This window comes from Hamadaea sp. NPDC050747, from assembly GCF_040654195.1.
In the GTDB taxonomy this organism is placed as follows: domain Bacteria; phylum Actinomycetota; class Actinomycetes; order Mycobacteriales; family Micromonosporaceae; genus Hamadaea.
Window position 1 is genome coordinate 218,205 of sequence record NZ_JBFAHM010000010.1, and the last position, 56,896, is coordinate 275,100.

General features: G+C 70.0%; 50 protein-coding genes and 1 pseudogene (1 of these 51 running past the window's edge). 28 read left to right on the plus strand and 23 right to left on the minus strand.

Annotation, left to right across the window (positions count from 1 at the left end):
• Nucleotides 1-76: 76 nt before the first annotated feature.
• Both AB0H43_RS24745 and AB0H43_RS24750 read right to left on the minus strand, forming a co-directional pair.
• Nucleotides 77-1,402: pseudogene (locus AB0H43_RS24745) on the minus strand (M14 family metallopeptidase); the annotation flags it as partial.
• A 157-nt stretch (nt 1,403-1,559) separates the two neighbouring features.
• Nucleotides 1,560-4,313 carry a cellulose binding domain-containing protein gene (locus AB0H43_RS24750; protein WP_360002779.1) on the minus strand — a complete coding sequence of 918 codons (2,754 nt, stop codon included), beginning with the start codon at nt 4,311-4,313 and terminating at the stop codon, nt 1,560-1,562.
• Nucleotides 4,314-4,858: 545 nt separating this feature from the next.
• Here AB0H43_RS24750 and AB0H43_RS24755 point away from each other — a divergent pair.
• A complete protein-coding gene (locus tag AB0H43_RS24755) occupies nt 4,859-5,542 on the plus strand; it encodes a hypothetical protein (protein ID WP_360002781.1) in 684 nt (227 codons plus the stop codon).
• On the opposite strand, the gene AB0H43_RS24760 is transcribed toward AB0H43_RS24755, so the two are convergent.
• Nucleotides 5,539-6,291, minus strand: coding sequence for a tyrosine-protein phosphatase (locus AB0H43_RS24760; protein ID WP_360002783.1), 753 nt, complete (start codon nt 6,289-6,291; stop codon nt 5,539-5,541). The two genes, AB0H43_RS24755 and AB0H43_RS24760, sit on opposite strands and share 4 nt — an antisense overlap.
• A gap of 37 nt (nt 6,292-6,328) precedes the next feature.
• On the opposite strand from AB0H43_RS24760, the gene AB0H43_RS24765 reads away from it, so the two are divergent.
• Nucleotides 6,329-7,054, plus strand: coding sequence for a GNAT family N-acetyltransferase (locus AB0H43_RS24765; RefSeq protein WP_360002785.1), 726 nt, complete (start codon nt 6,329-6,331; stop codon nt 7,052-7,054).
• A gap of 4 nt (nt 7,055-7,058) precedes the next feature.
• On the opposite strand, the gene ribA is transcribed toward AB0H43_RS24765, so the two are convergent.
• Nucleotides 7,059-7,682, minus strand: a complete 624-nt coding sequence (gene ribA / locus AB0H43_RS24770; protein WP_360002787.1) for a GTP cyclohydrolase II — start codon at nt 7,680-7,682, stop codon at nt 7,059-7,061.
• Nucleotides 7,683-7,740: 58 nt separating this feature from the next.
• Here ribA and AB0H43_RS24775 point away from each other — a divergent pair, with 58 nt between their 5' ends.
• Nucleotides 7,741-8,226 (plus strand): MarR family winged helix-turn-helix transcriptional regulator, encoded by a 486-nt coding sequence (locus AB0H43_RS24775; RefSeq protein ID WP_360002789.1) that lies wholly within the window; start codon nt 7,741-7,743, stop codon nt 8,224-8,226.
• A 265-nt stretch (nt 8,227-8,491) separates the two neighbouring features.
• Complete coding sequence (locus AB0H43_RS24780; RefSeq protein WP_360002791.1) at nt 8,492-9,922, plus strand: SDR family NAD(P)-dependent oxidoreductase; 1,431 nt, start codon at nt 8,492-8,494, stop codon at nt 9,920-9,922.
• Nucleotides 9,923-10,002: 80 nt separating this feature from the next.
• Here AB0H43_RS24780 and AB0H43_RS24785 read toward each other — a convergent pair whose 3' ends face one another.
• Together AB0H43_RS24785 and AB0H43_RS24790 are read right to left on the minus strand one after the other, a co-directional pair.
• Entirely contained in the window at nt 10,003-10,833 is an 831-nt protein-coding gene (locus tag AB0H43_RS24785; protein ID WP_360002793.1) for a bifunctional 5,10-methylenetetrahydrofolate dehydrogenase/5,10-methenyltetrahydrofolate cyclohydrolase, read from the minus strand.
• Nucleotides 10,830-11,459, minus strand: coding sequence for a cyclodeaminase/cyclohydrolase family protein (locus AB0H43_RS24790; protein WP_360002795.1), 630 nt, complete (start codon nt 11,457-11,459; stop codon nt 10,830-10,832). Before AB0H43_RS24790 ends, AB0H43_RS24785 begins: the two co-directional genes overlap by 4 nt.
• A 70-nt stretch (nt 11,460-11,529) precedes the next feature.
• Here AB0H43_RS24790 and AB0H43_RS24795 point away from each other — a divergent pair, with 70 nt between their 5' ends.
• Both AB0H43_RS24795 and AB0H43_RS24800 read left to right on the plus strand, forming a co-directional pair.
• A complete protein-coding gene (locus tag AB0H43_RS24795) occupies nt 11,530-14,523 on the plus strand; it encodes a BTAD domain-containing putative transcriptional regulator (RefSeq protein ID WP_360002797.1) in 2,994 nt (997 codons plus the stop codon).
• A gap of 96 nt (nt 14,524-14,619) precedes the next feature.
• Nucleotides 14,620-15,381: an aldolase/citrate lyase family protein gene (locus AB0H43_RS24800; RefSeq protein ID WP_360002799.1), complete on the plus strand. Its 762-nt coding sequence runs from the start codon at nt 14,620-14,622 to the stop codon at nt 15,379-15,381.
• On the opposite strand, the gene AB0H43_RS24805 is transcribed toward AB0H43_RS24800, so the two are convergent.
• Nucleotides 15,262-16,947: an FAD-dependent monooxygenase gene (locus AB0H43_RS24805; protein ID WP_360002801.1), complete on the minus strand. Its 1,686-nt coding sequence runs from the start codon at nt 16,945-16,947 to the stop codon at nt 15,262-15,264. The genes AB0H43_RS24800 and AB0H43_RS24805 overlap by 120 nt on opposite strands.
• A gap of 173 nt (nt 16,948-17,120) precedes the next feature.
• On the opposite strand from AB0H43_RS24805, the gene AB0H43_RS24810 reads away from it, so the two are divergent.
• Nucleotides 17,121-18,143 carry a hypothetical protein gene (locus AB0H43_RS24810; RefSeq protein WP_360002803.1) on the plus strand — a complete coding sequence of 341 codons (1,023 nt, stop codon included), beginning with the start codon at nt 17,121-17,123 and terminating at the stop codon, nt 18,141-18,143.
• 175 nt (nt 18,144-18,318) lie between these two features.
• Nucleotides 18,319-19,287, plus strand: a complete 969-nt coding sequence (locus AB0H43_RS24815) for a pirin family protein (protein WP_360002805.1) — start codon at nt 18,319-18,321, stop codon at nt 19,285-19,287.
• 118 nt (nt 19,288-19,405) lie between these two features.
• Here the strand turns inward: AB0H43_RS24815 and AB0H43_RS24820 are convergent, their stop codons facing one another.
• The gene (locus tag AB0H43_RS24820) at nt 19,406-20,383 is read right to left on the minus strand and encodes a LuxR family transcriptional regulator (protein ID WP_360002807.1); all 978 of its coding nucleotides are present in this window, start codon (nt 20,381-20,383) and stop codon (nt 19,406-19,408) included.
• 112 nt (nt 20,384-20,495) lie between these two features.
• Here AB0H43_RS24820 and AB0H43_RS24825 point away from each other — a divergent pair, with 112 nt between their 5' ends.
• Entirely contained in the window at nt 20,496-21,296 is an 801-nt protein-coding gene (locus AB0H43_RS24825; RefSeq protein WP_360002809.1) for a protein phosphatase 2C domain-containing protein, read from the plus strand.
• Nucleotides 21,297-21,313: 17 nt separating this feature from the next.
• On the opposite strand, the gene AB0H43_RS24830 is transcribed toward AB0H43_RS24825, so the two are convergent.
• The gene (locus AB0H43_RS24830; RefSeq protein ID WP_360002811.1) at nt 21,314-21,946 is read right to left on the minus strand and encodes a maleylpyruvate isomerase N-terminal domain-containing protein; all 633 of its coding nucleotides are present in this window, start codon (nt 21,944-21,946) and stop codon (nt 21,314-21,316) included.
• A 144-nt stretch (nt 21,947-22,090) separates the two neighbouring features.
• Here AB0H43_RS24830 and AB0H43_RS24835 point away from each other — a divergent pair, with 144 nt between their 5' ends.
• The gene (locus tag AB0H43_RS24835; protein ID WP_360002814.1) at nt 22,091-22,291 is read left to right on the plus strand and encodes a CsbD family protein; all 201 of its coding nucleotides are present in this window, start codon (nt 22,091-22,093) and stop codon (nt 22,289-22,291) included.
• 46 nt (nt 22,292-22,337) lie between these two features.
• Here AB0H43_RS24835 and AB0H43_RS24840 read toward each other — a convergent pair whose 3' ends face one another.
• Genes AB0H43_RS24840 through AB0H43_RS24850 form a run of 3 tightly spaced genes read right to left on the minus strand, consistent with a single transcriptional unit; the run spans nt 22,338 to nt 24,399 of the window.
• Complete coding sequence (locus tag AB0H43_RS24840) at nt 22,338-23,366, minus strand: S-adenosylmethionine:tRNA ribosyltransferase-isomerase (RefSeq protein WP_360002816.1); 1,029 nt, start codon at nt 23,364-23,366, stop codon at nt 22,338-22,340.
• On the minus strand, nt 23,363-23,707 hold the full coding sequence (locus tag AB0H43_RS24845) for a VOC family protein (protein ID WP_360002819.1): 345 nt from the start codon (nt 23,705-23,707) through the stop codon (nt 23,363-23,365). Before AB0H43_RS24845 ends, AB0H43_RS24840 begins: the two co-directional genes overlap by 4 nt.
• Entirely contained in the window at nt 23,704-24,399 is a 696-nt protein-coding gene (locus AB0H43_RS24850; RefSeq protein WP_360002821.1) for an SDR family NAD(P)-dependent oxidoreductase, read from the minus strand. Before AB0H43_RS24850 ends, AB0H43_RS24845 begins: the two co-directional genes overlap by 4 nt.
• Nucleotides 24,400-24,582: 183 nt before the next feature.
• Here AB0H43_RS24850 and AB0H43_RS24855 point away from each other — a divergent pair, with 183 nt between their 5' ends.
• Together AB0H43_RS24855 and AB0H43_RS24860 are read left to right on the plus strand one after the other, a co-directional pair.
• Nucleotides 24,583-25,704: a GAF domain-containing sensor histidine kinase gene (locus AB0H43_RS24855; protein WP_360002823.1), complete on the plus strand. Its 1,122-nt coding sequence runs from the start codon at nt 24,583-24,585 to the stop codon at nt 25,702-25,704.
• Nucleotides 25,697-26,320, plus strand: a complete 624-nt coding sequence (locus AB0H43_RS24860; RefSeq protein WP_360002825.1) for a response regulator transcription factor — start codon at nt 25,697-25,699, stop codon at nt 26,318-26,320. Before AB0H43_RS24855 ends, AB0H43_RS24860 begins: the two co-directional genes overlap by 8 nt.
• Before the next feature lie 163 nt (nt 26,321-26,483).
• On the opposite strand, the gene AB0H43_RS24865 is transcribed toward AB0H43_RS24860, so the two are convergent.
• Nucleotides 26,484-27,479, minus strand: a complete 996-nt coding sequence (locus tag AB0H43_RS24865; protein WP_360002827.1) for a hypothetical protein — start codon at nt 27,477-27,479, stop codon at nt 26,484-26,486.
• Nucleotides 27,480-27,618: 139 nt separating this feature from the next.
• On the opposite strand from AB0H43_RS24865, the gene AB0H43_RS24870 reads away from it, so the two are divergent.
• Nucleotides 27,619-28,278: a DUF402 domain-containing protein gene (locus AB0H43_RS24870; protein WP_360002829.1), complete on the plus strand. Its 660-nt coding sequence runs from the start codon at nt 27,619-27,621 to the stop codon at nt 28,276-28,278.
• Nucleotides 28,279-28,379: 101 nt separating this feature from the next.
• Here the strand turns inward: AB0H43_RS24870 and AB0H43_RS24875 are convergent, their stop codons facing one another.
• Complete coding sequence (locus tag AB0H43_RS24875; RefSeq protein ID WP_360002830.1) at nt 28,380-28,832, minus strand: MarR family transcriptional regulator; 453 nt, start codon at nt 28,830-28,832, stop codon at nt 28,380-28,382.
• A 59-nt stretch (nt 28,833-28,891) separates the two neighbouring features.
• Between AB0H43_RS24875 and AB0H43_RS24880 the strand changes: the two genes are divergently transcribed.
• The 3 genes from AB0H43_RS24880 to AB0H43_RS24890 are packed head-to-tail and all read left to right on the plus strand — an operon-like array spanning nt 28,892 to nt 31,997.
• Nucleotides 28,892-30,127: an MFS transporter gene (locus AB0H43_RS24880; protein WP_360002832.1), complete on the plus strand. Its 1,236-nt coding sequence runs from the start codon at nt 28,892-28,894 to the stop codon at nt 30,125-30,127.
• Between the two features lie 44 nt (nt 30,128-30,171).
• Nucleotides 30,172-31,044 (plus strand): MerR family transcriptional regulator, encoded by an 873-nt coding sequence (locus AB0H43_RS24885; RefSeq protein ID WP_360002834.1) that lies wholly within the window; start codon nt 30,172-30,174, stop codon nt 31,042-31,044.
• Nucleotides 31,038-31,997, plus strand: a complete 960-nt coding sequence (locus AB0H43_RS24890) for a transglutaminase domain-containing protein (RefSeq protein WP_360002836.1) — start codon at nt 31,038-31,040, stop codon at nt 31,995-31,997. The genes AB0H43_RS24885 and AB0H43_RS24890 overlap by 7 nt, the downstream gene beginning before the upstream one ends.
• Nucleotides 31,998-32,176: 179 nt before the next feature.
• Here AB0H43_RS24890 and AB0H43_RS24895 read toward each other — a convergent pair whose 3' ends face one another.
• Nucleotides 32,177-34,156, minus strand: coding sequence for a beta-galactosidase (locus AB0H43_RS24895; RefSeq protein WP_360002838.1), 1,980 nt, complete (start codon nt 34,154-34,156; stop codon nt 32,177-32,179).
• Between the two features lie 141 nt (nt 34,157-34,297).
• On the opposite strand from AB0H43_RS24895, the gene AB0H43_RS24900 reads away from it, so the two are divergent.
• Complete coding sequence (locus AB0H43_RS24900; protein ID WP_360002840.1) at nt 34,298-34,972, plus strand: FadR/GntR family transcriptional regulator; 675 nt, start codon at nt 34,298-34,300, stop codon at nt 34,970-34,972.
• Between the two features lie 91 nt (nt 34,973-35,063).
• On the opposite strand, the gene AB0H43_RS24905 is transcribed toward AB0H43_RS24900, so the two are convergent.
• Nucleotides 35,064-36,914, minus strand: a complete 1,851-nt coding sequence (locus AB0H43_RS24905; protein WP_360002842.1) for a sialidase family protein — start codon at nt 36,912-36,914, stop codon at nt 35,064-35,066.
• Nucleotides 36,915-37,063: 149 nt separating this feature from the next.
• Between AB0H43_RS24905 and AB0H43_RS24910 the strand changes: the two genes are divergently transcribed.
• Nucleotides 37,064-38,251 (plus strand): sialidase family protein, encoded by a 1,188-nt coding sequence (locus AB0H43_RS24910; RefSeq protein ID WP_360002844.1) that lies wholly within the window; start codon nt 37,064-37,066, stop codon nt 38,249-38,251.
• Nucleotides 38,252-38,361: 110 nt separating this feature from the next.
• Here the strand turns inward: AB0H43_RS24910 and AB0H43_RS24915 are convergent, their stop codons facing one another.
• On the minus strand, nt 38,362-39,201 hold the full coding sequence (locus tag AB0H43_RS24915; protein ID WP_360003151.1) for an FCD domain-containing protein: 840 nt from the start codon (nt 39,199-39,201) through the stop codon (nt 38,362-38,364).
• Nucleotides 39,202-39,267: 66 nt separating this feature from the next.
• On the opposite strand from AB0H43_RS24915, the gene AB0H43_RS24920 reads away from it, so the two are divergent.
• The 7 genes from AB0H43_RS24920 (at nt 39,268) to AB0H43_RS24950 (ending at nt 46,885) form a co-directional block, all read left to right on the plus strand.
• A complete protein-coding gene (locus AB0H43_RS24920) occupies nt 39,268-40,896 on the plus strand; it encodes an ABC transporter substrate-binding protein (protein ID WP_360002846.1) in 1,629 nt (542 codons plus the stop codon).
• A gap of 80 nt (nt 40,897-40,976) precedes the next feature.
• Nucleotides 40,977-41,936, plus strand: coding sequence for an ABC transporter permease (locus AB0H43_RS24925; RefSeq protein WP_360002848.1), 960 nt, complete (start codon nt 40,977-40,979; stop codon nt 41,934-41,936).
• Complete coding sequence (locus tag AB0H43_RS24930; RefSeq protein ID WP_360002850.1) at nt 41,936-43,933, plus strand: dipeptide/oligopeptide/nickel ABC transporter permease/ATP-binding protein; 1,998 nt, start codon at nt 41,936-41,938, stop codon at nt 43,931-43,933. Before AB0H43_RS24925 ends, AB0H43_RS24930 begins: the two co-directional genes overlap by 1 nt.
• A complete protein-coding gene (locus tag AB0H43_RS24935) occupies nt 43,930-44,940 on the plus strand; it encodes an ABC transporter ATP-binding protein (protein WP_360002852.1) in 1,011 nt (336 codons plus the stop codon). Before AB0H43_RS24930 ends, AB0H43_RS24935 begins: the two co-directional genes overlap by 4 nt.
• Nucleotides 44,937-45,869: a dihydrodipicolinate synthase family protein gene (locus AB0H43_RS24940; RefSeq protein WP_360002853.1), complete on the plus strand. Its 933-nt coding sequence runs from the start codon at nt 44,937-44,939 to the stop codon at nt 45,867-45,869. Before AB0H43_RS24935 ends, AB0H43_RS24940 begins: the two co-directional genes overlap by 4 nt.
• Nucleotides 45,870-46,022: 153 nt before the next feature.
• A complete protein-coding gene (locus AB0H43_RS24945; RefSeq protein WP_360002855.1) occupies nt 46,023-46,730 on the plus strand; it encodes a hypothetical protein in 708 nt (235 codons plus the stop codon).
• On the plus strand, nt 46,727-46,885 hold the full coding sequence (locus AB0H43_RS24950) for a hypothetical protein (RefSeq protein WP_360002857.1): 159 nt from the start codon (nt 46,727-46,729) through the stop codon (nt 46,883-46,885). The genes AB0H43_RS24945 and AB0H43_RS24950 overlap by 4 nt, the downstream gene beginning before the upstream one ends.
• Before the next feature lie 6 nt (nt 46,886-46,891).
• Here AB0H43_RS24950 and AB0H43_RS24955 read toward each other — a convergent pair whose 3' ends face one another.
• Complete coding sequence (locus tag AB0H43_RS24955) at nt 46,892-47,161, minus strand: DUF6582 domain-containing protein (RefSeq protein WP_360002859.1); 270 nt, start codon at nt 47,159-47,161, stop codon at nt 46,892-46,894.
• 62 nt (nt 47,162-47,223) lie between these two features.
• Nucleotides 47,224-48,543: a hypothetical protein gene (locus tag AB0H43_RS24960; protein ID WP_360002861.1), complete on the minus strand. Its 1,320-nt coding sequence runs from the start codon at nt 48,541-48,543 to the stop codon at nt 47,224-47,226.
• A 108-nt stretch (nt 48,544-48,651) separates the two neighbouring features.
• Here AB0H43_RS24960 and AB0H43_RS24965 point away from each other — a divergent pair, with 108 nt between their 5' ends.
• Entirely contained in the window at nt 48,652-49,932 is a 1,281-nt protein-coding gene (locus AB0H43_RS24965; protein WP_360002863.1) for an FAD-binding protein, read from the plus strand.
• 14 nt (nt 49,933-49,946) lie between these two features.
• Here AB0H43_RS24965 and AB0H43_RS24970 read toward each other — a convergent pair whose 3' ends face one another.
• The 3 genes from AB0H43_RS24970 to AB0H43_RS24980 are packed head-to-tail and all read right to left on the minus strand — an operon-like array spanning nt 49,947 to nt 52,544.
• Nucleotides 49,947-50,900, minus strand: coding sequence for a YihY/virulence factor BrkB family protein (locus tag AB0H43_RS24970; RefSeq protein WP_360002865.1), 954 nt, complete (start codon nt 50,898-50,900; stop codon nt 49,947-49,949).
• A gap of 40 nt (nt 50,901-50,940) precedes the next feature.
• Nucleotides 50,941-52,179 (minus strand): sigma-70 family RNA polymerase sigma factor, encoded by a 1,239-nt coding sequence (locus tag AB0H43_RS24975; protein WP_360003153.1) that lies wholly within the window; start codon nt 52,177-52,179, stop codon nt 50,941-50,943.
• A gap of 2 nt (nt 52,180-52,181) precedes the next feature.
• On the minus strand, nt 52,182-52,544 hold the full coding sequence (locus AB0H43_RS24980; protein WP_360002867.1) for a YciI family protein: 363 nt from the start codon (nt 52,542-52,544) through the stop codon (nt 52,182-52,184).
• A gap of 250 nt (nt 52,545-52,794) precedes the next feature.
• On the opposite strand from AB0H43_RS24980, the gene AB0H43_RS24985 reads away from it, so the two are divergent.
• Complete coding sequence (locus tag AB0H43_RS24985; protein WP_360002869.1) at nt 52,795-53,796, plus strand: N-acetylmuramoyl-L-alanine amidase; 1,002 nt, start codon at nt 52,795-52,797, stop codon at nt 53,794-53,796.
• A gap of 187 nt (nt 53,797-53,983) precedes the next feature.
• The gene (locus AB0H43_RS24990) at nt 53,984-56,044 is read left to right on the plus strand and encodes an EAL domain-containing protein (RefSeq protein WP_360002871.1); all 2,061 of its coding nucleotides are present in this window, start codon (nt 53,984-53,986) and stop codon (nt 56,042-56,044) included.
• Here AB0H43_RS24990 and AB0H43_RS24995 read toward each other — a convergent pair.
• Nucleotides 56,034-56,896, minus strand: the 3' portion of a protein-coding gene (locus tag AB0H43_RS24995) for an FAD-dependent monooxygenase (RefSeq protein ID WP_360002873.1). It continues 247 nt past the right edge of the window; 863 of the gene's 1,110 nt are visible here — the last part of the coding sequence; its start codon lies beyond the right edge, outside the window; it ends in the stop codon at nt 56,034-56,036. The two genes, AB0H43_RS24990 and AB0H43_RS24995, sit on opposite strands and share 11 nt — an antisense overlap.

Here is a 56,896-nt window from a genome sequence, read left to right on the forward strand (position 1 = left end):
AGGGTTCCGGGTCGAATCTTGACGCAAGATTCGACCGGGAACCCTGATCCAGCGCCGCCCACCGCGTACCTCGTCAGCAGTAGGTCGCCTGCTTGCCGATCACCCGGTATGGGCAGTCCGCGTACGAGACGAGCAGCAGCACGGCCGTCCGGTTGCGGGTCGTCTGGGTGACGATCTGCTCGTCGGGCGGGTAGAAGCCGCCGCCGCTGCCGGACGGGCCGGGATACATCTCGAAGGTGTACGAGAAGATGTGGTGCACGTTCCACATCCAGTCGATGATGATGCCGTCGGCGATGTAGAGGTCGCTGGCCTGCTCCGGGGTGTACCCGTTGAGGGCGGCCATCTGCTGGCCGAGGGTGGCGAAGGTGTTGCGCACGTCGGTCGTGATCGTGTTGGTCACGTCGGTCGTGGTGTAGCCGTACGGCCACAGGACCAGCTGCGAGTAGGTGTGGAAGTCGATGTTCACCTTGATCTGCTGTACGCCCCCCACGACCCGGCTGTTCACGAAGTTCCGCAGGTTCGCCGTCTCCGGGGCGGAGAACGCCGACGGCCCACGGTAGGTCGCCGAGGAGGTGCTGCCGGACGAGCCGCCGCAGCAGCCCCACTGGTACGCCCAGTTCCGGTTGAGGTCAGTGCCCACGTAGGACGAACCGCTGTTGGGCTGCCGGTTCTTGCGCCACGACCGGTAGGAGCCGGTGGCGATGTCGTACTCGCCGCCGTCGGGGTTCATGTCCGGCACGATCCAGATCTCGCGCGTGTTCACCCAGTTCGTGATGTCGGCGTCGGTGCCGTAGTTGTCGATGAACAGGTGCAGCAGGTAGAGCGCCATCTCGACGGTCAAGTGCTCACGAGCGTGCTGGTGGGCGTTGAACAGCACCTCGGGCTCGGCCTCGTCGACGCCGACGTTGTCACTGATCTTGATCAGCGGCATGTCACGGCCCTGGTACGACGTCCCGATCGTGCTCTTGCGCGCGATCGCGGGCTTCGACGCGACCAGCGTGTTGATCTCGGCGACCATTTCGGCGTAGTTGTGATAGCCGGAGTCCGCCGACGGGAAGTCCTGAGTGGTGACACCGCCGCCGGCCGAGGTCGGCTCGTCGCGTACGTCGGGGCTGACGAGGTAGCCGAGCGCCCGGATCTTCGCGACCTCGGCGGCGGTCGCGGTCACGTAGACCTTGCCGTCTTCGACGCCGTCGACCGCGGCTCCGGTGGCGGCGATCGCGTTGACGTCGGCGAAGCTCTTGGGGCCGACGACACGGAAGTACGCCGTCTCGGCGGCGCTCGGCCGGGGGCTGGGTGGTGCGGGAGTGGCCGTCGCCGGCACGGCGAGCACCGCCAGTGCCGCGGCGGTGACCACTGCTAGCAGGCGCCGTGTCCGGGTGGATCTCACTCGGGTCGTCATCGTCTTCCTCCGGGGGTCAGGTGGGGAAAACCGGTAGGTTGGCGCCTACATAGCCACGTATCGAAGATCGTGTCAATAGATGAGGATCACTCTAACCGAAAGCGGCCTCCCGACGCCGAAGCGCCGGGAGGCCACCCTCTTTCGTCCCCCAGCAGGTCTAGGTCGCCGTGCAGGTCAGCGTCGGGACGGCGTTCGTGCCGGACCAGGCTCCGTTGAAGCCGAAGCTGGCCGTGCCGCCCGTGCCGAGGGCGCCGTTGTAACTCAGGCTCGTCACGGTCACATTGGCGCCGGACTGGGTGTAGGTGCCGTTCCAGAGCGAGCTGATGGTCTGCCCGTTGGCGAACGTCCACTTCACCGTCCAGCTGGTGGTGGCGGACGTGCCGGTGTTGGTCACCGTGACGTTCGCCCCGAAGCCGCCGGGCCACTGGCTCGAGATGGCGTAGCTCGCCGAACAGGCCTTGGCCGCCGTCGAACTCGGGCTCGCCGACGTGCTTCTGCTCGGCGAGGTGCTGGTGCTCGGCGACGTGCTCGAACTCGGGGAGGTCGACGCGCTGGCCGACGTCGAGACCGAGGCCGACGAGGTGGGCGACACCGACGGAGAGGTTGTGCTGACCCGGTCGGCGACGATGATGCCCCGGCCGTTGGTGCCGATGTAGACCCGGCCGAAGACCCGCGGGTCACCGGTCAGCGCCTCACCGATGTTGCCGTACTGGTGCTGGTCGTCGTTGATCCGGAGCCAGGTCGCCCCGCCGTCGTACGAGGTGAAGATGCCCCGCACGTTGTCGATCTTCGCGACGGTGAACAGCGTCGGGTAGCCGTTGGCCGTGGCCGACTTGCCGAACCCGATGTTGTTCGCCTCCTGGACGTTGGACAGCTTCGTGAAGCTCGCCCCGGAGTTGGTGGAGTGCCACAACCCGTACGCCCCGGTCGTGTCGCCGCCGGCGAGCCAGATGTCGCCCTCCCGGCCCGCGACCGCCTTGAAGCGTACGGTGCCGACGGTCGGCAGGCCGCTGGTGACGGTCGCGGTGAACGACTGCCCGCCGTTGGTGCTCACGTAGAAGGTGCCGTTGGCGAAGGCGTAGAACTTGCTGGAGTTGACCCGGTCCGAGGCGACCCGGGCGCCCGACGGCACACCGCTCGACGACGACCACGAGCTGCCGCCGCCGTAGCTGACCGCCGCGCCGGCCGGAGCCCACACGATCGAGTTGCCGTTGGCCGCTACCGCGACCGTGCCGCCGCCGGTGACGCCGGACGGCTCCTGGCCCTGATACCAGGTCGCGCCGTTGTCGCTCGAGATGCCGATGCGGTTGGTGTTCGGGGTGGCCGTCTTGTCGACGTTGCCCACGCGTACCACGTAGTTGGGGTTCAGCTCGGCGAAGTCCAGGCTCGTCGTGGATGAGAACACCGGCGAGGTGAACATCATCGACGGCACGGCGTCGAGGTTCGTATGCCGGAAGCCGTTGATGTCACCGAGCCCGCTGAGCAGGTTGGCCCCGCTCGGCGGGCTGATCAGGTCGAGGACGGCCGTCTCCTCCAGGCCCTTGGCCATCACCTTGATGTTGATCTGGCCGCCGGAGTCCCAGGTGGTCAGGTTCTCCGTGCCGTAGATCGTCGCGCCGGTGCCGTACATCAACCGGTTGGAGTTGAACGGGTCGATCTCCACCGACTCGTTCATCCAGCCCAGCTTCGGCGAGACCTCGGGCAGCTGCGGGCTGTTGCCGAAGGTCAGCCAGGGTGCGGCCGAGATGTCCTGGGTGTACCGGAAGCTGCGGCTCGGGTAGCTGGTCCAGTCCCAGATCTTCGTCCAGGTCGCCCCGGAGTCGGTGCTCCGCCACATGATCATGTCCGGCCACCAGGAGATCTGCGACGCGACCATGATCGTCCCCGGGTGCTGCCGGTCGATGGTCAGGCCCGAGTACCCGAAGTAGTCGTCCGAGCTGCTGGACGGCACCGGGCTGATCTGCGTCCACGCGCCGGTGGTGATGTTGTACTTCCACACGTCACCCTTGGCCCCGTCGTACGGGCCGCCGGTGTCGCTGGTCGCGATGTAGAGCAGGTGGTTGACCGGGTCCAGGACGCCCTTGTGCGCGATGTAGCCGGTGGGCTGCCCGGCGATCCGCGACCAGGTCACGCCGCCGTCGGTGCTGCGGTAGACCGTGTTGTCCTTGTCGGCGACGCCGACGTAGATGCCCTGAGTCGTGGCGCCGGCGGTCCCGGTGCTCTTGTCGAAGGTCACCCAGGCGATGCCCTGATTGTCCCCGAGGTACGCGTCACCGGGCGACTGGACGTAGGTCCCCGGGTTCGGGAAGGCCGTCACCTTCGCCCAGGTCACGCCGTAGTCGGTGCTCTTCCAGAGCCCGTTGCCGCTCGGCGCGCCGAGATACAGGATGCTGTTCTTGTTCGGGTCGATGGCCAGCCGCTCCCCCATGCCGCGGCCCGGCATGTTGCCGCCCAGCTTGAACGGCAGCGCGGTGGTCGACCAGGTCGCGCCCTTGTCGGAGGAGCGCAGGATCGCGCCGTTGTTGGGGTCCCAGCTGTTGGTGTACATGCCGGCCGCGACGTAGACCCGGTTCGGGTCGACCGCGTCGGTGGCCAGGCTGACCACGCCGTTGTAGCCCCAGTTGGTGAACCCGACCCAGTCCAGCAGCGGGATCCACTTCGAGGTGGCCTGATCCCACCGGTACGCCCCGCCGATGTCGGTGCGGGCGTAGATCAGGTTGGCCTGGGACTGGTTGAAGATGATGCCGGGCACGAAGCCGCCCCCGACCACCTGCGCGTTGCGGAACGAGTACGGGTCCGACCCGGCCGCGGCGGCCGGCGTGCCGGGCAGTACCTGCGTGACCACCGCGAGCCCGGCCGCGACGAGCGCGGCGGCTACAGCGGAGGCCAGACTTCGCTGCTTGCTGAGCATGAACGGGCTGTCCTCTCTCGACCTAGCCCGCGACCGGGGCGGCCGGGGGCGTGAAAAGGCAAGGCACAGCCCGAGGCACGTGTCCGTGGAGCGTCGCGTGCCGCGGGTGTGGGCGCCCGCGCCGGGGCTACGGCGCGGTTACCCAGATTTCACAATCCCCGGGCACAGGTGTCAATAGTTTGGAGTGCCAACCAACTCGGTCCCGGTCACGGGGCCGACCCGGCCGCGCTACCGCATCTCTCGGCGACGGAATGCGGTTGTTCCACAGTGGATAGCAGATTCAGTGACGATTCTCCGGACGCTCGAATACGTTGCGTAGCAGCCTCCCCGGTTGCCATTACCGCATTTGAATGGCGGTTTCCCATTGGTCTACTGTGCTGGCCGAAATACAAAAATCCCGGCGACAGGCCGAGGCCCAAGTCGCCGGGGTTCACCAGCACCGAGTCTGGAGAAGCACAGAGTCCAGAAAAGCCGTAACCCCGGCAGTATGCCGAAGCAGGGGCCACCGGGGTCTTCGTGAGAAAGGTTAGCGGATGGATTTCGACATGGCAAATCCCACCGCCTTGGCTTCGGTCCGAGCGGCGCTGTCCATGCCACGCCTCGCACCATTCGATCTTCACGCGGGCAACGATCCCGCGGGCGGGCTTCAGCTGTACGAGTGGAACATCCATGTGGGAGCCGCCTTCTTTCAGACCCTCCACACCGTCGAGGTCGTCCTCCGCAACACCCTGAACGATCAGCTGTGCGCCTGGCATGCCGGTCTCGGTCTGCCCGGCAACTGGTTCGACGACCCGCTCGGACTGCTGGACCGCCGAGGGCGAGAGGACATCGCCAAGGCCCGACGCCGCCTGCGGACGCAGGGATATCCGATCACTCCGGACCGGATCGTCACCGAACTGTCCTTCGGATTCTGGCGATTCCTGTTGGCCCGGCGTTATCACTTGAGCCTCTGGGTACCCACGATCCGGCACGGCTTCCCACACTTGCAGCCGCCGACCCGCCCGGCGATCGCCGAGCCGGTGACCCGGCTTCATCAGCTCCGCAATCGGATCGCCCACCATGAGCCGATCTACAAGCGAGACCTGGCGATCGACCTCGACGATGTCCGGACGGTGCTCGGTGCGATCTCGCCGATCGCACTGGAGTGGGCGGAGGGGAACAGCGCGCTGCCGGGCGTACTCGGGGCTCGGCCGGCGCCCGTGCGGATCCCGCTCCCCCGGTGCCCCTAGGCTTCGGTCAGGTAGATCGACCGCAAGGCCTGGACCTGCCCCTCGGTCAGGCCATGAAACTCCAGATAGGACTGGACCGAGCCGTACTCCGCGCGTAGTTCGGTCAGGAAGGTCAGGATGACCTCGGGCGGCGTCACGTCCAGATAGGGCAGCAGATCCTTGGCGTCTGGGCGTACGGTGCGGAACCAGGTCATGAACCGCCGCGTCGCCTGCTCGGTGAAGTGGTAGTCCGCCGCGATCGTCTCGTCCGGCACGCCCAGCAGGTCTTCGACGAAAGCGATGATGATGCCCGTCCGGTCCCGCCCGCCCAGGCAGTGAACCGCCGCCGGGACCGCCGCCGGATCCGCGAGCAGGCCGATCGTGCGGGCGATGTGCGTACCGGAGGTCTTGGCGGCCTCGTGGTACCGCGCGATGAGGTAGGCCGCCGGTCCGTCCACTTCAGAATAATCTTCGTCGCGCCACGCGGGATTGTTCAGCGGCACGTTGTGCCAGCTCGAACAGGACCAGCCCGGTGCACGTCCACCGTGCCGCTCGATCTCCGCGGGCTGTCGCAGATCGATGATGGTACGCACACCGAGCGCACCGAATCGGTCCCGGTCGGCCGGGGGCAACGCCTCGTCGGCGAGTACGCCGAGATTGTCGCTGCGATAGAGCAGACCGGGCCGGATGGCGCGCCCGTCGCGGGTGGTCAGGCCGCCGAGGTCGCGCAGATTGAAGACGCGGGGGAAGTCGATGAACTCCAGGGGCACCCGGTCAGGGTAACCGAGCCGAGTTACCCTCTAGATCATGATCACCCCCACCCTGAGCAGCCGCTCTGAGTTCCTGGCCGTCGTCGGAGACCATCCGTTCGCCGCTTTGTACACCAGTGAACGGCTTTCGGCGTACCAGCGGGGGAACGCCTGGGTGTGGGTGTCGGAGGGACCCTGGGGGGCGCTGACCGCGGGCCTGGGTGACGGGACCGCGGCGCTGGAGCTGCTCGCGGAGCTGCAGGCGGCGGGCCTGGCCAAGGGCGGACGGCTGCACGCGCCCCGGGTGCCGCGCGAGGCGGTGCTGGGACTGTTCAGCGCACACCACTTCGGCGAGTGGGACCAGTTGTGGTCGACGACGCCGCCGCCCGCCGCGCGGGGTGAGGAGCTGGTGGAGTTGCTGCCGGCCGAGGCCACGCCCGACATCGACCAGCTGCTCGACGAGGCGCTGCCGGACAGCAGCGTGCGGCCCGGCAAAGGCGGTGTACGCGACTGGTACGGCATTCGGGAGGACGGCCGGCTGGTCGCGGTGGCCGCCGATCGGAGCGCGAACGGCGTCGGCCTGCTGGCCGGCATCGCCGTAGCCCCCGACCAGCAGGGCCGGGGGCTGGGTGCGGCGGTGACGGTGGCCGCGACCCGGCGGCTCTTCACGCGGTACGCGACGGTCTCGCTGGCGGTGATGTCGGACAACGAGCGCGCGATCAAGCTGTACGAACGGCTGGGTTACACATCGGGCGTCGCCCGGACCTCGTTCGACCTGAGCTGACGCGTCAGAAGACCAGGGTGTGCTTGGTGTGGTCGGCCTTCGCCCGCAGGTAGCGCAGGTTGGCGCTCGACAGGTGGACCTGGGTCGGCAGGGTCTCGTCGACCGTGATCCCGGCCTCCTCCAGCTGGGCGACCTTGTCGGGGTTGTTCGTCAGCAGCTTGATCTTGGTCGCGTCCAGCGCCGCGAGCATCTGGGCGGCGGCGGTGTAGTCCCGCTCGTCGTCGCCGTGGCCGAGCGCCCGGTTCGCGGCGTACGTGTCGAGGCCCGCGTCCTGGAGCGCGTACGCGTCGAGCTTGGCGTACAGGCCGATGCCCCGGCCCTCCTGCCGCAAGTAGAGCAGGAATCCGCCGGTCTCGGCGATGTGCTCGACCGCCTCCCGCAGCTGGGGGCCGCAGTCGCAGCGCTCGGAGCCGAAGACGTCACCGGTCAGGCATTCGGAGTGCGGCCGGACCAGCGGGATCGGGTTGCCCCGGTAGTCGCCGAGCCCGAGCGCGAGGTGTTCCTTGCCGTCGACCAGGCCCGTGAAGGTGAACACGTCCGCCGTGGTGGTGTACCCGTCCGGGAAGCGGAGTGGCACCTTCACCTGGGTCCGGATCTCGGCCGCCGGTGCTTGAACCTTCAAACTCATGGAGTGAAGCGTACCGCTGATTGTTTAACTTTCAAGAAGACGAGGTAGACTGGGGTCTATGACGATCACCACACCACGGTGGCTCACCCCGGCCGAGGACCAGGCCTGGCGCGCCTGGCTCCAGGCCTCCGAGCTGCTCGAGGACCACCTCGACCAGCAGCTCCAGCGCGACAGCGGGATCCCGCACGTCTACTACAGCCTCCTCGCCTGGCTCTCCGAAGCGCCCGATCGGCAGATGCGGATGACCGAGCTGGCCGAGCAGTCCAAGATCACCCGAAGCCGCCTTTCCCATGCCATCTCCCGGCTGGAAGAGCGCGGCTGGGTCGTCCGGACGAGCTGCGCCTCCGACAAGCGCGGGCAGATCGCTCGGCTGACCGACGCCGGATACGCCTTCCTCGAAAAGGCCGCACCGGGACACGTCGAAGCCGTCCGGGCCGCCGTCTTCGACGCGCTCACCCCCGACCAGGTACGCGCGTTCGGCGACGCCTGCGCGGCGATCGCCGCTCGGCTTCACGCCGCTCCCGCGGTGCCCTGGCATCGCTGACGCTCCGCGTCCGCGCCAGCCCGCTTCCGCGCGGCCCGCGACCTGCGTTGGCGCGCCGTGCGCACCCTGGCCCGCTTCCGCGCGGCACGCGACCTGCGTTGGCGCGCCGTGCCCATCCCGGCCCGCTTCCGCGCGGCCCCGCGATGGGGGCGGGCGTCGGTGGAACGCCGTGCACCTATCCCGAGCGTTGTTAGGTGCGTGACGTTCCACCCGGTGCGCGCCGACGCCCGGCAGGCGTACCCGATCGTCCGGCTACAGTTCTCCGGTGACGCAGATCGACCCCGACCGGCTCAAGCTGGCGCTGGAGGTGCTGGCCGAACTCGACGACCTGCCCGTCGACCACCCCGACGTGGAGGCCGCCCGCCGCGCGACCGCCCGCCTCTACAAGACGGTGAAGCAGCGTAAGCGCCAGGAACGCCGCGCCGCGGTGACGGCGAACGACCGCGCCGTGACCGAGGCCACCGCGACCGGTGCGCCCGGCCGGATCGACGACGAGACCGCAGGTGTGTTCGGGCTGACGTCACCGACCCAGGACTCCGTGACCGCCGGCACTCTGCTGCGCGCCCGGTCCTGCTACACCTGCAAGACTCGGTACACGACGGTCGACTCGTTCTACCACCAGCTCTGCCTCGACTGCGCCCAGCTCAACCGGGAGCGCCGGGACGCGCACGCCGACCTGACCGGCAAGCGTGCCCTGCTCACCGGCGGCCGGGCGAAGATCGGCATGTACATCGCCCTGCGGCTCCTCCGGGACGGTGCGCACACGACCATCACGACTCGGTTCCCGGCCGACGCCGTACGCCGATTCACCGCCATGCCCGACAGCGCCGAGTGGCTGCATCGGCTGCGCGTCGTCGGCATCGACCTCCGGGATCCGGCGCAGGTCGCCGCGCTGGCCGACGACGTCGCCGCCCAGGGGCCACTGGACATTCTGATCAACAACGCCGCCCAGACGGTACGCCGTAGCCCGGGTTCGTATTCTCAGCTTGTGGCGGCCGAAGCGGAGCCGCTGCCCACGGGTCCGCTCCCCGAGCTGGTCTCCTTCGGGCACAGCCTGGAGCGCAACCCGGCCGCCATGATCACCAGTGGTCAGCAGAAGCTCACCGGCGACGACGTCGCCGCGTTGGCGCTGATCAGCGGGTCGGCCTCGCCGGCGCGGATCGCCGACGGGACCGCGATCGACGCCGGTGGCCTCGTCCCCGACCTGGCCCGGGAGAACAGCTGGTCGCAGGTCATCCACGAGGTCGGCCCGCTGGAGCTGCTCGAAGTGCAGCTGTGCAACGTCACCGCGCCGTTCGTGCTGATCAGCCGGTTGCGGGCGGCGATGGCGGCGTCCCCGGCCCGACGGAAGTACGTCGTGAACGTCTCCGCGATGGAAGGCAAGTTCACCCGCGGCTACAAGGGGCCCGGCCACCCGCATACGAACATGGCGAAGGCCGCCCTGAACATGCTGACACGGACGAGCGCGGCCGAGATGTTCCAGTCCGACGGCATCCTCATGACCAGTGTGGACACCGGTTGGATCACCGACGAGCGGCCGCATCCGCAGAAGATGCGGCTCGCCGACGAAGGTTTCCACGCCCCGCTCGACCTCGTCGACGGCGCGGCCCGGGTGTACGACCCGATCGTGCGCGGCGAGGCCGGCGAGGACGTGTACGGCTGCTTCCTGAAGGACTACTTCCCCACCGAGTGGTGACCCCTTCGCGTGATCGTTGCGTCAGCCACGTCGTTTCGCGCGGTGATTTGTCCGCCGAAACAGCATGGCTGACGCAACGATCACGCTGAGGTGGCGGCGTCCAGGGTCTGGGCGAGCAGCAGCATCGTGGTGACGGGGCCGACGCCACCAGGCACCGGGGTCAACGCTCCGGCCGTGGTCACCGCCGGATCCACGTCGCCGGTGAGCCCGCCGTCCGGGGTCGGGTTGGTGCCGACGTCGATCACCACCGCGCCCGGCTTGATGTGCGCCTCCCCGATCAGGTGCGCCCGGCCGACCGCCGCCACCAGCACGTCGGCCTGACGGCAGACGGCTTCGAGGTCCCGCGTACGCGAGTGCGCCACCGTCACGGTCGCGTTCTGCGCCAGGAGGAGAAGCGCGGCCGGTTTTCCGACCACCGTGGACCGTCCCACCACGGTCGCGGCCACTCCGGACAGCGGCACCTTCTCCGCCAGGAGGATCTCCAGCACCGCCCGGGCCGTCGCCGGCGCGTACGCGGGCAGCCCGGCCGCCAGCCGGCCGAGGCTCGCCGGGTTGGCCCCGTCGACGTCCTTCGCGACCGGGATGTGCTCGCCGACCTGGTCGAGGGTGACGCCTTCGGGCAGCGGAGTCTGACAGATCAGCCCGTGTACGCCGGGATCGGCGCCCAGTTCGGCCAGCGTCCCGGCGACGTCGTCCCCGGTGGGCCGGTCGAGGGTGACGATCCGGCAGGTCACGCCCACCTTCTCGGCGGTACGCGCGATGCTGCGCACATACCAGGCGGTCGCCTCGTCGTCGGTGGGGACGACGACCGCGAGCGTCGGGTCGACTCCCCGCGACCGCAGTTCGGCCGCCCGCGCGGTGACCTGTTCGCCCAGGCGGGCGGCGTGTGCCTTGCCGTCGATCAGGTTCACGACGCCGCCCCGGCGATGCGGGCGCGAACGGCGGCGGAGACCCGGTCGGCGCGGGCGATCGCGCTCAGGTGCCCGGCCAACTCCCCGTCGAGGGCGGCGGCCACCGCGCGGTCGGTGAGCGCCGACGTGTTGACCTCGACGTTCACGGCGGCCGAGGAGAGCGCTGCTCGCGCAGCGTCTGCGGCTACCGCCACATCGGAGAGCACGTTGACGTTGGCTCCGTCCAGGATGGACTCCGTGAGCTCGACGACCTCGGCGGCCACGGCGGCGAGCCGCAGCGGCACCCGGGCCGCTCCGGCGAGCGCCTGCTGGATCGCGGCGCTGCGGCCGGCCTTCTCCGTCTCGGTCGCCTTGGGCAGCCGGTACGCCTCGATCACGGAGCCGAACGCCGCCTCGTCGGCGTCGGCCAACTCGGTCGCGAGGTGTCGCAGGTGAGCCGCCCGCTCACGGGCATCCACCAGAACTGCTTCATGGTCGGCGTACCGGGGATTGCCGATGGTCAACTCGGTGACCATGCCGACGAGGGCGGCGCCGGTCGCGGCCATCAGCGCGGCGGCCGCGCCGCCACCTGGGGTCGGCTCGCCGGAAGCCAGGTCGCCCAGCCATTCGGAGATCGTCTGCTGCACTGTTCCAGCATTCCAGACGGTGATGGGAACTCGATGTTCGCCACCAGCGGACGGGGCTAGTCTCGGCGGCGTGGGACAGGTTGAGGTCCGGATCCTGGGTCCGGTGCGGATCACGGCGGCCGACGCGGCCACTCCGATCCGCAGCGTACGCGCACGTGGCGTGCTGGCCGCGCTGGCGCTGCGCGCCGACTCCGTCGTCTCGGTCGACGAGCTGATCGACGTGGTCTGGGGTCCGGCCGCGCCGCGTACCGCCGCCAACCAGTTGCAGATCGCCGTCTTCCGGCTCCGGCAGACGCTGGCCGAGTACGGCGTCGATCCGCAGGCCGCCCTGATCACGCATCCGGGGGCGTACCAGCTGGTCAGCTCGGTCGTGGTGGTCGACCTGGTGGAGTTCCGGCGGCTGGCCGGCAAGGCCGAGCAGGCGGCCGGACAGGGCGACTGGCGCGCCGCCGCCGACGCGTACGCCGAGGCCCTGTCCCTGTGGCGCGGCGAACCCTGCCAGGACGTGGTGGCCGACCGGGTGACCGAGGTCGGCTCGGCGCTGCAGGCGGAACGGCTCACCGCGGCCGAGCGAGCGCTCGCCGTGGACCTCCTGCTCGACCGGCCCGTCGAGGCGGCCGCCGCCGACCTCGTCGCCCGGGATCCGCTGCGCGAGCGGGCCTGGCATCTCGCGGTGCTCGGGCATGCCGTCGCCGGGCAGCAGGCGACCGCATTGGCGGAGTTCCGGCGCGCCCGCCAGATCCTCGCCGAGGAGCTGGGCCTGGAGCCCGGTGCCGAACTGCGGGAGCTGGAACGCCGGGTGTTGCGCGGCGAGATCGAGGCCGCCCTGTCCGGCGTACGCGCCTGGTTCCAGTCGGGCTCGACACCGGCCGCCGGAGTCTGGCATCTGCCGGCCGACATCCGCGACTTCACCGGCCGGGGTGACGAGATGGAGCAGGTCACCCGGGTGCTCACCGAGTCGGCGGGCGACCACGCGCCGGTGGTCTGCGTCGCCGGGCTGGGCGGGATGGGCAAGACCACCCTCGCCGTACGCGTGGCGCGGTCGCTCGCCGGGCATTTCCCGGACGGCTGCGTCTTCCTGGATCTCCGTGGCACCGACGCCCAGCCACCGGATGCTCAACAGCTGATGGGAGTGGTGCTCCGGTCGCTCGGCGTACCGGGGTCGGCCATTCCCGACGAGCCGGACGTGCGTACCGCCCGCTACCGGTCCGAGGTCGGCGCGCGGCGGCTGCTCCTCGTGCTGGACAACGCGGCCGACGAAGGACAGGTACGCCCGCTGATCCCGGCGGGCGGCGGCAGCGCCCTGCTCGTGACCGGACGCCGGGCGCTCGGCGGACTCGACGGCGCCCGGCTGGTGGACCTCGACGTGCTGTCCACTGACGACAGTCTGCGGCTCCTGCGGACGATCGCCGGGGCCGACCGGGTCGCCGGTGAGGAGACAGCGGCGTACCGGCTGGTCGACCTTTGCGGCCGGCTGCCGCTGGCGTTGCGGATCGCGGCCGGGCGGCTCGCGCGGCGGTCCGGGACGACGGTGGCGGGGATGGCGCAGCGGCTCGCCGACGAGCAGTCCCGGCTGGACGAGCTGGCCTTCGGCGACCGCGAGGTGCGGGCGGTCTTCGCCCTGAGCCAGGTACGCCTGGACGATCAGGCGGCGACGTTGCTGCGCCGGCTCGGCCTGCTGCCGCTGGCGGAGAGCCCGGCGTGGCTGGCCGGTGCCCTGCTCGACCTGCCCGTTCCGCAGGCCGAACGAGTGGCCGACCGGCTCGTCGACGCCTCCCTGCTCGGCGTGCGGGCTGGTGACGAGCGCCTGCGGTACCGGCTGCACGACCTGGTCCACCTGTACGCCCGGGAGCAGGCCGACGACGCGGCCGACGCGGCGGCGCTCGCCGGTGCGTACGCGGCGTTGGCCCGGCTGGCCTGGGACGCCGACGCCGGACTGCCGGGGCACGGTTTCCCCGCGCGGCCGTCGGGGATCCGGCGGTTCGATCAGGCGGACGCGATCGCCTGGTTCGAGCGGGAGGAGGCGCTCCTGCTCGCGTCCGCTCGCGACGCGGCCGGCCGGGGCTGGGCCGATCTGGCCGGCGACCTGGTCGTGGCGATGGGTGATTACATGACCTTGCGTGCCCGCGACAGCGAGTGGGAGGAACTGGGGCAGCATCTGCTCGACCGGCGTGACCTGTCCGGCCCGATCCGCCGTGATCTGCTCTTCGCTCTGGGCGAGCAGGCCCAGAACCGGGGCAAGGACGTCGACGCCGTCTCATATCTGCGCCGGGCCCGGATCGCGTACCGGCGGGCCGGCGACGACGTCCGGGCGGGGATCGCCGCCGTGCAGCTGGCCGTGGCCAACCGGCGCAACGGGCGAGCCCGGGTCGCCCGCGCCGCCTGCGACTGGGCCGAGCCCCGGTTGCCCGAGGACGAGCACCCCGAGCAGGTCGGCCGGTTGCTGTTGTGCCGGGGCAACCTGCATCTCGACGCGAAGACCGGCGAGGCGGAGGCGCAGCACGCGTACGAACGCGCGCTGGAGCTGATGCGAGCCGGCAACGACCTCGACGGCGAGGCGAACGTGCTGGCCTGCCTGGGTCTGACCCATCGGCGGCTCGGCCGCCCGACCGAGGCGGTGGCCTGTTATGCGGTCGCGACCGAGATCCAGGCCCGCATCGGGTCGCTGAACGCCCTGGCCATCACCACTTCCTACCTGTCGCGGGCGCTGGTCGACCTGGGCGCGTACGCCGAGGCCCGGCAGGCCGCCGAGCGCGCCATGGAGGCCAGCCGGCAGGCGCAGCATCCGTGGGCCCTGGGTCAGGCGGCGATGTCGATGGCCGAGGCCGCGCACGCGCAGGGGGATCTGTCGACGGCCGCCCGCCACGCTGGAGACGATCTCCACGGCCGGCTGGGGCCGGTCCACCACGGCATCGCGGTGTTCCGGCTGGCCCGGATCACGTTCGACCAGGGCGACCCCGCCGGCGCGACCAGCCTCGGGAACGACGCGATCCGCTTGTTCGAGCGGTCGCCGTTCCGGGCGGCCGAGGTCGAGGCCTGGCTGGCGACGATAAAGGGCCGGTAAAGCGGCGTCCGGCAGGATGGTCCCCGGCAGCGGCACTGCCGGGGCGGGTCGCTACGTCAAACGGGGGCGTGGCGGCCGCCCCGTAAAGTCGAAGCGGTGCGCGACAACACTTTCCAGAACCTGTTGCAGGCGGGCGGCCCGGCGTACGGGGTGTGGCTGAGTCTGCCGAGCCCGGCCGCCGCCCGCCAGCTCGCCCGGGTCGGGGCGGACTTCCTCGTCGTCGACGCCGAGCACGGTCCCATGGGGGCCGAGACGATGACCGCCCTGGTGGCCGCGATCGCCGACGCGGGCGGCTGCCCGGTCGTCCGGATCGCCGAGAACACCACGGAGAACGTCAAACGTGCCCTCGACGCGGGCGCCTCGGCGGTCATCGGGCCGATGATCGACACCGCCGAGGAGGCCGCCGCACTGGTCGCGGCGGCGAAGTTCCCGCCGGTCGGGCGGCGGAGCCTGGGCAGCGCCTGGGCCGGTCTCGCCTTCGACACGACCCTGCCCGGCTACTTCGCCGAGGCGAACACGAAGACCCTCGCCATCGCCCAGATCGAGAGCGCGGCCGGACTGTCGAATGTGGAGGCCATCGCCGCGGTCCCCGGGCTCGACGCCCTGTTCGTCGGCCCGGTCGACCTGGCGGTCTCGCTCGGCCTGACGCCCGCGCCGGAGAACCCCGACCTCGCCGGGCCCCTGGCCAAGATCCGGCAGGCGGCGGCCCGGCACCGCCTGCCGGTCGGGATCTACTGCTCAGACTCCCGGGCCGCGATCGACCGGGTCCAGTCCGGCTTCCAGTTCGTCAACGTCGCCGCGGACCTGCCCGCGCTGCTGCGGGAGGTGCGGTGGCACGTCGGCCAGGTGCGCCCCTGACGGTCCGCGCAGCCCCATGACGTCCAGGAGGGTACGCCCAACGCCCGGACCGGCGTTCCGCCGGCGAGCGGCGATGTGCCCGTCCGGCCGGATCAGATAGAGCGTGCCCGGGCGGGCGGCGTACGCCGTCCCGAACTCGCCCGCGTCCGCCGGGTCCACCGTGATCAACCGGCACGGGACCTGACCGGGCTCGGCGGGCAGCCAGCCGTCGTGGTGGCCGCCGGTGAACCACAACGCCACCCACTCGCGGCCGAGGTAGTGCCGCAGCCGGGTCGGCCGGCCCCGGCGGACGAAATCGGCGTCGGGCGCCTTGCCGCCCAACTCGGGCGCGCCCCGCCACTGCCGAGCCGGGCCGTCGTCCGGGAGCACGATCGTGGAGACGGCGTACCGGTAGGGCTCGCTCATCCGTCCACTGTCGACCCATCGAGCCGCTCGCCGCCACCTCGTGGCCAATCGCAGGATCGTGTCCCGCCGCAGCCGCTGCCACCGCGTACGCGGAGCCATGAACCGCATGGTCGCCGAGACCACCTGCCGATTGTGTTCCTGAGCGGCCCACCTCTCGTCCTGATAGGACTCCAGCAACGCCTCCGGCGCGTGACCGTGCAGGACGGCGGCCAGCTTCCAGCCGAGGTTCTCGACGTCCTGCACCGCGCCGTTCATGCCACGCGCCCCGAACGGAGCCACGAGGTGACCCGAGTCGCCGAGGAAGAACACCCGCCGATGCCGCAGCCGGGTCAGCAGGCGCTGATGGAACCGGTAGTCGCTCAGCCACACCAGGTCGTAGTCCACCTCCGTGCCGGTGACCGCGGTCAACAGCGTACGGATGCGGGCGTCCATCCGCTCGGGGGTCGTCTCGGCCGCCACGTCGACGGCGGCCCCGAGCTGCCAGTCGACGCGCCACACTCCGAACGGCTGCGGATGGATGAGCACGGTGCTGCCCGGATGCGCCGGATGATCGAAGTAGAACCGGGGCTCCGGCGGCAGATCCAGCTCGGCGCGGATGTCCGCGATGAGGAACCGGTCCGGGAAGGTCTGCCCCGGGAAGTCCAGCCCCAACGCCCGCCGCATCGTGCCGCGCGCGCCGTCACAGGCCAGCACGTACGCCGCTGTTGCGCTGTGCGTACCAGTCTGATCCTGGATCTGCAGGGTGACCTGGCGACGGTCCTGGCGCACCGCGACGACCCGGTGCCGTGGCCGCAGCTCGACGAGCGGATGTGCGCGAGCCGCCGCGAGCAGATGGTGTTCGGTGCGGTACTGCTGCAGGTTGAGGAAGGTCGGCAGGCCGCCCGTCGCCGGGGGCAGCACCTGGGTGAGGATCTCGCGGGTGCCGCGGAAGGTGTGCCGCGTACGCCACGCGATGCCCTCCGCGAGCATGGGCTCCGCGCAGCCGAGGCGCTCCCAGACGGTCAGCGCCGTGCGATGGACGGCGATCGCCCGCGAACCGGTCTCGGCCGGGGAGGTGAGGTCGCCGGAGTCGAAGAGAATGGTCGGGATGCCGTGGTTGGCCAGCTCCAGTGCCGCCGTCAGGCCCGTCGGCCCCGCTCCTACGATGATGACGGTGTCCACGTTGGCCAGAGTGCCCACCGAAAACGGCTAGCGCCCAGATAGTCACGGATATCCGACTCTTGCCCGGAGGTTATCCACAGGGCGGAGTTCCAGTGTTTGCCGAGGTTGCCCCACGGTGTCAGGATCTTGAGCCATCGGGCCTCGACCGACGGCCCGCGGATCTGGGGAGACCAATGCGCAGAAGGACCCTGCTGGGCAGCACCGCCGCGGCCGGAGTCGTCGCGGCGACCGGCGGGACGGTGGCCGGCGCGCTCGTCGCCGCCGAGCCGGCCGCCGCCGCGGAGTACCTCGTGGCCACGACCGAGCAGAAGACGAACGACGTCCTCGTGTTCAGCCACTCGAACACCTCGTGGAGCGACGCCAACGTGCGGTGGCGCTGGTCCGCGCCGACCGGCTCGACCTGGACCAACCTCTCCGACGTCAAGCGCCGGCCCACCGCGAACTGGGGCGACGTCGTCCTGGTGACCGCGTCGGGCACCGCCTCGGCGGGCGGCAAGGCGGCGATGATCGACCAGAGCTCGAAGAGCGTCGTCTGGAGCGCCACCGTGCCGGGCAACCCGCACGCGGTCGAGCGCATCAAGAACTACGGCGCGATCGTCGTGGCGTCCTCGCGGGCACGGCAGTACAGCAGCTCGTTCGCCGACGGCGGCGGCCTGAGCCTGTTCATCCCGTCGAGCAACGGCGGCAAGCCGGGCACCTCCTACAGCGGCTCGGTCAAGTACGGCTTCGAAGGCGCGCACGGCGTCCTCTACGACACCAGCAGCGGGCTCCTGCTCGCCGTCGGCAAGGGTGAGCTGCGGGCGTACCACCTGGTCGTGAACAGCAGCGGACACCTGACCGGGCTCAAGCTCGCCTGCAAGACGACGTTCTCCGGCACCGGGCACGACCTGCAGCCCGACTACGCCTCCGGCAAGTTCTTCTACACCGTCGGCGGCACCGGCACGAACCACGGCGTCTGGGAGGTCAGCCTCCTGTACGCCGGATCGAGCTGGGTGTTCAGCGGCAAGAAGCGGATCAGCACGGCCACCTACGTCAAGGCGTACGGGAGCCTGCCGAACGGCGTGCGCTTCTACGTCGACGCGCCGAGCGAGAGCCAGTACTGGACGACGTCGGTCGGCTTCTCCAGCGGCGGCAGCGGTTCGCGCTCCGGAGCGAAGTTCTACAAGGCCCGCTACTGGACCACCGCCTTCGTCTAACCCCCTCTCCCCGCTCTCCCCCGTTGTTTCCGCGCGATCATGAACCATCGGTCATGATCGACCGGCGTGTCGCGTGCCTAGCTTCATGATCGACGCGGTTTCGACAGCGAGTCCCCGGGCGCGAGTGGGCCGCGGTTTCGACAGCGAGTCCCCGGGGCGCGAGTAGGTTGGGCGCATGAGCAACCTCGACCGCGCCCCGGCGATGTCCACCTGCGGCGGCCGGGCCGGCGTCGCCGCCGAACCGGTACGCGATCTCATTCCGGGCCGGGTCGTCCCGCTCGGCGAGAGCACCCAGGTACGCCGTCTCCTGCCGACGCTCGGCCGGCGCATGGTCGGCGCGTGGTGCTTCATCGATCACTACGGGCCGGACGACATCGCCGCCGAGCCCGGGATGCAGGTGCCGCCGCATCCGCATATGGGCCTGCAGACGGTGAGCTGGTTGCACGAGGGCGAGGTGCTGCACCGCGACAGCCTCGGCAGCCTCCAGACGCTGCGCCCGGGTCACCTCGGCGTGATGACCTCCGGCCGGGCCATCGCGCACTCCGAGGAATCGCCACGCGACCACCTGCCGCTGCTGCATGGAGCCCAGCTCTGGGTGGCACTGCCGGACGCGTACCGGCATGTCGAGCCGGCCTTCGAACACCATCCGGAGCTTCCGGTGATCAACGGCGGCGGGGTGACCGCGACCGTGATGCTCGGCGAGATCGACGGTGCGGAGTCGCCCGGCACTACGTACTCCCCGCTGGTCGGAGCCGACCTGACCGTGGCGGCCGGGGCCGACGCCCGTTTCCCGCTGGAACCCGACTTCGAGTACGCCGCCCTCACGATGTCCGGCGGCGCACGGGTGGACGGCGTACTGCTGGAGCCGGGCTCCTTGCTGTATCTGGGCACCGGCCGTTCGGACGTCCAATTGGAGTCTGATGTGGACACAGCTGTGCTTCTCCTCGGCGGGGAACCGTTCGCCGAAGAGATCGTCATGTGGTGGAACTTCGTCGGGCGTACCGGGGACGAGGTCGCGCAGGCACGCGAGGCGTGGAACGCGGGGACGGGCGGCTTCGGCGAAGTGCACGGCTACGACGGGGATCGGCTACTGGCTCCGCCGCTGCCGCCCGGTCAGCTGAAGCCACGCGGCCGCGCCGGCTGACTCGCGTCCCCGGGCTCGCTGACTCGCATGATCATTGCGTCAGCCATGCGGTTTCGCGCGCCGAAATGCCCGAGTAAACAGCATGGCTGACGCAATGATCACGAACAGCCGAGAGGCGTCAGGGGCGCTTGACGGCCCATAAAGCCGCCTCGGTACGCGAGGAGGATCCGGTCTTCCGCAGCAGGTTCGACACGTGCACCGCGACCGTCCGGATGGAGATGTCCAGCGACTTGGCGACCTGCTTGTTGGACATCCCGGCGACGAGGCATTCCAGCACCTGGAGTTCCCGGGCGGTGAGTTCGACTTCGTCCGCTTCCGGCCCGGCCGGTTCGGCTGCCAACGCGGCCAGGCCGCGGCCGGCCGTGGTGGCCAGCAGTTCGCTGAGCAGATAGGGATTGCCCCCCGTACGCCGCCAGACGGCCAGGCCCAGTCGTTCGGCGTCCGGCAGTCCGGGGTGGGCCGCCGCCAGGATCTCGGCGACGCCTTCCGGGCCGAGTGGTCCCAGGTGCTGCCGGACGGCGTTCGGCGCGCCCGACAGGCGGGCGAGCGTACGCGCGACGAGGTGCCGGGCGACCGCGGCTTCGGCTGGTTGGCTGGTCACGATGAGGAGCGCCGGGATGCCCGGGGCGGCCGCCAGCTCGGCGATGAGGCTGAGGCTGGCGGGGTCGAGGGCGTGGAGGTCTTCGACGATCAGGACGGCGGGGCCTTCGCCGACCAGGGCGCGCACTGTGCGTACGGCGAGCCGCAGGAGCGCGTCGGGCGCGTAGCGCTCGATCGGGGCCTGGGGGTCTTGGGCGAGCCAGGCCAGGCCGTCGGCCGGGACCGGCAGCGTACGCGTGTCCCGCCCGCTCAGCACGGCGGCGAGCCAGTCGTAGGGGGCCGGTGAGTGGAGCCGGGCGGTGCCGGTCAGCACCGTCGCCGGACGGGGATCGAAGGCCTCGACCGCGGTCGCCACCAGGCGGCTCTTGCCGACGCCGGGCCGGCCGGTCAGGACGACCACCCCGATACCCGACAAATCTCCCGATACCGCGCGCCTCCACTGGCCGACGATCTCTCGCAGTTCGTCGGCGCGCCCAACCATCGGCACCGGGTTCACGGCCCAAAGGATACGGTTGCCGCACATTTCTCTCACGGCCGAGCGGGGTCTGCGAGAAATTACGTACTAATGCCTAGAGACATCTGACCATCCTTGCCTGCACCCTTGAGGGATGAGTCTCGCCCTACGTTCCGTACTGCTCACCGATCTCGGGCTGATCCGGGCGAACAACGAGGACTCGGCGTACGCCGGGTCGCGGTTGCTCGTGATCGCCGACGGGGTCGGCGGGGCGCCCGCGGGCGAGGACGCGAGTGCGATCGTGATCCGGGAGCTGGCCGGTCTGGAGACCGCCGACCTCGGCGACGACCCGGCCCGGACGCTGCTGGATCACCTCATGACGGCGAACCGGGAGATCTACCAGGCCACCGTCGACGACCCGCTGAAGGAGGGCATGGGCACGACGATGACCGCCGTGCTGCTCTCCGCCGACGCCGACGACGCGGCCGAGGTGACCGTCGCGCACGTCGGCGACTCCCGGGCGTACCTCTTGCGGGACGGCGAGCTGCGCCGGCTGACGAAGGACGACACCTACGTGCAGACCCTCATCGACCGTGGGGTGCTCACCGAGGACGACGCGCGTCACCATCCGCAGAAGTCCCTCATCACGCAGTCGGTGCAGGGGCTGGACTTCACCACCGCGTGCTCCACCGTCCAGGTACGCCCCGGCGACCGGTTCCTGCTGTGCAGCGACGGCCTCTCCGACATCGTGACCGACCACAGCATCGCTCACGCCCTGCACACCCACCCCGAGGTGAAGCAGGCCGCCGAGCAACTGGTGAAGCTGGCGCTCCAGGCCGGTGCGCCGGACAACGTCACCGTCGTCGTGGCCGATGTGACCACGGTGGAGGCCGACCCGAAGGGCGCCCGTCGCCTGCCCGGGGTCGCCCAGCTCGCCGCCCTGCTCGGCTTCTGACTAGCCCGACCGCGCCCTCAGATCGCCGCGATCGTCGCCGGGGCCCGCTCGGCCCGGCTGAGCGCGCGGAGGACGCTCACCGCCCCGTGCCGCTGCACGGCCAGCCGGGACAGCAGGTCGACCACCGTCTGGACCGCCGACGACGGAAACTCCGGTGTCGCTGCTCCCACGCTGACGGCCAGATCGTCGGTGTGCACGATCAGCTCCAGCAGCCGGGTGGTCAGAAAACCGTCCACCGTGAGGGTCCAGCCCGTCCACGGCACCCGAACACCGCCGTCAGGACGCCCGAGCACGAGATCGGGCAGCACCGACAGGGCGCCCGCCACCTCCGCGGCGATCGCTTCGGGGCCCGGCGCGGCCGCGAGCTCCCCGGTATCGCGGATCCCGGCGTTGGTCTCCTCGTCCAGGTCGGCTCCGCGCCATTTGACCCGGTTGTAATGCTCGACGAGGTCGATGGGCGGATCGGCTGACGGCTCCGCGCCGAGGATGCCCGGGACGAGCACGATCTGCCGGGAGAGGTGCGCGGCCAGCCCGCCGGTGCTGAGCTTGGCCAGCGCGCTCGGCTCGGCCCAGCGGCCGGCCACCACCGGCTCCGCGAGGAACGCAGCCGCCACCGCGGCGGTGGCGAGGTAGTCGTCTCGGACGCTCATGCCCGGATCGTGCCAGCCCACTCCGACAATCCGGATCGCTCGCGCGATTTGCCCGATTTATCCGGGCGCACCGGAGGTTAGCCGGGCGAGGCCGGGGTAAATCCCGCGGTAACCGAGCCTTGAGGAGGTCTGAAGGCCATGGGTATGGACGACAAGATCCGCAATGAAGCCCAGGAGTGGAAGGGCAAGGCCAAGGAACAAATGGGCGACATGACCGACGACGAGCGAATGCAGGCCGAAGGCAAGTCGGAGGAGATGTCGGGCAAGGCCAAGAACATGGGCGAGAAGGCCAAGGACAAGGCTTCCGAGATGGGCCAGAAGGCCAAGGACGCCATGAACATGTAGCCCAGCGAAAAGGGGGACGCCGCTGACTGCGGCGTCCCCCTTTTTCTCAGCGCAGCAACAGGTTCAGGTCGCCGAACTCGTGCCACAGATAGCCGTGCTCCACGGCCTCCCGGTAGCAGGTGGACAGCAGGTCCGCACCGACGATCGCGGAGAGCATCAGCAGGTGGGACGCGCGTGGCTCGTGAAACCCCGTGAGCAGGCCGTCGATGACGCGTACCCCTCGGTCCGGCGTGACCACCAGGTCGGTCCAGCCCGCCGCGGCCTGGACCGACCCGTCGGCTCGGGCCGCGGTCTCCAGCGCGCGGACCGCGGTCGTGCCCACGGCGATGATCCGCCCACCGGCCGCGCGCGCCTGTGTGACCAGGCGCGCGGTGGTCTCGGGCACCTCGAACCGCTCGGGGTACGGCCGCTCGTGTGCCTCCGGGGAGGCCACTCCGGTGTGCAGGGTGATCGGCGCGATCACCACACCCCGGCTGGCCAGGCGGGTCACCAGGGCCTCGGTGAAGGGCCGGCTCGCGCTCGGCATCTCCGCACTGCCCTCCCGGTCGTCGGGAGTGCTGATCGCGAAGACACTGCGGTACGCCCACAGCGGCCAATCGCGTTCCACATAGGAGTAGCGAATCGGACGGCCATGGGCACGGAGATAGCGTGGCACCGAGTCGACGGAGACCTCGGCGATCCAGAGGCGATCCGAATAGGCCTCCGCCAACGTGACGACGACGCCGCCCGACAGGGTGAGCCGTTGCCCGCCCCGGCCGCCGAAGAACGGTTGAGTCGAGCCGTCGACCGGCCGCCTCACCTCGACGACCCATCGCCCGTCGGGCTGCCGGGTCGAGAAGTGCACGACGAAGTCCTTGTCCACAGTGTCCACTGCTGACGCCATCGTCGCCGACGTGTTGACGACGAGCACGTCTCCGGCCCTGAGCAGCGACGGCAGGTCGGTGAACCGGTGGTGGCGCACGCCGTCGGCCGAGCCGACCAGCAGCCGCACCTCGTCGCGGGCCAGTCCCCGGGCCTCGGGCGGCTCGTGCGCCTCCAGCTCCGGAGCGAGGGTGAACTCCAGCGTCGCGGTCATGCTTCCGTCCAAACGAGTACGCGATTGCCGTCGGGGTCGGCGAGCACGAAACCGTAGTGCCCGCGAGGGAACGTCTCGGGAGCCGACTCGGCCGCCGGTCCCGCCGCGAAGTGCACGGCGTCGACGCTGGCCCGGTCGGGCAGTTCGAGAGCCACACCCGGCGGTCTGGCCGGCCGAGTGGTCTGGACTATCTCCAGGCGGCCGCCGCCCACGTCGTAGACCGCGCCCTGCTCCCCCGGGCGCTTCCAGTGGTCGATGACGGGTAGGCCGAACAGGCGGCCGTAGTGGTCGGCGCTGCGGTCGAAGTCGGCCACCTCGAACGGCACCCACAACGCGCTCATGCACTCACCGTGTCGGCCGGGATCCAGTCGGCCAGCCGCAGGCGGCCCGACGGCGGACGCTGCGCGAGCAGCCCGAGCAGGCCGGGGGCGACCGACTCCGGCAGCGGCCGGTCGGAGATGTCCTCGCCGGGGAAGGCGTCCTGGTGCATCCGCGTACGCAGATCGCCGGGGTCGACCTGCCACACGGTGACCGTCTCCTCCTCGACGCCGAGGACCTTGCCCAGGTGCTCCAGGGCGGCTTTGGAAGCGCCGTAGGCTCCCCATCCCGCGTACGCCTCGACGGCGGCGTCCGAGGTCACGTTGAGCACCACGCCCCGCCCGGTACGCAGCAGCGGCAACGCCGCCTGAGTCAGCGCCACCGGAGCGATGACGTTGACCTCGAACAGGTCCCGCAGCGCCTGCTCCGGAACGGCCGCCACCGACGGCAACGGGCTCGGCCCGAGCGCACCGGCGTTGTTGACGAGCAGGTCGAGCCCGCCCTGTTTCCGGGCGGCGGTGATCAACTCGGTCCGGTGGGCCGGGTCGGTCACGTCCCCGGTGACGGCGACGACGTTGGGCAGCTCCGAGACGGCGCCGAGCAGGTCGGTGTCGTGGCGGGCGTCGGCGACGACGCTCCAGCCGGCGGCCGACAGCGTACGGGTGAGCGCCAGGCCGAGCCCGCGGCTTGCCCCGGTGATGATCGCGATAGGCATGTCTCGACGCTATGGACTGCGGCGCGTACGCGAATCGGTCCTGAGCCGCCGCCGTCCTAGGTCCTTGGACCTAGGCCCTTGTGTGATCATTGCGCCAGCCATGCTGCTTCGCGGTGCGAAATGCCCGTTGTGACAGCATGGCTGACGCGATGATCACGCCCGAACCGCGGCTACGGTGAACGAGTGGACGAACGCAGCACCCTGGACGAGCTGAGCACCGCTGTGCTGGCGGTCAGCCGGCATAGATCCGTACGCGAGGTGCTGCAGACGATCGTGCAGGCCGCCCGTTCCCTCCTCGACTGCGAGTACGCGGCGCTGGGCGTACCGGACGATCAGGGCGGCTTCGCCGAGTTCGTGGTCGACGGAGTGTCCGACGAGCAGTGGGCCGCCATAGGCCCGCTCCCCCGCCAGCACGGGCTCCTCGCCGTGATGCTCCGCGAAATGAAGCCGCAGCGGCTGCCCGACGTCCGCAAGGATCCTCGGTTCGGCTGGTGGCCGGCGGCGCATCCGGTGCTCAAGGGCTTCCTCGGCGTACCGGTCACCGACGGCGAGGAGATCCTGGGCGCGCTGTTCCTGGCCAACCGGCGCAGTGGCGAGTTCTCCGCCGACGACGAGCGGCTGCTCGCGGTGCTGGCGGCGCACGCGGCGATCGCGCTGACCAACGCCCGGCTCTACGAGCAGGGCCGGGAGCTGACGCTGCTCGAGGAACGGCAGCGGGTGGCGCGGGAACTGCACGACGCGGTGGCACAGAAGCTGTTCAGCCTGCGCCTGACGACCGAGGCCGCGGCGGCGTACGTGCGGAAGGATCCGGCGCGGGCCGAGACCGAGTTGCAGGAGATCCGCCGGTTGGCGGCGCAGGCGACCGAGGAGCTGGGTCAGATCGTGGCCGAGCTGCGGCCGCGGGAGCTGGCCGACACCGGGCTGGTGGAGACGTTGCGGCGGCGGGTAACCCTGCTCGACCGGGTGCACGAGGCCCGGGTGGAGTTCGTGGCCGAGCTGACCGGCAAGCTGACCGCGGCGGTGGAGGAGGTCGTGTTGCGCGTCGCCGAGGAGGCGCTGCACAACGCACTGCGGCACGCGTCCGCCACGGTGGTCGTGGTTCGCCTCGCGGACGGCGGTCGCGGAGTGGTCTGCACGATCACCGACGACGGCACCGGCTTCGACACGAGCGTCCCGGCCGCGGCCAACGCCCGGCTCGGCCTGTCCTCCATGCGCGAGCGCGCGCGCCGGGTGGGCGGGGCCCTCACGGTCACGTCGCGTCCCGGCGGCGGGACGACGGTCACCCTGGAGGTTCCCCGTGGCTGAGATCCGCGTCCTGCTCACGGACGATCACGCAGTGGTACGCCGTGGGCTGCGCGTCTTTCTGGAGACTCATGACGACATCACCGTCGTCGGCGAGGCGAGCGACGGCGCGGAGTGCGTGGAGCAGGCGTCGGCCACGCGGCCGGACGTCATCCTGCTCGACCTCAAGATGCCCGGGGTCGACGGCGTCGAGGCGATCAAACGGCTCCGCACGGCGGGCAGCGACGCGAAGGTGCTGGTGGTCACCAGCTTCACCGACGCGCCCTCGGTCCTCCCCGCGATCCGGGCGGGCGCGGCCGGCTGCGTCGCCAAGGACGTCGACCCGGCCGCGTTGGCGAACGCGATCCGCACCGTCCACGCTGGACACGTCGTGTTGCCGCCGGCGATCGCCGCCGCGTTGAGCACCGGGGTCTCCGGCGACCGGCTGGATCAGCTGACCGTCCGCGAGCGGGAAGTCCTCCAGCAGTTGGCGCTCGGCCGGTCCAACCGCGAGATCGCCCGTGAGCTGCACCTGGCCGAGAAGACGGTGAAGACGCACGTCTCGGCGATCCTCATGAAGCTGGAGGTCGACGACCGCACCCAGGCGGCCCTGTACGCCGTCCGCCACGGCCTCGCCTGAGTCAGCCCCACCTGACTCAGCGCCCGGCTCAGCCCCGACCCGGCGCCTGAGTCAGCGCTGGATCAGGGATCCCGGTCGAATCTTGATCCAAGATTCGACGCGGATCCCTGATCCAGCGCCAAATCCAGCGCCAGATCCGCCGCCAATCCGGTGCCGAGGTAGGTCAGGCGGCGAGGGCGGTCTCTAACCGCCGCTCGGTCAGCGCCGCCTCCGGCTTGCCATGGTTGAGCAGTGCATCCGCCTTGGCCAGCGGGATGCCGGTGGCGATGAGCAGATTCAGCACCGCCGCGTCGGCGTCGGCCGCCACCGCCGCGCTCGCCAGACCGAGGCGCTCGTTCCGCATCACGTCGATCCAGCGGGCGGCCGAGACGAGCTGCGGCTGCGCCACCCGGAGCGTGCCGTCGCGACGGAGTTCGTCACGCAGCAGCCCGACGCCGTCGGCCAGGGACTCCAGCATCGGCGGCAACGCCACCGGCACCGGCTCGCCCCCGTGCAGTACGCCCCACCAGGCGTGCCGGGCCATCACCCGGATGTTGCGGACGGCGTACCCGATCTCGCGGGCGGTGGCCGCGTACGCGTCGAGGTCCTGCCCGGTCGTCCAGAGCGTGATCGCCGCCGACCGCCGGGTCGCCAGCAGCACCTCGTTCAGGCGGCGCAGGTCGTTCTCCGTGTCGACGAGGGCGTAGACGGCGCCCCGGGCCGATTCGGCGTCCCGCGTACGCAGCGCGCCCGCGATCGTCCGCACGTTCACCGTCAGCGTGTTCAGCAGTGGTTCGAGCGACGCGTTCACCTGGCGCGTCGCGTTGCGGGGAGTGGTGAGGAACGCGACGACCATCGCGACCGCGACACCCACGACGAGGTCGAGCACGATCCGGTCGAACGACCGGTATCCCGACGCGACCGCCGCGATGGCCAGCCCGAAGCCGAGGCCGAAGAAGAACACGGCGATCGCCCGCCGATGGCGCGCGCACACGAATTCCAGCGTCGTGATCGCGAACAGCGGCGCCCCGATCGGTTTGTCGAAGCCGAGCAGCACCGCCACGACGATCGCCAGCCCACCGGCGGCGAGGATCTGCAGGACGGCCGGCAGTTCCCGGCGGGCCACCCGGCCCACCCAGCGCCATCCGCCTCGTTGCGTCGCTGTCTCCCCCGAATACATCCGACCAGTCTGGCGACTCGATTACGCGTTGTACAGGGGCAATTACTAAATGTGTCTCAGCCCCCAACCGGTTCTGACCTGGGAAAACGGACACCAGACGCGGCACCTCCCATCCCGTGAGATCGACTACGCTGGACAGGTGTTCGCGCCGGGTCAGCTCCTCCTCCATCGCGGGTTCGTCGGCGAGCGCCTGGTCTTCCTCAAGCTGGCCCGGGTCGTCCAGCACGACGAGCGGGGCCTACTGCTCTGGATCGCGCACGGCACGCCGATCCTGATCAGCCTCTCCGAAGCCGGCGAGGGGATCCGCGACATGCCTTACGCGGAGTGGATCACCCGGCGCGAAGAGCTGCGGCCGATGGTGCGTTACGGGCCGGACATGCTGATGTTCATCCCGCCGCAGACCCCGGGACCGGCCTCGGCCCACTCGGTGTGGTTCTTCTGGGACGGGCGGCAGAACTTCGGCGGCTGGTACGTCAACCTCGAGGAGCCCTCGGTCCTCTGGTCCGACGGCGAGCTAGCCGGGGTCGACACCACCGACCAGGACCTCGACATCTGGGTGTGGCCCGACCGGACGTGGTCGTGGAAGGACGAGGACGAGTTCTCCGAGCGCCTGGCCTTTCCCGAGCACTACTGGGTGCCCGATCCCGACGCCGTCCGGGCCGAGGGCGTACGCATGACGAAGGTCATCGAGGCGGGCGAGTTCCCGTTCGACGGAACGTGGACGGACTACCGGCCCGATCCGAGCTGGACGTGGCCGATGACGATCCCGGCCGGCTACGACCGCCCCCGCGCCCACTGACCCGCGAGCGTGATCATTGCGCCAGCCAAGTGGTTTCAGCGGACATTTCGCCGCCCGAAGGCACTTGGCTGGCGCAATGATCTTGCCCAGAAGGCGCCGAATTAACGGGCGCGGATGACCGCGTCCATGTCCTGATTGAGCCGCGTCAGCAGCCGGCCCAGCGCCGCCCGGTCGGCGTCGTCCCAGTCCGCGAGGATCTGTTCGTAGAGCGCGACCCGGGCGCGGCGTACGGATTCGACCCGAACGAGCCCGGCCGGGGTCGGACTCACCAGAATCACCCGGCCGTCCTGTGGTCCCCGGCTGCGTTCCACAAGCCCGTCCCGCTCCAGCGCACTGACCTGCCGCGTCACCGTCGAGCCGTCGAGCCCGAGCGCCTCGGCGAGGGCGTTGATCTGGGCCGGGCCGTGCTCGGCAAGCCCTCGCAACAGCAGGTACGCCGCCCGGTCGAGGGCGCGGTGCGGGGCTTGATCGCCCGCTCGCCGAGTCGCCTCGGCCCGCCGCATGAGCAACGCCACTTCCATCTCGATCGTCTCGAGTTCCCGCCGGTCCGACATAGCTGTATGATACAGGTTAGTTAGCTGTACGATACAGATATTCTTCGGGAGGCGCGCCGATGTCGCAACGGCGGAACGAACCCAACCGTGGCGCGATCTACGCCACCGCCATCGCGGCGTACCTGGCGATCGCCGGGATCGCCGTGGTCGACCCGATCCTGCCCGCCATCGGCGAGGCCATCGGGGTGTCGCCCTGGCAGGTCGAGCTGCTGTTCACGGCGTACATCGCGGTCATGGGCCTCGGCATGATCCCGGCCGTGCTCGCGACCGGGAAGTTCGGGTTCAAGAAGGTCCTGATCACCGGGGTCACCACCGTCGGCCTCGCCGCGATCCTGGCCGCGTTCAGCCAGAACATCGGTCAGCTCGCGACCCTGCGCGGCGTGTGGGGCCTGGGCAACGCGATGTTCTTCGCGACCGCGATGGTCATCATGATCGCCCTGGCCAAGTCCCGCGAGTGGGTCGTCGGGCTCTTCGAGACCGCGCTCGGCCTCGGCTTCGCCACCGGCCCGCTGATCGGCGGCCTGCTCGGTGAGGTCTCCTGGCGGCTCCCGTTCTTCGCCTGCGGCGTCTTCATGCTGATCGCGCTGGCGGTCGCCTCGACCCGGCTGCGCGAACCGGCCAAGCAGCCGCCGGTGAAGCTGGCCGCGATCGGGCAGACGTTCCAGCGCAAGGCGTTCATCGCGCTCTGCGCGGTCACCGCCACCTACAACTTCGCGTTCTTCATCGTCCTCGGGTACGCCCCGCTGGCGTTGCATCTCGACGTCGTGCCGCTGGGCCTGGCCTTCACCGGCTGGGGGCTCGGCCTGGCCGTGGGCATCCTCGGCATCGGGCACCGGCTGGCCCACCGCATCGGCGCGGTGCAGACGGTCGGCATCGCCCTCACCGGGCTGCTGCTGTGCCTGGTCGGCTTCGCGCTGTCGACGACGACCCCGGAGAAGCTGGTCATCCTGGTGATCTCCGGGCTGTGCATGGGTCTGGCGAACGCTCTGCTCACCGACCTCGCGTTGGGCCTCGGCTCGGCCGACCGCCGGGTCGCCACCGGCGCGTTCAACCTGGTCCGCTGGGGAGCGGCCGCGCCTGCCCCGGTCGTGGCGGGTCTGCTGGTCGAGCACTCCACGCCCGCGTCGCCGTTCTGGGTCGGCGCGGCCGTGCTGGCCGTGGGCGTCCTGGCCTTCCTGCTGTTCGGCAAGCTCATGGCGCACGGCATCGGTGAGGGCGTGTTCTGGGCCCGGCTCAACGCGGGTGCGCGTACGGCCGAGCACACGCCGGAGGAAGTCGTCGGCGAGGCGTACTGAATCTGGCTTCACTCTGCCCCTGGGGCCGGGTGCAGACTTGCCCCATGCACCGCGACACCCGCCGCGCGGCCCTCACCATCAGCGAGTTCGCGCGCCGCACCGGCCTCTCTCACAAGGCGCTGCGCCTGTACGACCTGTCCGGGCTGCTGCCACCGGCCGAGGTCGACCCGTCCAACGGCTACCGGCTGTACGCACCGCAGCAGATCGAGCGCGCCAAGCTCATCTCGCTCCTCCGCCGCCTCGACATGCCGCTGGCGACGGTGGCCGAGGTGATCGACGGCGCGCCCGGTGCAGCGGACGGCATCGAGCGCCGGGTGCTGCGGTGGTGGAACAGCCAGGAGGAGCAGCACCGCGTACGCCGGGAGCTGGTCGAGTATCTGCGGTCGGAGTGGCTGAGCGCCGATCCGCAGCGCCCCGAGTACTGGGTGGCGACCCGGTCGACCCCGGAGACGAAGGTCGCCGCGATCCGCCGCGAAGTCGACCAGACCACCCTCGTCGACACCATGAGCACCGCCGCCGCCGAGATCCGGGAACACCTCGCGGCGAGCGGCGGTGACACCGGGCGGCTCCAGTTCGGCCGGGACGAGTGGTGGATCTATCACGGCATGGTGACCCCGGACAGCGAGGCGCCGGTGGAGGTGTGCGTACCGTTCACCGGCCCGGCCGAACCCACGGCGAACATCACCATCCGGGTGGAGCCGGCCCAGATTCAGGCGTACGCCACCGTCACCAAGCGCGAATGCCTGTATCCCCGGATTCTGCACGCGTACGACGCTGTCGCCCGGTTCGTCCGCGAGGCCGAGCTGAGCCCCTTCGGGCCGTCCCGCGAGATCTACTTCACCTGCTTCGACGAGGCGGGCGACGACGACCCCTTCGCCTACGTCGCCCAGCCGATCGAAAGGATCCTCCGATGCTGAGCCACCCTGAAACTCAGTACGCGTCGCACTCCGCGTACACCGATCCGGGCCGTTTCGGTCCCCTGCTCGACGCCTTGCCGGCCGACATCCCGGGGCTGACCGCCGCCGTCCGGAACACCGTCATCCACTATCGACACTCCGGCGAGCAGCTGCCGGACGAGCACTTCCTGGAGATCAACAATCGCTGGGTCGAGCGAATCCTGGCGACCGACCAGGAGCGTCACCCGTACGCCCTCGCCGAGCCGCGCGCGGCGACCGATCGGGTGCTCGGCTGCTGCCGCGACTACACCCTCCTGACAGTGGCCGGGTTGCGGCAGCACGGCATTCCGGCCCGCAGCCGCATCGGTTTCGCCGACTACTTCCGCGAGAACTACCACCACGACCACGTCGTCGTGGAGTACTGGACGGGCGACCGCTGGGTCTGGGTCGACAGCCAGCTCGACCCCGCGTCGGACTGGCCCTTCGACGTCCAGGACATGCCGCGACCCGCGACCGGGGCGCCGTTCGCCACGGCGGCCGAGGTGTGGACGGCGTTCCGCCGGGGCGAGGTCGACCCCTGGAAGTACGGCATCGGGCCGGACCTGCCGATCGGCGGGCCGTGGTTCATCTTCGACTACGTCCTGATCGAGCTGGCCCATCGGTATCGCGAGGAGATCTTGTTGTGGGACGCCTTCGGCGCGATGACTGGGAACTTCGCGGATGACGTGTCCTCTGAGGACCCCCGGGTCATCCTGGCCGACGAGATCGCCGCACTCTTGATCGCGGCGGACGCCGGCTCGGACTCGGCGGAAAGCGAGCTTTCCGAACGCTTTACGGCCGATGATCGCTTGAATCCCCGGGGCCAGGTCATCTGCCATACGCCGGACGATCGCGGGATCTTCACCGTAGATCTCACAACGCGAAAAGTGGAAACGGTATCTGCGGTTGCAGCCGTGGCGCGGGACGCGGCATAGGTGTAACGTCTGCGGCGTAGCTCGCCCGCATGGCTTCCCCCGTGGCCACGCGGGCGAGCCCTTTTCTTGCGCTTTCCTCCGCACCGGATCACGGATCTCGGCCGAATCATCACGCAAAATCGACCGAGATCCCTGATCCAGCGCCGAAAGGGCGCGGCAGAGCGAAGGAAAGAGGCGCGTCAGCGGCGGAGCACCGCGACTCCGCGAGCGCCGAGCGACACCGACGTCACCGGAGTCCCCGGCGTACCGGTACCGACCAGGTCGACCGCCGGCGACGGCAGTGTCACCGTCACCGCATCCCCGGAGTGGTTGAGCAGGAACAGATACTCCGCCTCCGCGCCGTGGCGGACGATCGCCTGCACGCCGTCGGGCAGCCCCGGCAGGACCGGTTCGACGCCGGCCTCGGCGCGTACTCGGTCGAGCAGGCTGCGCATCAGCGCCGGGTTCGGCCGCGTCCCGAGGTACCAGGCCACGCCGTCGCCGTACTCGTGCCGGGTGATCGCCGGGCGGCCGGCCAGCTCGCCTTCGGTGAAGGTGGCGACGGTCTGCGCGCCTTCGGTCTCGATCCACTCCGACCAGATCGTGCCGGTGCCGCCGTCCACGCCGATGGAACCGCCCACCGGCAACGGCCAGAACTCGTCGATCTTCAGGCCCAGCACCTCGCGCAGCGGCGCGGGATACCCGCCCAGGTAGGCGCGCTCCTGCTCGTCCACGATGCCCGTGAAGAACGAGACCACCAGGGTCCCGCCGCCCGCGACATATCGGGTCAGGGCCGCGGCCACCTCTTGGCTCATCAGATACAGGTTCGGGACGACGACCAGCTTGTACGCCGAGAGATCCGTCGCCGGGTGCACCACGTCGACGGTCACGTGCGCGTCGAAGAGGGGGTCGAAGTGCGCCCGGTGCGCCGGGAGCAGGTCGACGACGCCGGGATGGGCGTCTCCTTCGACCGCACGCCAGTTGTCCCAGTCGTGCAGGATCGCGACCTCCGCGCGTACCACTGAGCCCGAGATCTCGGACACCGCGGCGAGTTCCCGGCCCAGGGCCTGGACCTCCCGATGAGTCCGGGTGTCCGGCCCACCGTGCGGGACCATCGCCGAGTGGAACTTCTCGGCGCCGCCCACGGCCTGGCGCCATTGGAAGAACAGCACCGCGTCCGCGCCCTGGGCGACGGCCTGCCAGCTCCACAGCCGCATGAGGCCGGGGGCCTTGGGGGCGTTGCGCTGCCGCCAGTTGACCGCGCTCGGCGCCTGTTCCATGAGCAGCCACGGCTGCCCGCCCTTGACCGAGCGGATGAGGTCGTAGCCGAACGCGGCCTCGACATGCGACCGCGGATCGTAGGGGTCGGGGTAGCTGTCGAGGCTGACGACGTCCTGCTCGGCGCCCCACTTGTAGGAATCGATCGGTTTGTGCACCAGGCCGATGAAGTTCGTCGTGACCGGCACCTCCGGCGTGTGCCGCCGGATGATGTCCCGTTCGACCAGGTAGCACTGGAGGATCGCGTCGTCGCTGAACCGGGCGAAGTCCAGCTTGTGCGCCGGGTTGCCGAAGGTCGGCGTCGCCCGGGGCGGGAAGATCTCGGCCCAGTCGGAGTACCGCTGCGACCAGAACGTCGTCGACCAGTTCTCGTTCAATGCGTCGATGTCGCCGTAGCGGTCGCGCAGCCAGCGCCGGAAGTCCTCGGCCGAGACGTCGCAGAAGCACTGCCGCGTGTGGCAGCCGTACTCGTTGCCGATGTGCCAGATCTTGAGCGCCGGATGGTCGCCGTACCGCTGCGCGAGCTGCTCGACCAGACGGCCGGCGTACTCGCGGTAGATCGGGCTGGACGGGCAGTAGTGCTGCCGGGAGCCCGGCCAGAGCCGGGTGCCGTCGGCCCGCTCGGGCAGGATCTCGGGGTGCTTCACCGACAGCCACGGCGGCGGCGAAGCGGTCATCGTGGCCAGGCTCGCCCCGACCCCGTGCTGGGCCAGATTGTCCATCACCTGGTCGAACCACCCGAAGTCGTACGCGCCGGGGGCGGGCTCGACGGTGGCCCAGGAGAAGATGCCGACCGAGACGAGGGAGACCCCGGCGTCGGTCATCAGCTTCATGTCCTCGGCCCAGACCTCCGGCGACCACTGTTCGGGGTTGTAGTCGCCGCCGTAATGGATTCGGTTCATGAATACCTCAACGAAGTAGTGGTCGTAGGACATGGGATGTCCTGCCTCACGTGTCGAAACTAGGTAAACCACGGCCCGCCGTCAAGCGCGTACGCGGTGTAAATTGCTGTACCGACAAGGTGGGATGTCGGGAGGGGTCACATGGCCAGGCGCAGCGGGGAAACCGTTCAGGACCGGATCGTGGCGTTGATCCACGATCGCGGTCTCGTCCCCGGCGAGGCGATGCCGACCGAACCGCAGCTCATGGACCTGCTCGGGGCCAGCCGCAACAGCGTACGCGAGGCGGTCCGGGCTCTGCAGGCGCTCGGAATCGTCGAGATCCGGCACGGCTTCGGCACCTTCGTCGGCAAGGCGTCGCTGGACGTGCTGAGCCCGTCGCTGGAGTTCCGGATCCGGTCCGGCTCCCAAGGCGCGGTCAAGGCGCTGCACGACCTCGTCGAGATCCGGGAGATCCTGGAGACCGGCCTGATCGCACGGGTCGCCGGCACCACCACGGCGTCCCGGCTGTCCGCATTGGACGCCCTGGTCACCGCCATGCAGACCGATCTGGAAGCCGACCGGGCCTTCCACGCCCTGCTCTACGAGAGCAGCGGCAACGAGCTGGTGCTCCAGCTCATCGACCTGTTCTGGCAGGTCTACCACCAGGTCGAGCCGATCCTCGGGGCGCCCGACTCGGTGATGGAGGACATCGTCGCCAACCACCGGCGCATCGTCGACGCGCTGCGCGCCCAGGACCCGGTCGCCGCGTCCGAGGCGATGCGGCAGCACTTCCGCGGAGTCAAGGCGCGCATCGCCCGCGCCGAATCCACCGCCTGACCCTGGTTTTCGGCGCTGGATCAGGGATCCGGGTCGAATCTTGGCCGATGATTCGACGGAGATCCCTGATCCAGCGCCGTCCGGGGGCGGATCAGGCGGCGGTGACGCAGTCGAGCGGCAGCCGCAGTCCGAGCCGGCCGCCGATCGGCAGGTTGCGCGTCCGGATCAGGTCGAGTTCCTCGGCCGACAGCGCGCGCTGGTAGACGCGTACCTCGTCGAGGGTGCCGCGGAACCGGTCGGCCCCGTCGACCCGCTGCCCGATGTGCAGACCGACGACGCCGAACTCCTTGCCGTCGGTGACCGAGCCCGGCGGCACGGCGGCCGACGCGACCGTCGTCCCGTCGATGCCCAGCTTGAACTGGCCGTCGACCCGCTGGAGCACGACGTGGTGCCACGCCCCGTCGTTGTACGCCCCGGCGGACTGCACGGTGACGTTGAAGCGGTCGACCATGATCAGCGCCCGGATCCGGTTGGACCCCGGTTCCGCGCGCAGCCAGATCTGCGGAGTCGTGCCACTCCCCGTCCGGTACGCCCACAGCAGCGAGTGATTGCCGGTGGTGTCGGCGTACCGGAACCAGGTCATCAGGGTGAAGTCGTCGCCGCCGAGGTCGATCGACTCGTCGAACGGGACCTCGACGCGATCGTCCACGCCGTCCAGGGCTAGCCCTTCGCCGAACCGGCCGTCGGTGACCGAGGCGCCGCCCCGGACGTAGGCGACGTTGGCGTTGTAGGAGGCGTCCGGCGTCGTCGGTCCGGGTGCCGGCGGTCCGGGAATCCCCGGCGGTGTCCCGTTCGGCGTCGCCAGGTACGCGTCGTCGAACCGAGCCCATCGGATGGATTCGTAGGGCGTCGCGACCCCGGCCTCGTAGGCGAGACCGGTCAGGTCATCGGCCAGCGGGACCAGGTCCGAGTACGCCGACGGCCCCCACCAGAAGACCTTGCCCTCCTGCCAGGGCTGATAGGTGAGCCCGCCGTCGAAGGAGGCACGGACCGACATGACCTCGCGAGCGACCGGATGCGCCGGCGCGGACAACAGCAGGCGATCGCCGGAGAGCAGGACCGAGCCCTGCACGTCGGGCATCGAGAGGTCGATCGTCGAGAAGGGACGGTCGAAGGTCTCGCCCCCGTCGCTGCTGTACGCCACCGCCCGGTGCCCGGGGTCGGTGCCGCGTTCCCGGGCGAGCGCGTAGATCCGGCCGTCGGGCAGTTCGGCGACGGTCACCTCCTGGGCGATGATCGTGCCGTCGGTGAAGGCGCTGGTCGCCCCGATGTGCCAGGTCACGCCACTGTCGTCGCTGTAGAGCAGGTGCGTGCCGTAGAGGTGGTCACCGACGCCGTCGTAGGTCTCGTGGTTCGCGCCGACGATCAGCCGTCCCGCGTGCGGCCCGTGGGTGAGCTGGATGCCGTGCATGGGGCCGGTGGCGTACCAGAAGTTCCACTCCGGCTTCGTGCCCTCCGACATGAGACGCGGCGCGGACCACGTCGCACCGTTGTCGTCGCTCGCCTGCACGTAGGGCAGTCGCAGGCAACCGTTGGTGCACGGCGCCGGGCCGTTGTGCGTACTCACGAGCACGACGCGGCCGGTGTTCCGGTCGACGATCGGGACCGGGTTGCCGTGCGTGCTGCCGTTGCCCTCCGACACCACCTGCAGCGGGCCCCAGGTGTGGCCGTTGTCGGTGGATCGGCGTAGCACGATGTCGATGTCCTCGTCGTCGCCGCAGTCCTTGACGCGGCCCTCGGCGAACGCCAGGACGTCGCCGTTGGCCGCCCGGACCAGGGCGGGGATGCGGAAGCAGAAGTAGCCCATGCTCTTCTGCGGATAGATGACCTGCTCGTCGAAGAAGGGCGTGCCCTGATCCTGGGCGCTGGCCGGGGCGGCCAACCCGGCGGCCAGGAGCACCAGCGCGCCGACCAGGGCGGCCGCGCGGCGTGCGTACCTCATCTCGTGCCTTTCGGGAATGGAGTGGGTCGCCGGACATCCTATGTCCGACGTGGGATGTCCACCAGAGTTGTTCTTGACCGTTCCGACATCCAGGCCTAACGTCGCTGAAACGTGGGACATCCCATGTCCCGTTCGGAGGGAGTCCACCCTTGCGCATCTGGAAACTGACCGGCGCCGGCCTGCTCGCCGCCGGCGCCCTGACGGCGGGCGTCCTGCCCGCCGCCGCTTCCGACCAGACGAAATGCGTCACGTCGACGCCGTACACGGCGAACACGGAGGGCTACAGCGCGTTCCGCATCCCCGCCGTGATTACCGCCGCCAACGGCGACGTCCTGGCCTTCGCCGAGGGCCGGGTCGGCGGCCTGGGCGACGCGGGCAACATCGACACCGTGCTCAAGCGGTCCACCGACGGCGGCTGCACCTGGGGGCCGCTGCAGGTGGTGCACGACAACGCGAACAACACCGCGGGCAACCCGGCCCCCGTCGTCACCACCGGCGGCCGGATCGTCCTGCTCACGACCTTCAACGCGGGCACCGCGACCGAGGCCATGATCCTGCGCGGCGAGGTGACCGCGGAACAGTCCCGGCGCGTCTTCGTCCAGCACAGTGACGACGACGGGGCCACCTGGTCCGCGCCCACCGAGATCACCGCGCAGACCAAGCTCGCCAACTGGCGCTGGTACGCCACCGCGCCAGGCCACGCCACCCGGCTGACCGTCGGAGCGCACAAGGGCCGCCTGGTCGTGCCGGCGAACCACTCGATCGCTCCCCCGGCGGGGTCGGCCGACACCGGAGCCGAGGCCAAGTACTACGGCGGGCACTCGCTGTACAGCGACGACGACGGCGCGACCTGGCAGATCGGCTACGTCGACGACAACCCGGACAACTACGTCAACGTCAACGAGACGACCGCGACGCAGCTACCGGACGGCCGGGTCTACTTCAACACCCGCGACCACAACGGCACCGCCCCCGGTACGCGGGCCGACGCGTACAGCGCCGACGGTGGCGCGACGCTGGTGAAGCCGTTCCACCCGCAGGGCACCATCGCCGGTCCCGTCGTGGAGGGCAGCGTTCTGCAGCTCCGCGGCCCGAACGCGCCCCTGCTGTACTCGGGTCCGGCCGACCCGGCCGCCCGCGCGGTGCTGACGATCCGGATCAGCCACGACTCGGGCATCACCTTCACCCCGGCGCTCGCCCTCTCGGGTCTCCCCGCCGCCTACTCCGACCTGGTCCAGGTCGACGCCAACACCGTCGGCGTCCTCTACGAGACGGGTGACTTCGGCGCGAACGAGCGCATCGAGTTCCACCGCGTCCCCGTCCAGTCCCTCCGCTGACCCCTGCTACCCGCGCGCTCGCTGCGCTCTCATGGCGCTGGATCAGGGATCTCGGTCGAATCTTGAGCCAAGATTCGACCCGGATCCCTGATCCAGCGCTTTGCAGGTAGTCAGGCCGCGATGCGGGCGAGCCGGGAGCGTACGCCGGCGAAGTGCGCCCGCATCGCGGCCGCCGCCGCGACCGGGTCGCCCGCCAGGACCGCCTCGTAGATGTCGCGGTGCTTGCGAGCCACGTCGGCGGGCGCCTCGTCGGGCGCGCCGAGGTCGTCCCGGAGCTGGTGGTAGACCTCCCAGAAGGCGCCGAGCAGCTGGCCCACCAGGGGATTGGCGAGGGGCCGATAGAGGACGTCGTGGAACCGCCGGTCCGTCTCGGGGGCGATCGGCTCGCCAGCGGCCGCCTCCGCCTCCATCTGCACGATGGCGTCCAGCGCGTCGGTCAGCTTCGGCGCCCCGGTCCCCCGCTCGATCAGCAGCACGACCAGGCCGCTCTCCAGCACCTCGCGGATCTCGATGAGGTGACCGAGGTGGTTGCGTTCCTCGGGCATGGTCATCCGGCTGTGGAAGGCCAGCTCGTCCACCAGCCCGTTGAGCGACATGCGCCCGACGAACATCCCGAATCCGTGCCGGATGTCGACGATCCCCACGGCTTGCAGGACTTTCAGGGCTTCCCGGACGGAATTGCGTCCAATGCCCAGTTCTTGCATCAATTCAGACTCGGTCGGCAGCGGGTCGCCGGTGCTCAAACCGCGCTGAAGGATGATGCCCTTCACCGCCTCCTGGACCTCGACGGATCGGCTTCGACGCCCTCTAGCAGCGGGAACGCGATTCGCGGGTACCTTGGTGGGCTGACCGTCCCCGTTCCGATCGGCCTGAAACATCGCGGACATCTCCAGGTCATCTCCTCTTGACCGGGGACGGGATCGACCCCTAACGTGCACTCTACAGGACATGGGATGTGGGACGTCCAATGTCCGAGGATCACAATAAGCCGAAACCCACCCCCAATAGGAGGCACCGTGAGCGCCCCGGTTTCTCGGCCAGCTCTCAACCTCAGCGGCAGCCGCCGCGACTTCCTGCGTATCAGCGGGTCGGTGAGCGCCGCCGCGGCCATCTCGGCCGCTCTCGGCGCGTGCAGCGGCCCTGCTTCGACGAGCACCGCCGGGGCCGGCGGCGACAAGGACCTCATCACCGCGGTCATCGGATACGGCAACAACCAGAGCTGGGACCCGTCGATGACGGCCTCGGCCTTCACGATGGCGGCGAACAACCACATCTACGAGGGTCTGGTCGACACCGACCCGATCACCCGCGACCCCTACCCGGCGCTGGCCACCGCGCTGCCCGCCGACGTCAACGCCACGAGCTGGAAGTTCACCCTGCGTGAGGGCGCCAAGTGGCACGACGGCCAGCCGGTGACCGTCGACGACGTGCTGTTCACCTTCGAGCGCGCGCTCGACAAGTCCACGCTCATCTACTCCTTCTTCTCCGCCTGGCTGAAGGAGGTCAAGAAGGTCGACGACAAGACCGTCGAGCTGGTCTTCAAGTTCCCCTTCCCGGACGCGCTGCCCCGGCTCACCATCGCCAAGATCATGCCGAAGCACATCTTCGGCGCGGCCGGCGGCTGGGACTCGGCCAAGAACGGCAAGGCGGTCGGCTCCGGCCCCTACAAGCAGACGGCGCACAACCCGAAGTCGAACACAACCTTCGAGGCGTTCGCCGACTACAACGGGCCGCGCAAGGCGACCGTCAAGAAGATGAACTGGCTGTCCATCGTGGACGCCCCGGCCCGCGTCGCGAAGATCTCCGGCGGCAGCGCCGAGGCGCAGATCGCCGACAACATCCCGTACGCGAACATCGACCAGCTCCAGAAGGGCGGTCTGACGGTCGAGGGCGGCAAGGGCATGAACCACATGTTCTTGATGTTCAACACCGCGCAGAAGCCGTTCGACGACATCCGCGTACGCCAGGCGCTGTTCTACGCGATCGACACGAAGAAGATGATCGACGTCGCGTTGAAGGGCCACGGAGCGGCCTCGTCGAGCTTCCTGAACGAGCAGAACCCGTCGTACGCCAAGGCGAAGACCGTCTACTCCTACGACCCGGACAAGGCGAAGGCGCTGCTGAAGGCGGCCGGCGTCACGAACCTGACGGTGACCCTGATGGCCGTCAACGTCAGCTGGATCACCGACTGCCTGCCGACGATCGCCAACTCCTGGGACGCGATCGGCGTCAAGACCACCCTGGAGCCGCAGGACACCGCGGCGCTGTTCACGAAGATGGACCAGTCGCAGAACTACCAGGTCGTGGCGGCCGCGTCGAACCCGAACCAGTTCGGTCTCGACGCCGACCTGATCCTTCGCTACAACTACACGTCCGGCGGGACGTGGATGAAGTACACGAAGTGGGACCAGAGCCCGGTCGCCAAGGACCTGTTCGCCAAGATGGACGCCGCGACGCAGGAGCCCAGCCCGACGAAGAAGCTCGACCTCGTGCACGCGTACCTCGACATCATCGCCGAGCAGGCGGTGCTCTACCCGGTCGTGCACACCGAGCTGATGACGGCTTGGGACCCGAAGAAGCTGAGCGGCGTCCGGCCGCAGGCGTACCCGGGAATCAACCTGCTCCAGGCCACCCGCCAGGGCTGAGACGCGGACCTGGGGAGGTTCGCCGGTCACCGGCCGTACGCGAGTGCGGCCGGTGACCGCCACACGAAAGGAGGCCCGCGGTGGCGGTCATCGCGCGGATGCTGGTGCGCCGCATCCTGATCCTCATCCCGCTGTTGCTCGGTGTCATCGCATTCGTGTTCATCGTCATGCGGTTCTCCAACAACAAGCCGGAGTACGCGTACTTCCAGGGGGCCAACCCGACGCAGGAGCAGATCCACCAGTTCCAGGTGGACAACGGCCTGCTAGACCCCCTGCCGCTGCGGTACTTGCGGTTCGTCGGCGATCTGCTGCACGGTGACATGGGGACGAGCGTGCTCACCAAGGCGCCGGTCCTCGACTCGGTGCTGACGGCGTTGCCGCTGACCCTGCAGCTGACCTTCCTCGGGCTGGCCATCGCGGTCGTGCTCGCCACGGTCTTCGGCGTGATCGCGGCGATCTTCCGCGACCGCTGGCCCGACCAGCTGATCCGGCTGGTGTCCCTCGTCGGGGTGGCCGCGCCGGGCTTCTGGCTCGCGCTACTGATGATCCAGTGGCTCGCGGTGGACCGCGGCTGGTTCCCCACCAGCGGCTACATCAATCCCGCCGACTCGCTCAGCGGCTGGCTGCAGTCGCTGACGTTGCCCGCACTGTCGCTGTCCCTGCCGGTCGCCGCACAGCTCACCCGGATCATCCGCACGTCGATGGTGGAGGAGCTGGACAAGGACTATGTGCGTACGGCGATCGGCAGCGGGTTGCCGCCGATCGTGGTCATCGGCCGCAACGTCCTCCGGAACGCCCTCATCAATCCGCTGACCGTGCTCGGTCTCCGGATCGGCTACCTGCTCGGCGGAGCCGTCGTCATCGAGACGATCTACTCGCTGCCCGGCATGGGCCAGCTGATGATCAACGGCGTACGCGACGGCGACCCGGCGGTGGTGCAGGGCGTCGTGCTCACCATCGCGGTCGGCTTCGTGGTCGTGAACCTCGTCGTCGACATCCTCTACCTGCTCGTGAACCCCCGACTGAGGAGCGCCGGCTGATGCGCGATAACACTGGCCGCAGGGGCAACCCTCTGCGGGCGGGTCTGGCCAAGCGACTCTCCCGGCCCGGAATCCAGTTCCGCCGGCTCGGTGTCCCCTCCTGGATCTCCATCGGCGTCGTCGTCGTGATCGCGCTGGCCGCGATCTTCGCTCCGCTGCTCGCCCCGCATTCGCCGTACGTGCAGGAGGCGGACGGTGGCGGACCGACCGCGGACCACTGGATGGGTCTCGACAGCGCCAACCGGGACATCTTCACCCGGCTGCTCTACGGCGCGCGCTGGTCGCTCATCATCGGCCTGGGCGCGACCGCGATCGCGCTCATCCTCGGCGCGCTGATCGGCGCGATCGCGGCGACCTCCCGGCGGGCCTTCGACGAGGGCATCATGCGCACCCTCGACGTCGTCATGGCCTTCCCCGGCATCGCGCTCGCCGCGGTCCTGGTCGCGGTCTTCGGCGGCAGCATCCCCGTGCTCGTCATGGCGATCGCGTTCCTCTACATGCCGTCGGTGGCCCGTGTCGTCCGCGCGAACGTCCTGGCCCAGTACGGCGAGGACTACGTCGCCGCCGAACGGGTCATCGGCGCGCGTACGCCGCACATCCTGCTCAAGCACGTGGCGATCAACTGCGCCGCCCCGATCCTCGTCTTCTGCACCGTCATGGTGGCCGACGCGATCGTGTTCGAGGCGTCGCTGTCGTTCATCGGCGCCGGCGTACGCCCGCCGGACCCCTCGTGGGGCTCGGTCATCGCCGACGGCCGGAACATGGTGCTGCTCGGCGGCTGGTGGGCGACGGTGTTCCCGGGTCTGCTGATCCTGATCACCGTGCTGGCGCTCAACATCCTGGCCGAGGGCGTCTCCGACGCTTGGGCCGCGCCCGCCGCCCGTCCCGCCGTCCCGCGCCAGGGCCGGTCCGATGTGGACCGTCTGGAGGCGGCGACCCCCGGCAGCGGCCAGGTCGTCGAGCTGCCCGGCCTCGCCGAGGCCGCGCAGCGGCTGGCCGCCCGGGCTCGGCCGCTGCCGACCGGTGAACCCGTCCTGGCCGTACGCGATCTCCGGATCGGTTTCGACGGGCGGCACAACGGGGTCGACATCGTCGACGGCATCTCCTTCGACGTACGCCCCGGTGAGGTGCTCGGCCTCGTCGGCGAGTCCGGCTGCGGCAAGTCGCTGACGGCGTTGACCGTCATGGGGCTGCAGCCCCGTGGCGCCCGAATCAGTGGCACCGTGACCTTCGGCGGCCAGGACCTGCTCACCATGCCGAAGGCGGCCCGCCGCAAGCTGATGGGCCGCGACATCGCGATGATCTACCAGGACGCCCTCTCGTCGCTCAACCCGGCGATGACGATCAAGTCCCAACTCAAGCAGGTCGTCCGGCGCGGCGGTCAGCGTACGCCCGCCGAACTGCTGGAGCTGGTGGGGCTGGACCCCGCGCGTACCCTCTCGTCCTATCCGCACGAGCTGTCGGGCGGCCAGCGGCAGCGCGTGCTGATCGCGATGGCGCTGTCCCGCGACCCGAAGCTCATCATCGCGGACGAGCCCACCACGGCCCTGGACGTGACCGTGCAGGCCCAGGTGATCCAGCTGCTGCTGCGCCTGCGCGCGGAGCTGGGCTTCGCGCTGATCCTGGTCTCGCACGACTTGGCGCTGGTGGCCGACGTGACCGACCGGGTGGTCGTGATGTACGGCGGCCAGATCGTGGAGACCGGGGTGACCTCGCAGTTGGTCGGCGCACCGGCCCACCACTACGCCCGTGGCCTGCTCGGATCGGTGCTCTCCCTGGAGTCCGGCGCGGAGCGGCTGACCCAGATCCGGGGTGTCGTCCCGTCCCCGGCCGACTTCCCGAGCGGCTGCCGGTTCGCCGACCGCTGCCCGATGGCCACCGAGATCTGCCGGGCCGAGCGGCCGTCGCTCACCGGGGATCGGGCCCACGAGGTGGCCTGCCACCATCCAGCGGTCGCCACCGTCGGCGCCGCGGCACTCTCGGGGGAGGCGCTGTGACCACGCCACTGGTAGAGCTGAAGGACGTGCACGTTGTGCACAAGGCCCGGTCGGGCGGCCTGTTCACCCGCGATCGCGTGTACGCGTTGACCGCGGCGGACCTGAGCATCTCGGCGGGCGAGACGGTCGGCGTCGTCGGCGAGTCCGGCTGCGGCAAGTCCACACTGGCCCGGGTGCTCGTCGGGTTGCAGAAGCCGACTCAGGGCAGCGTGGTCTTCGAGGGCGAGGAGCTCTGGAAGCTGTCGACGAGTCGCCGCCGGACCGCGGTCGGGCAACAGACGGGGATGGTCTTCCAGGACCCGTCGACCGCGTTGAACCGGCGGCTGTCCATCCGGCAGGTGCTCCGGGATCCGCTGGACGTCCACGGCGTCGGCAGCGTACGCGACCGTGAGCAGCGGGTCAGTGAGCTGCTCGACCTCGTCGGCCTGCCGTCGAGCGTGGCGAACGTCCTGCCGAGCCAGGTCTCCGGAGGGCAGCGGCAGCGGGTCGCGATCGCCCGCGCCCTGGCGTTGCGGCCGAAGCTGCTGATCGCCGACGAGCCGACGAGCGCCCTCGACGTCTCCGTCCGCGCCCAGATCCTCAACCTCCTGCTGGATCTGAAGCAGCAGCTCAACCTGGCGATGGTCTTCGTCTCGCACGACATCCAGACCGTACGCCGGATGAGCGACCGGGTCGTCACGATGTATCTCGGCCGCGTCGTCGAGGAGGCGCCGGCGGCGTCGGTCCCCGGCGGGGCGCGTCACCCGTACACCCGGGCGCTCTTCTCGGCCACGCCCGGCCTGCTCTCCCCCATCGACCCGATCCCCCTGGTCGGGCCGGTGCCGTCGGCGACCCGGCCGCCCAGCGGCTGCCCGTTCCGGACTCGGTGCTGGAAGGCGACTTCCGAGTGCGCCGCGGACATGCCGGCGGCGACCCTTGAGGGATCTCATCTCTATCGATGCCACCATCCGGTTCTCAACGGCGCGACCGACCTCGAACTGATCAGCCAAGCACAGGAGCGTTCATGACCACCGCCGCCACGGCACTCTCCGGCGTCATCCCCCCGGTCTGCACCCCCCTCACCCCCGACTACGAGGTCGACAAGCCGTCGTTGATCCGGCTCGTGGACCACCTGATGGACGGCGGTGTGGACGGGTTGTTCATCCTCGGCTCGTCGTCGGAGGTGGCGTTCCTGCCGGACGGGCACCGCAAGGTCGTGCTCGACACCGTGATCAACCACGTCGGGGGTCAGGTTCCGGTGCTCGCCGGCGTCATCGACATGACCTCGCTGCGGGTGCTCGACCACGTCCACACGGCCGTCGACGCGGGCGCGGACGCCCTGGTCGCCACCGCTCCGTTCTACACGCGTACGCACCCGAACGAGATCTCGCGGCACTTCAAGGCGATCTCGGCCCGGGCCGGCGTCCCGGTGTACGCCTACGACCTGCCCGTCTCGGTCCACAGCAAGCTGACCGCCGACCTGCTGCTGGGCCTGGCCGCTGAGGGCGTACTGGCCGGGCTGAAGGACTCCAGCGGCGACGAGGGCGGTTTCCGGGAGGTGATCCTCGGCCGCCGGGATCGGGACCTCCCCGGGTTCGCCGTGTTCACCGGCTCGGAGCTGACCGTCGACTCCGCGCTGTGGATGGGCGCCGACGGCGTGGTGCCCGGCCTCGGCAACGTCGACCCGCACGGCTACGTACGCCTCTACCAGCACGCCCGGGCGGGCGACTGGGTCGCCGCCCGGACCGAGCAGGAGCGGCTGTTCCGCCTCTTCGGGCTGGTCGCCGTGGGCGGACCGCACATGGGCCGCAGCTCGTCGGCGCTCGGGGCGTTCAAGGCCGCGCTGCACCTCCGTGGGGTGATCGACCACCCGACGACCGCCTTGCCGCAGATTCCCCTCGACGCCGACGAAATCGCCCGCGTCGGGAAATTCCTCGCCGACGCCGCGCTCCTCTGATTCGGTGATCATTGCGTCAGCCATGCTGTTTGAACGGACATTTCACCGGGCGAAGCAGCATGGCTGACGCAATGATCATGCATACGGGGGTGGTGAGAAAGGCCACCAGCCGGAGAGAGTCACTGATAGCGAGCGGCCCGTTACGGTGGGCTAATGGAGATCGAAGCCCTCCGGCAGGCAACGCTGACGATGAAGGACCCCCTCGCCGACGGCTACCGCTCGCTGACCGAGATCCGCAGCGCGTACCGCCGGTCCCTCACCGAACGAGACGCGATCGTCGCCCATCTCGTCCGGGAGGACGGCTGGACGCTGAGCGAGGTCGCCCACGTGATCTGCGGCGTACGCCATCACACGGACTGGGCGGAGACCATCGTGACCTGGACGGAGCCGCCGAGCGCGCTCCCGGACGCCGAGCGCCTGCTCTACCCGGCCCAGCAGATCGTGGAGGAACTCCGCGAACTGCACTCCCTGGCGACGGCCAAGGTGCAGAACGCGCCCGGGACGGCGCACGCGGAGGCCGATGAGTCCGACGGCGATCCCCTGGAGCGCCTGATGGCCGCCGAGCAACGGCTCCAGCAGGTACGCACATTCCACGACACCGCCGAAGCGGCGCGGGACGTCGTCGGGGCGAACCTGGTCGCGCACCACGGCTGGCGGCCGCGCCAGGTTGCCGCGCTTGCCGGGGCGGAGGTTCCCGACATCACCGCGGCGTACGAGGTGGCGCGGCTGTCGCCGCCGTCGGAGGCGGACACCCAGTACCTGCTCGAGCTGGCCGGCCTCACCGATCACCTGCGGACGGCCACCCAAGAACAGGCCGCCCGGGTGGAACAGGCGAAAACCTGGGTAACCACCGCGGTATGAGCGAACCGGATCAGGAGCCGTTCAGCGGCAGCGAAGACGGGGCCGACGACCGCGATCCCGACACCAACGCCGAGATCGCCCAGGCGGACGCTCCGCGTACCCGGGCAATCGACGACATGGTCGACGACGAGGAAGACGATTACGAGGAGGACTGACCCGGACTAGCGTGGCTTGCCGAGTTCGTGCCAGTCCTTCTCGGTCATGTCCACGTGGTAGTGCTGCGCCGCCTTCTTGATGTTGGCGAAGGCCAGGTCGCGGTCGTCGTCGGTGACGTCCTCGACCTGGTCGAACCGAGCCAGCGCGTTGCGGACGTGGTCGGCGTCGGTCAGCGGTTCCTTCCGCTTGTCCGGGAAGGCGTACACCGAGTCGGGCAGATCCGAGCGCTTGGTCAGGTCGCCGTGCTTGGTATGCGGTTTCCAGGTCGTCTTCATACCGGGACGCGTACCCCGGGCGCCCCGCATTATGCGCGTACGGGACGCCCGGAACTCCGGCGTCAGGACATGCGCAGGACGTAGAGTCCGTTGTTCATGTCGGAGGCCAGGATGAGGTCACCCAGGAGGTAAACGCCCCAGATCTCCGAACAGCCGCCCTCGTAGTCGCAGTAGTCGGGGTTCGACGTCCAGTCGTCCGGCACGAACTGCCCGAGAATCTTCGGCGTGCCCGGGTGGGAGACGTCGGCGACGACGACGCCGAGCGCGTACCAGGAGAAGTACGCCCGGCCGCCCCGTAGCTTGGGGTCGTGCACGCTGTTCTCCTCGCCGGCGGGGACCTCGAAGTGCGCCACCTCCACCGGATGCCCCGGATCGGCGACGTCGTAGATCATCGGAATGCCGCCGAGTTGCTCGTGCGTCTCGATCAGCAGCTTGCCGTCCGGTGAGACGACCGAGGAGTGCGCCGCGCCCTGCTCCGGGTCGGTCTTGCCCAGATAGCGCGGGTGCGCCGGATCCCGGATATCCAGCAAGACCGTGCCCAGATCCCAATACGACAGGTACGCGGTGGTCAACCGCTCGTCGACGCGTACCGAATGGGTGAAGTTCTGCTTGCCCGAGTAGGGCGAGCCCGGATTCTCCACCGGAACCACCCCGAGTTGCTTCCAGGCGCCCCACTCGCCGACGTCGCCCGGGTGCAGGGGGTCGCTCACGTCGACGATACGGAAGTCCGCGCGGCCGGGCGTGGTGGCGGTGTTCGTGGCCGGGTCGTAGGTGGGTGAGCTGGTCCACTCGGAGCGCAGGATCGCGGTGTAGACATATGCCTTCCCGCCGTGCGCGCCGAGCCAGACCTCGTGGGAGCCGCGGGTGCCCGGCGCGGAGTACCGAGCCAGCGGGACCGGATGCGCCGGCCGGGTCACGTCGTAGAGGGCGAACCCACGGAACGCGGCGGTGTCGTGGGAGTCGCAAGTCTGGAACGTGACCACGGCGAGGTCACCGTGGAACGACCGGGTGTCGACCCGTTGCACGACGACCTTCTCGGTCCACGTCCTTGCGAGCGACGGCTCGGACGCGGCGTCGCCGAAGGTCGCGACATGCTCGGGACGTTCCGGATTCCGCAGGTCGTAGACGCGTACGCCGGTGCCGAAGCAGTTCCAGCCGGCCCAGCTGGCCAGGTAGGCGTACCCCCGATGACCGTAGACGTCGGCGTTCGCCCCCGGTCCCGGGTTCACGTGCGCGAGCAGGTGCATGTTGGCGGTCGAAGCGGGGCCCTCCCCCGTGGGAGGCGGCGGCGGTCCCTCGTCGTGCCCCGCCGCGGGCGCGGCGGTTCCGAGCCCGGCCAACACGAGGACCAGGCCGAGGATGAGGGTTCTGCGTGCCTTCACAAGCATCACCACTTTTCAGTCGGACGCCGGTGTCTCCGGCCGTCCTCGGGGAAGCGCGATGACTGCGGCCACCGGTGGGCCGAACACCCGAGGCGTTACTGAATCGAAATGTCTCGTCGCTGGGACGCGCTCGGCGCGCTGGTCGGTAGGCTCACCGGCGTGATCACCAACTGGGCCGGAAACGTGACCTACTCCGCGCGCGGCCTGCATCGGCCCGCCACGCTCGACGAGTTGCGCGAGTTGGTCGCGCGGGCGGAGCGGGTCCGGCCGCTGGGCACCGGGCACTCGTTCAACCGCCTGGCCGACACGCCAGGCGAGCTGATCAGCCCGGCCGCGCTGCCCGCGCTCATGGAGATCGACTCCGCCGGGGCCCGGGTCCGCGTCTCCGGCGGCGTCCGCTATGGCGAACTCTCCCGCTACCTCTGGACCCAGGGGTACGCCTTGCGCAATCTGGCGTCGTTGCCCCACATCTCGGTCGCCGGCGCCGTCTCGACCGGTACGCACGGCTCCGGCGTCGGCAACCGCAGCCTCTCCGCCGAGGTGACCGCGGTGGAACTGGTGACGGCGGACGGGTCGCTCGTCGAACTGTCCGAAAAGGATGATCGGTTCCCGGGTGCGGTCGTGGCCCTCGGTGCGCTGGGCGTGGTCTCCTCGCTGACCTTACGGGTCTCGCCGGCGTACGAGGTGAGCCAGACGGTCTTCGAGAAGCTGCCCGGCTCGCAGGCGCGGGCACACTTCGCCGAGATCATGGGGTCGGCGTACAGCGTCAGCCTGTTCACCTCGTGGACCGGGGTCGACGTCGACCAGGTCTGGGTGAAGTCCGTCGGCGCCCCGCCCACGGAACTCTTCGACGCCGTACGCGCTGACGGGCCACGGCATCCGCTCCCGGGCGGCCCGGCCGAATGGTGTACGCCGCAGCTCGGCGTACCGGGGCCGTGGCACGAGCGGCTGCCGCACTTCCGGCTGGAGTTCACCCCGAGCCACGGCGACGAACTCCAGTCCGAGTTCTTCGTCCCGGCCGATCGTGCCGTCGAGGCGCTGGACGCGCTCGCCGCGATCCGGGAGCAGATCGCGCCCGTCCTGCTGATCTCGGAGGTACGCGCGATCGCCGCCGACGACCTCTGGCTGAGTCCCTGCTCCGGCCGGGACAGCGTGGCCTTCCATTTCACCTGGAAGCCCGACGCCGCCGCCGTTCAGCCGGTGGTGGCCCAGATCGAGGATCGCCTCGCCCCGTACGCCGCCCGCCCGCACTGGGGCAAGGTGTACGGCACGCGGCCGGAGCGGCTGGCCGAGCTGTATCCGCGGCTCGGCGACTTCGCGGCGTTGACCCGGGACCTGGATCCACGGGGCAAGTTCCGCAACGACCACCTCGACGCCGTCCTCGGTTAGGCGCTCGCCTGCCGTCAACGCAGTTTGCGCGTGTCTCGAAGCTGGAGGTAGGGCTCCTTGTCCGCCGGGTGCCCGGCGGCGATGGCCCGGCCGCGCTCGAGTTCGGCGTCGAGTTCCGCGCCGAGCAGAATGGCCAGATTGCTGAGCCACAGCCAGATCAGGAAGATCACCACGCCGCCCAGGGCGCCGTAGGTCTTGTTGTAGGACCCGAAATTGGCGGCATACAGTCCGAACAGGACGGAGGCGAGGATCCACAGCAGGACCGCCAGGAAGCCACCGGGGCTGATCCAGCGGAAGCCGCCCTGCCGGGCGTTCGGCGAGGCCCAGTAGAGGATCGCGAACATCAGCGCCACGAGGACCACCAGCACCGGCCACTTCGCGATGTTCCAGGCGGTCACCGAGGCCGAGCCGAGCCCGAGCACCTCGCCGAGCCGGGTGGCGACCTGGCCGCTGAGCACCACGATGAGGATGCTGGCGATGAGCAGGACGCCGATCACGATCGTCACGGCGAGCCGGATCGGCAGGGTCTTCCAGATCGGCCGGCCTTCCCGCACGTCGTAGATGACGTTCGAGGCCTGCATGAACGCGCCGACGTAGCCCGACGCCGACCAGACCGCCACCAGAACACCCAGCACGGCGGCGAGTCCGGCCCGGCCCTGCCCCTGGCGTACCGTGTCGGCGGCTCCGGTCACGATGTCCCGCGCGCCCGCCGGGACCAGCGGCAGCACCTCGGTCAGCATGCGCTGGAAGGCGTCGTCGCTGATCAGCCCCAGTCCGGCGACCAATGCCAGCAGGCCGGGGAACAACGACAGCACGCCGTAGTAGGTCAGGGCGGCGGCCCACACGGTCAGGTTGTCGTCGGAGAACTCTTTCACCATGCGCTTGAGCGCGGCGAACAGACGTCCTCGCCCGAGCTTCGTCGGCCCGGCCGGTCCCGCGTCCGGCGGTGGTGGCTGCACATCGGTCACGGTCGGCGATTACCCGACCCGGAACGCGGGAAACGCGCGCTCAGCGGGTGGTCAGGCGAGCCGCGCGCGACTCCAGATAGCGGCGCTCCGGCAGGCTCGTCGTGCGTTTCGCCGCCACGTGGTACGCCGAGAGCGCGCCGTCGTGGTCGCCGGCCATTTCCAGCAGGTGCGCCCGGACGGCGTGGAGCCGGTGGTGCCCGGCCAGCCGATCGTCGGCGGCCAGCCGGTCGAGCAGGGCGAGCCCGGCGTCGGGACCGTGCACCATGGCCAGTGCGACCGCCTGATTGAGCAGCACGACCGGATTCGGGGCGAGCACGTCGAGCAGCTGATAGAGCGACAGGATCTGCGCCCAGTCGGTGTCCTCGGCTCGCGGCGCCTCCGCGTGGACCGCCGCGATCGCCGCCTGCACCTGATACGGACCGAGCCGGGCGACGGCGAGCGTACGCGTGATCAGGTCGACGCCTTCGGCGATGCGCTGGGCGTCCCACTGGCCGCGATCCTGATCGGCCAACGGGATCAAGTCGCCGTCCGGCCCCGTACGCGCACCGCGCCGAGCCTCCGTGAGCAGCATCAACGCCAGCAGCCCGGCGACTTCGCCGTCCTCGGGGCGGATCCGGTGCAGCGCCCGGGTCAGCCGGATCGCCTCCCCGGTCAGCTCGGCCCGGAGGAGCTGTGGCCCGGAGGTCGCGGCGTACCCCTCGTTGAACATCAGGTAGAGCACGTGCAGGACGACGCGCATGCGCTCGGGCACCTCGTCGGCCGGGGGCGGCTGGAAGGTGCTGCCGGCCGCCTTGATCTTCAGCTTGGCGCGGCTGATGCGCTGGGCCATGGTCGCCTCGGGCACGAGGAACGCCCCGGCGATCTCGGCCGTCGTCAGACCGCCGACCGCCCGGAGGGTGAGGGCGAGCTGGGACGAGGGCGACAACGCCGGATGACAGCACAAGAACAGCAGGGTGAGGGTGTCGTCGCGGTGCTCGGTCACCTCGTCGGCGGCCTCCGCGACCAGCTCGTCCGAGGGCGACTGGGCGTACACCGTCTCTTCACGCCGCCGCCGGGCCGACTCGCTGCGGATCTGGTCGGTCATCCGGCGGGAGGCGACCGTCACCAGCCACGCCTTCGGGTTCTCCGGTACGCCCTGCTCCGGCCATTGCAGCGCGGCCGCCAGCAACGCCTCCTGCACGGCGTCCTCGGCCTCGGTGAAGTCGCCGTAGCGGCGCGCGACGACGCCGAGGACCTGCGGCGTCAACTGGCGCAGCAGGTCCTCGGCGGCGGGCGGGATCGTCACATCTCCAGCCCGGCGGACTCCATGACCGGGCGGACCTCGACGGCGTTGAAGGTGGCGTCCGGAATCTTGGCGGCCAGCTCGACGGCGCGCTCCGGCGACTCGCAGTCGATGACGTAGTACCCCGCCAGGAACTCCTTCGCCTCGACGTAGGGACCGTCGGTGACGGCCGGCACGCCGTCGCGTACGCGGACGGTCTTGGTCGCGGACGGGTCGGCGAGGGCGGCGAACCCGACCATCTCGCCGGTCTCGTTCAGCTCCTTGATCAGGGCGTCGTGCCCGGCGAAGACGGCTTCCCGGTCGGCCTCCGACAGGCTCTCGAACACGGTCGGGTTCATGGTGATGATCAGCAGATACTTCACGATCTCTCCTCGTTCTCAGGTACGCCGTGTCTCGGCGGTCTCGCGAGGGGGTCGGAGCCGGGAACGGTTCCTCGACACCTTACCGCCGGGAATTCTGCTGTTAATTGCTCACGCTTCACGAGAAGTTCTCGTTAAGCCTTGACAGAGAACTTAGACGTGTCTGAGTATTTCTCATCACCAATGCAAGCTCCGGGCTGACCGCACTCCTGGCGGCTCGCCCGAGAGGCTCCCCCGCACCCCTGGAGGACTTGTGGCCCAGCTGTCCCTTCTCCGCCGAGCGGCCACCGCCGTCGGCACTCTCGCCGTCGGGCTCGGCACCATACTGGTGGCCCCCGGCGTCGCGCACGCGAGCACCGACTATCCAGCGGCGGCTTGGGTTCCAGCGAGCACGAGCAACTACACCGCGTCGAGCCGGGAGTCCAGCTACCCGATCAACTACATCGTCATCCACACCGCGCAGGGGTCGTACTCCGGCACGATCAACTGGTTCCAGAACCCGTCGGCCGGCGTCAGCGCGCACTACGTCGTGTCCAAGGGCGGCGCGGTGACCCAGACGGTCCGGGACAAGGACATCGCCTGGCACGCCGGCAACTGGACCTACAACACCCAGTCGATCGGCATCGAGCACGAGGGCTTCATCGACGACCCGAACTGGACCAGCGCCGCGATGTACCAGGCGTCGGCGAACCTGGTGCGCTACCTCTGCGACAAGTACGGCATCCCGAAGGACCGGTCGCACATCATCGGCCACAACGAGGTGCCCGGCGCGACGCACACCGACCCCGGGTCCTACTGGAACTGGTCCACGTTCATGTCCTACGTGAACGGGTCGACGCCGCCGTCCTGGCAGCAGGTCGTGGACAACACCACGTCGGGCCGGTTCACCGCCTCGGCCAACTGGGGCACGTCGAGCTACTCCGCCCAGCGGTACGGCGCGGACTACCGCTTCGCCAACCCGGAGGCCGTCTCCGACGCCGCCTGGTACAAGTTCAACATCCCGGCGACCGCGACGTACAAAGTGGAGACCTGGTATCCGGCACTGTCCGGGTACAACAACTCCACACCGTTCGTCATGGTCACCGCGTCGGGCAACCAGAGCGTCAACATAAGCCAGCAGGCCAACGGCGGAACGTGGGTCAATCTCGGGACGTACACGTTCAACGCCGGCGACTACAACGCGGTGGCGGTCAGCCGGTGGACCTCCGGAACCGGGTACGTGATCGCCGACGCCATCCGGCTCACAAGGGTCTGATCCGCCGATCTGAACCACTGTGATCAAGCCCTCCGGTGGGAGGAGGAGTACGGCGCCGGGCCTTGTGAAAGGTCCGGCGCCGTCGCGTTGCAAGGGCCAATGTCCGAATCAATGCCCCTATTCCGGACGGATGGTCTGAGCTACGCTTTGCGGACATGTTGGGCGGTCGCCGGGTGGAGGGGGTTCGGTGGTAGCACTGACTTTGCCCAGGAACCGGCGTCCGGCAAGGCCTCGGCTCTACGGCTGGTTCGTCGTCACGGTGGTCGGAGCCGCGACGGCTCTGCTTCTGACGCACGCGGGTCAGGCCGTGTCGGCGTACGCGACCAAGCCGGCCTGTTGGATGATGACGGGGCTCTGCGTCCTCGCCGCCGCCTCGGCCTTCGTCGCCGGTGATCGGCTCTACACCGCCGTGGTGTGTCCCAGCCTCTGCTTCAGCTTCGCGATCCTGCTGTGCTGGGGACTCGGGCCGGCGATCGTCGCGCAGACCCTCGCGGTCTTCGTGGTGGCGACCAAACTCAAACACACGATGCGACAGGCGACGCTGGTCTCGGCGGAGTACGCCGTCGCGCTCGGGGCCGCGTACCTCGTCATCGTGATCGGAGATCCGGACCCGTTCCACAAGGCGACGACCTCGGAGCGTCTCGGGGACGCCGTCACGATCGCGGGATCGGCGCTGGCCTGGCTCTTGGCGTACAACTTGATGGTCTGGATCGCGGCCCGCCTCCGCCTGGGACCGGCCCGCGCCCGCCGAGTGACCGAGACCCTGCCTTATCAGACCCTGTTCAAGGCGTCGCTGTTGATGCTGAGCCCGGTGCTCGCCGTGGCGGCGCACGTGAACGCGGCGTTCGTGGTGCTGATCTTCATTCCCCTGTACGCCGTCCAGCGGATGGCTCGGTTGTCGGCCGAGCGCGCCCGGGTGGCCCGGGTCGACCCGCTCACCGGCCTGGCCAACCGGCGGGCGCTGCAGCATCGGTTCACCGACATGGTGGCCACCCGCGAAGCGCCGCACGTCGCACTGCTGATGCTGGACCTGGACCGGTTCAAGCACGTCAACGACGCGCTGGGCCACGAGGTCGGTGATCGGCTGCTGGTCTCGGTCGCGCAACGGCTCCAGCGTGAGGAGCCGATCGACGGAGTGATCGGGCGGCTCGGCGGCGACGAGTTCGCGATACTGGCCACCAACCTGCACGACGTCAGCCAGGCCGAACTCATCGCGGGACGGCTGTTGGCCGCGCTCGCCGAGCCGCTGCGCCTCGACGGGCTGCCGGTCGACATCACCGGGTCGGTCGGGATCGCCGTCTACCCGGATCACGGCGAGGACTTCGCGACCTTGATGCGCCACGCCGACCTCGCGATGTACGAGGCGAAGCGCCGCGGCGACACCGCCGCCGTCTACGACCCGTCGTCGGGGCACACCAGCCCGCAGCAGCTCGGCCTGCTCACCGACTTCCGGCAGGCCCTGGAGACCAAACGCGAGCAGGTGACGCTGCATTACCAGCCGCAGGTGTCGCTGACGACCGGCGAACCGATCGGGGTGGAGGCGCTGCTGCGCTGGCGGCACCCGGGCCGGGGACCCGTGCCGACCGCTGAACTGCTGCAGGTCGCCGAGCACACGGCGGTCATGCAACTGCTGACGACGCGGGTGATAGACGAGGTCGTGCAGCAGGTCGCGCAGTGGCGTTCCGAAGGGCTGAACCTGCGCGCGTCGCTCAACGTCAGCGCGCGCGACCTGCACGGCGGGGAGATCGTCGATCAGCTGGCGCGCCGGCTGACGCTGCACGGCGTACCGCCGGAGCTGATTCAGATCGAGATCACCGAGAGCGCCTTGATGTCGGACGCCTCCCGGGCGCACAGCACCGTCGAGCGGCTGGCGGCGCTCGGCGTCGGGGTGGCCCTCGACGACTTCGGCACCGGATACTCCTCGCTGCAACATCTGCGGAAGCTGCCGCTGACCGAGATCAAGATCGACCAGTCCTTCGTCGGCGGCATGGCCCGCAACAGCGACGACGCGGCCATCGTGCGATCCACTGTGGAACTCGCCCGCGCCCTCGGCCTGCGGTCGGTGGCCGAGGGCGTCGAGAACGAGTACACCCGCCAGATGCTCGCCGCCACGGGGTGCACGCTGGCCCAGGGGTACCTCATGGCCCGCCCGATGCCCGGCGACATGGTCCCGGTGTGGCTCGCCCGCCACACCGCCCGCAATTCCGCCCGTCAGGAATCCGCCGCTCCAGCGCACGTCATCTCCTGACGAGCGCCAGCACCTTCGAGGCGGTGTTGCGTACGCCGATCGCGAGGCGCGTCGACGGGATGATCAAGTGGGACGCGAGGCCGACGCCGTTCTGCTTCGGCCCGACCAACTTCCGATGCTCCGCCTCGTACGCCCGGAACGCGGTCTCGTGGTCGGCCGGGTTCGCCGCCAACGCGTCGGCCAGCGTCGCCGCGCCCGCCATCGCGAGGGTCGACCCGTCGCCGAAGAGGGACACCGAAGAGGCCGCGTCGCCGAGCAACACCACCCGCCCGGCCGCCCAGCGATCCAGCCGGACTCGGCTGACGGCGTCGAAGTAGAGGTCGTCGGACTCGCGGACGTGCCGCAGCAGCTCCGGCACCCGCCAACCGGCTTCGGCGTACGCCTCGGCGACCCGGCGCTTGTGGTCGGCGGTGTCCCGGTAGTCGTAGCCGGGATCGGCGGGCGCGCGCCAGATGAAGGCGGCGATGGGCTTGCCGCTGCCCGGATGCAGCGAGAGCGAGCGATTGGGCTCGTTGTACATCACCACCTGCCGCGGATCGAGGCCGATGCCGTCGATCGCCAGCGTCGCGACCCACATGCCCAGTTGCTCGACGAAGCGGCTCTCCTCGCCGAAGGCGAGCCGCCAGGTCCACGAGTGCACGCCGTCGGCCCCGACGACCAGGTCGAACCGCCGGGGCGCGCCGCGCTCGAAGGTGACGTCGACGCCGCCGGCGTCCGGCCGGAGCGTGGAGATCGAGTCGCCGAAGACGAATTCGGCCTCGTCGCGGGCGGCGTTCAGGAGAACCGTCGCCAGGTCCATGCGGGGCAGCTCGATCGACTCCGACTTCGGCGGCATCGGCATCCGGCCGACCG

What these genes read in the sequence shown, in the direction of transcription:
- AB0H43_RS24750 (WP_360002779.1), bottom strand. Translation starts at nt 4,313, where the DNA reads ATGCTCAGCAAGCAGCGAAGTCTGGCCTCCGCTGTAGCCGCCGCGCTC.
- AB0H43_RS24755 (WP_360002781.1), top strand. Translation starts at nt 4,859, where the DNA reads ATGGCAAATCCCACCGCCTTGGCTTCGGTCCGAGCGGCGCTGTCCATG.
- AB0H43_RS24765 (WP_360002785.1), top strand. Translation starts at nt 6,329, where the DNA reads ATGATCACCCCCACCCTGAGCAGCCGCTCTGAGTTCCTGGCCGTCGTC.
- ribA (WP_360002787.1), bottom strand. Translation starts at nt 7,682, where the DNA reads ATGAGTTTGAAGGTTCAAGCACCGGCGGCCGAGATCCGGACCCAGGTG.
- AB0H43_RS24775 (WP_360002789.1), top strand. Translation starts at nt 7,741, where the DNA reads ATGACGATCACCACACCACGGTGGCTCACCCCGGCCGAGGACCAGGCC.
- AB0H43_RS24810 (WP_360002803.1), top strand. Translation starts at nt 17,121, where the DNA reads ATGCGCAGAAGGACCCTGCTGGGCAGCACCGCCGCGGCCGGAGTCGTC.
- AB0H43_RS24815 (WP_360002805.1), top strand. Translation starts at nt 18,319, where the DNA reads ATGAGCAACCTCGACCGCGCCCCGGCGATGTCCACCTGCGGCGGCCGG.
- AB0H43_RS24825 (WP_360002809.1), top strand. Translation starts at nt 20,496, where the DNA reads ATGAGTCTCGCCCTACGTTCCGTACTGCTCACCGATCTCGGGCTGATC.
- AB0H43_RS24830 (WP_360002811.1), bottom strand. Translation starts at nt 21,946, where the DNA reads ATGAGCGTCCGAGACGACTACCTCGCCACCGCCGCGGTGGCGGCTGCG.
- AB0H43_RS24835 (WP_360002814.1), top strand. Translation starts at nt 22,091, where the DNA reads ATGGACGACAAGATCCGCAATGAAGCCCAGGAGTGGAAGGGCAAGGCC.
- AB0H43_RS24840 (WP_360002816.1), bottom strand. Translation starts at nt 23,366, where the DNA reads ATGACCGCGACGCTGGAGTTCACCCTCGCTCCGGAGCTGGAGGCGCAC.
- AB0H43_RS24845 (WP_360002819.1), bottom strand. Translation starts at nt 23,707, where the DNA reads ATGAGCGCGTTGTGGGTGCCGTTCGAGGTGGCCGACTTCGACCGCAGC.
- AB0H43_RS24850 (WP_360002821.1), bottom strand. Translation starts at nt 24,399, where the DNA reads ATGCCTATCGCGATCATCACCGGGGCAAGCCGCGGGCTCGGCCTGGCG.
- AB0H43_RS24865 (WP_360002827.1), bottom strand. Translation starts at nt 27,479, where the DNA reads ATGTATTCGGGGGAGACAGCGACGCAACGAGGCGGATGGCGCTGGGTG.
- AB0H43_RS24875 (WP_360002830.1), bottom strand. Translation starts at nt 28,832, where the DNA reads ATGTCGGACCGGCGGGAACTCGAGACGATCGAGATGGAAGTGGCGTTG.
- AB0H43_RS24880 (WP_360002832.1), top strand. Translation starts at nt 28,892, where the DNA reads ATGTCGCAACGGCGGAACGAACCCAACCGTGGCGCGATCTACGCCACC.
- AB0H43_RS24885 (WP_360002834.1), top strand. Translation starts at nt 30,172, where the DNA reads ATGCACCGCGACACCCGCCGCGCGGCCCTCACCATCAGCGAGTTCGCG.
- AB0H43_RS24890 (WP_360002836.1), top strand. Translation starts at nt 31,038, where the DNA reads ATGCTGAGCCACCCTGAAACTCAGTACGCGTCGCACTCCGCGTACACC.
- AB0H43_RS24895 (WP_360002838.1), bottom strand. Translation starts at nt 34,156, where the DNA reads ATGAACCGAATCCATTACGGCGGCGACTACAACCCCGAACAGTGGTCG.
- AB0H43_RS24900 (WP_360002840.1), top strand. Translation starts at nt 34,298, where the DNA reads ATGGCCAGGCGCAGCGGGGAAACCGTTCAGGACCGGATCGTGGCGTTG.
- AB0H43_RS24905 (WP_360002842.1), bottom strand. Translation starts at nt 36,914, where the DNA reads ATGAGGTACGCACGCCGCGCGGCCGCCCTGGTCGGCGCGCTGGTGCTC.
- AB0H43_RS24915 (WP_360003151.1), bottom strand. Translation starts at nt 39,201, where the DNA reads ATGTCCTGTAGAGTGCACGTTAGGGGTCGATCCCGTCCCCGGTCAAGA.
- AB0H43_RS24930 (WP_360002850.1), top strand. Translation starts at nt 41,936, where the DNA reads ATGCGCGATAACACTGGCCGCAGGGGCAACCCTCTGCGGGCGGGTCTG.
- AB0H43_RS24940 (WP_360002853.1), top strand. Translation starts at nt 44,937, where the DNA reads ATGACCACCGCCGCCACGGCACTCTCCGGCGTCATCCCCCCGGTCTGC.
- AB0H43_RS24945 (WP_360002855.1), top strand. Translation starts at nt 46,023, where the DNA reads ATGGAGATCGAAGCCCTCCGGCAGGCAACGCTGACGATGAAGGACCCC.
- AB0H43_RS24950 (WP_360002857.1), top strand. Translation starts at nt 46,727, where the DNA reads ATGAGCGAACCGGATCAGGAGCCGTTCAGCGGCAGCGAAGACGGGGCC.
- AB0H43_RS24955 (WP_360002859.1), bottom strand. Translation starts at nt 47,161, where the DNA reads ATGAAGACGACCTGGAAACCGCATACCAAGCACGGCGACCTGACCAAG.
- AB0H43_RS24965 (WP_360002863.1), top strand. Translation starts at nt 48,652, where the DNA reads ATGTCTCGTCGCTGGGACGCGCTCGGCGCGCTGGTCGGTAGGCTCACC.